Origin of the sequence: Marinobacter sp. (genome assembly GCF_033722735.1) — a bacterium.
GTDB lineage: Bacteria > Pseudomonadota > Gammaproteobacteria > Pseudomonadales > Oleiphilaceae > Marinobacter.
This window is the reverse complement of sequence record NZ_JAWVYN010000001.1, coordinates 230,686-288,356: the sequence shown is the minus strand read 5'-3', so window position 1 is coordinate 288,356 and position 57,671 is coordinate 230,686. Positions and strand designations below refer to the sequence as shown.

General features: G+C 60.3%; 45 protein-coding genes and 2 tRNA genes (1 of these 47 running past the window's edge). 18 read left to right on the top strand and 29 right to left on the bottom strand.

Going from position 1 to position 57,671, the window contains the following annotated elements:
* Window positions 1-195 precede the first annotated feature (195 nt).
* Genes R3175_RS01265 through R3175_RS01255 form a run of 3 tightly spaced genes read left to right on the top strand, consistent with a single transcriptional unit; the run spans window position 196 to window position 3,328 of the window.
* Window positions 196-876 (top strand): ATP-dependent zinc protease, encoded by a 681-nt coding sequence (locus tag R3175_RS01265; RefSeq protein WP_318941752.1) that lies wholly within the window; start codon window positions 196-198, stop codon window positions 874-876.
* Window positions 873-2,387: an inactive transglutaminase family protein gene (locus tag R3175_RS01260; RefSeq protein WP_318941750.1), complete on the top strand. Its 1,515-nt coding sequence runs from the start codon at window positions 873-875 to the stop codon at window positions 2,385-2,387. The genes R3175_RS01265 and R3175_RS01260 overlap by 4 nt, the downstream gene beginning before the upstream one ends.
* Window positions 2,384-3,328: an alpha-L-glutamate ligase-like protein gene (locus R3175_RS01255; protein WP_318941749.1), complete on the top strand. Its 945-nt coding sequence runs from the start codon at window positions 2,384-2,386 to the stop codon at window positions 3,326-3,328. Before R3175_RS01260 ends, R3175_RS01255 begins: the two co-directional genes overlap by 4 nt.
* 79 nt (window positions 3,329-3,407) lie before the next feature.
* On the opposite strand, the gene R3175_RS01250 is transcribed toward R3175_RS01255, so the two are convergent.
* On the bottom strand, window positions 3,408-4,997 hold the full coding sequence (locus tag R3175_RS01250) for a BCCT family transporter (RefSeq protein WP_318941747.1): 1,590 nt from the start codon (window positions 4,995-4,997) through the stop codon (window positions 3,408-3,410).
* A gap of 479 nt (window positions 4,998-5,476) precedes the next feature.
* Between R3175_RS01250 and R3175_RS01245 the strand changes: the two genes are divergently transcribed.
* A tRNA-Pro gene (locus tag R3175_RS01245) sits at window positions 5,477-5,553 on the top strand.
* A gap of 162 nt (window positions 5,554-5,715) precedes the next feature.
* On the opposite strand, the gene nhaD is transcribed toward R3175_RS01245, so the two are convergent.
* The 9 genes from nhaD to thrS form a co-directional block, all read right to left on the bottom strand.
* On the bottom strand, window positions 5,716-7,137 hold the full coding sequence (nhaD, locus tag R3175_RS01240) for a sodium:proton antiporter NhaD (protein WP_318941746.1): 1,422 nt from the start codon (window positions 7,135-7,137) through the stop codon (window positions 5,716-5,718).
* A gap of 295 nt (window positions 7,138-7,432) precedes the next feature.
* The gene (locus R3175_RS01235; protein ID WP_318941745.1) at window positions 7,433-7,798 is read right to left on the bottom strand and encodes a MerR family transcriptional regulator; all 366 of its coding nucleotides are present in this window, start codon (window positions 7,796-7,798) and stop codon (window positions 7,433-7,435) included.
* Complete coding sequence (gene ihfA / locus R3175_RS01230) at window positions 7,779-8,081, bottom strand: integration host factor subunit alpha (RefSeq protein WP_071264800.1); 303 nt, start codon at window positions 8,079-8,081, stop codon at window positions 7,779-7,781. The genes R3175_RS01235 and ihfA overlap by 20 nt, the downstream gene beginning before the upstream one ends.
* Window positions 8,082-8,084: 3 nt before the next feature.
* Window positions 8,085-10,457, bottom strand: a complete 2,373-nt coding sequence (gene pheT / locus R3175_RS01225; protein ID WP_318941738.1) for a phenylalanine--tRNA ligase subunit beta — start codon at window positions 10,455-10,457, stop codon at window positions 8,085-8,087.
* A gap of 57 nt (window positions 10,458-10,514) precedes the next feature.
* On the bottom strand, window positions 10,515-11,513 hold the full coding sequence (pheS, locus tag R3175_RS01220; protein WP_318941736.1) for a phenylalanine--tRNA ligase subunit alpha: 999 nt from the start codon (window positions 11,511-11,513) through the stop codon (window positions 10,515-10,517).
* A gap of 182 nt (window positions 11,514-11,695) precedes the next feature.
* Window positions 11,696-12,049: a 50S ribosomal protein L20 gene (gene rplT, locus R3175_RS01215; protein ID WP_318941734.1), complete on the bottom strand. Its 354-nt coding sequence runs from the start codon at window positions 12,047-12,049 to the stop codon at window positions 11,696-11,698.
* 31 nt (window positions 12,050-12,080) lie between these two features.
* Window positions 12,081-12,272: a 50S ribosomal protein L35 gene (rpmI, locus tag R3175_RS01210; RefSeq protein WP_318941732.1), complete on the bottom strand. Its 192-nt coding sequence runs from the start codon at window positions 12,270-12,272 to the stop codon at window positions 12,081-12,083.
* A 93-nt stretch (window positions 12,273-12,365) separates the two neighbouring features.
* A complete protein-coding gene (gene infC / locus R3175_RS01205; protein ID WP_318941926.1) occupies window positions 12,366-12,911 on the bottom strand; it encodes a translation initiation factor IF-3 in 546 nt (181 codons plus the stop codon).
* An 8-nt stretch (window positions 12,912-12,919) separates the two neighbouring features.
* On the bottom strand, window positions 12,920-14,833 hold the full coding sequence (gene thrS / locus R3175_RS01200) for a threonine--tRNA ligase (protein WP_318941730.1): 1,914 nt from the start codon (window positions 14,831-14,833) through the stop codon (window positions 12,920-12,922).
* 210 nt (window positions 14,834-15,043) lie between these two features.
* Here thrS and R3175_RS01195 point away from each other — a divergent pair, with 210 nt between their 5' ends.
* Window positions 15,044-15,790, top strand: coding sequence for a ParA family protein (locus R3175_RS01195; RefSeq protein WP_318941728.1), 747 nt, complete (start codon window positions 15,044-15,046; stop codon window positions 15,788-15,790).
* Window positions 15,791-15,852: 62 nt separating this feature from the next.
* Here R3175_RS01195 and R3175_RS01190 read toward each other — a convergent pair whose 3' ends face one another.
* The 11 genes from R3175_RS01190 to R3175_RS01140 form a co-directional block, all read right to left on the bottom strand.
* Complete coding sequence (locus R3175_RS01190; protein WP_318941726.1) at window positions 15,853-18,453, bottom strand: TRAP transporter permease; 2,601 nt, start codon at window positions 18,451-18,453, stop codon at window positions 15,853-15,855.
* Between the two features lie 81 nt (window positions 18,454-18,534).
* On the bottom strand, window positions 18,535-19,518 hold the full coding sequence (locus R3175_RS01185; RefSeq protein ID WP_413231698.1) for a TAXI family TRAP transporter solute-binding subunit: 984 nt from the start codon (window positions 19,516-19,518) through the stop codon (window positions 18,535-18,537).
* A gap of 184 nt (window positions 19,519-19,702) precedes the next feature.
* Window positions 19,703-22,087, bottom strand: a complete 2,385-nt coding sequence (locus R3175_RS01180) for an efflux RND transporter permease subunit (protein ID WP_318941722.1) — start codon at window positions 22,085-22,087, stop codon at window positions 19,703-19,705.
* A 49-nt stretch (window positions 22,088-22,136) separates the two neighbouring features.
* On the bottom strand, window positions 22,137-23,282 hold the full coding sequence (locus R3175_RS01175; protein ID WP_318941720.1) for a WD40/YVTN/BNR-like repeat-containing protein: 1,146 nt from the start codon (window positions 23,280-23,282) through the stop codon (window positions 22,137-22,139).
* 138 nt (window positions 23,283-23,420) lie between these two features.
* Entirely contained in the window at window positions 23,421-24,809 is a 1,389-nt protein-coding gene (locus R3175_RS01170; RefSeq protein ID WP_318941719.1) for a DUF1329 domain-containing protein, read from the bottom strand.
* Between the two features lie 128 nt (window positions 24,810-24,937).
* On the bottom strand, window positions 24,938-27,580 hold the full coding sequence (pepN, locus tag R3175_RS01165) for an aminopeptidase N (RefSeq protein WP_318941718.1): 2,643 nt from the start codon (window positions 27,578-27,580) through the stop codon (window positions 24,938-24,940).
* 74 nt (window positions 27,581-27,654) lie between these two features.
* Window positions 27,655-28,452, bottom strand: a complete 798-nt coding sequence (locus R3175_RS01160) for a DUF2797 domain-containing protein (RefSeq protein ID WP_413231706.1) — start codon at window positions 28,450-28,452, stop codon at window positions 27,655-27,657.
* 47 nt (window positions 28,453-28,499) lie between these two features.
* On the bottom strand, window positions 28,500-28,760 hold the full coding sequence (locus R3175_RS01155) for a YeaC family protein (RefSeq protein ID WP_318941716.1): 261 nt from the start codon (window positions 28,758-28,760) through the stop codon (window positions 28,500-28,502).
* Window positions 28,761-28,958: 198 nt separating this feature from the next.
* Window positions 28,959-29,822, bottom strand: a complete 864-nt coding sequence (locus tag R3175_RS01150; RefSeq protein WP_318941714.1) for a rhomboid family intramembrane serine protease — start codon at window positions 29,820-29,822, stop codon at window positions 28,959-28,961.
* A 2-nt stretch (window positions 29,823-29,824) separates the two neighbouring features.
* Entirely contained in the window at window positions 29,825-30,838 is a 1,014-nt protein-coding gene (locus tag R3175_RS01145) for a metallophosphoesterase (protein WP_318941712.1), read from the bottom strand.
* 2 nt (window positions 30,839-30,840) lie between these two features.
* The gene (locus R3175_RS01140; RefSeq protein ID WP_318941710.1) at window positions 30,841-31,725 is read right to left on the bottom strand and encodes an NAD(+) kinase; all 885 of its coding nucleotides are present in this window, start codon (window positions 31,723-31,725) and stop codon (window positions 30,841-30,843) included.
* Window positions 31,726-31,859: 134 nt separating this feature from the next.
* Between R3175_RS01140 and R3175_RS01135 the strand changes: the two genes are divergently transcribed.
* Entirely contained in the window at window positions 31,860-32,756 is an 897-nt protein-coding gene (locus R3175_RS01135) for a DUF1853 family protein (RefSeq protein WP_318941708.1), read from the top strand.
* Window positions 32,757-32,772: 16 nt separating this feature from the next.
* Here the strand turns inward: R3175_RS01135 and R3175_RS01130 are convergent, their stop codons facing one another.
* Both R3175_RS01130 and R3175_RS01125 read right to left on the bottom strand, forming a co-directional pair.
* Window positions 32,773-33,957 carry a DNA repair protein gene (locus tag R3175_RS01130; protein WP_318941706.1) on the bottom strand — a complete coding sequence of 395 codons (1,185 nt, stop codon included), beginning with the start codon at window positions 33,955-33,957 and terminating at the stop codon, window positions 32,773-32,775.
* Between the two features lie 407 nt (window positions 33,958-34,364).
* On the bottom strand, window positions 34,365-36,437 hold the full coding sequence (locus tag R3175_RS01125) for an NADPH-dependent 2,4-dienoyl-CoA reductase (protein WP_318941704.1): 2,073 nt from the start codon (window positions 36,435-36,437) through the stop codon (window positions 34,365-34,367).
* A 138-nt stretch (window positions 36,438-36,575) separates the two neighbouring features.
* On the opposite strand from R3175_RS01125, the gene R3175_RS01120 reads away from it, so the two are divergent.
* Entirely contained in the window at window positions 36,576-37,625 is a 1,050-nt protein-coding gene (locus R3175_RS01120) for an AraC family transcriptional regulator (RefSeq protein WP_318941703.1), read from the top strand.
* A gap of 272 nt (window positions 37,626-37,897) precedes the next feature.
* On the opposite strand, the gene R3175_RS01115 is transcribed toward R3175_RS01120, so the two are convergent.
* Window positions 37,898-37,974 (bottom strand) — tRNA-Asp (locus tag R3175_RS01115).
* A gap of 209 nt (window positions 37,975-38,183) precedes the next feature.
* Window positions 38,184-39,215 (bottom strand): AraC family transcriptional regulator, encoded by a 1,032-nt coding sequence (locus R3175_RS01110; protein WP_318941701.1) that lies wholly within the window; start codon window positions 39,213-39,215, stop codon window positions 38,184-38,186.
* 226 nt (window positions 39,216-39,441) lie between these two features.
* On the opposite strand from R3175_RS01110, the gene R3175_RS01105 reads away from it, so the two are divergent.
* On the top strand, window positions 39,442-40,323 hold the full coding sequence (locus R3175_RS01105; RefSeq protein WP_318941700.1) for a MaoC/PaaZ C-terminal domain-containing protein: 882 nt from the start codon (window positions 39,442-39,444) through the stop codon (window positions 40,321-40,323).
* A gap of 84 nt (window positions 40,324-40,407) precedes the next feature.
* Here the strand turns inward: R3175_RS01105 and R3175_RS01100 are convergent, their stop codons facing one another.
* From R3175_RS01100 to R3175_RS01090, 3 genes are read right to left on the bottom strand one after another with little or no spacing between them, the layout of a single operon-like run.
* Window positions 40,408-41,991 carry a response regulator gene (locus tag R3175_RS01100; protein ID WP_318941698.1) on the bottom strand — a complete coding sequence of 528 codons (1,584 nt, stop codon included), beginning with the start codon at window positions 41,989-41,991 and terminating at the stop codon, window positions 40,408-40,410.
* Window positions 41,992-42,036: 45 nt separating this feature from the next.
* Window positions 42,037-42,663 carry a response regulator FixJ gene (fixJ, locus tag R3175_RS01095; RefSeq protein WP_318941696.1) on the bottom strand — a complete coding sequence of 209 codons (627 nt, stop codon included), beginning with the start codon at window positions 42,661-42,663 and terminating at the stop codon, window positions 42,037-42,039.
* 18 nt (window positions 42,664-42,681) lie between these two features.
* Window positions 42,682-45,090 carry an ATP-binding protein gene (locus R3175_RS01090; protein ID WP_318941695.1) on the bottom strand — a complete coding sequence of 803 codons (2,409 nt, stop codon included), beginning with the start codon at window positions 45,088-45,090 and terminating at the stop codon, window positions 42,682-42,684.
* A gap of 261 nt (window positions 45,091-45,351) precedes the next feature.
* Between R3175_RS01090 and R3175_RS01085 the strand changes: the two genes are divergently transcribed.
* Window positions 45,352-45,636, top strand: a complete 285-nt coding sequence (locus R3175_RS01085; RefSeq protein WP_318941694.1) for a hypothetical protein — start codon at window positions 45,352-45,354, stop codon at window positions 45,634-45,636.
* A gap of 159 nt (window positions 45,637-45,795) precedes the next feature.
* A complete protein-coding gene (locus R3175_RS01080; RefSeq protein ID WP_318941693.1) occupies window positions 45,796-46,173 on the top strand; it encodes a PilZ domain-containing protein in 378 nt (125 codons plus the stop codon).
* On the opposite strand, the gene R3175_RS01075 is transcribed toward R3175_RS01080, so the two are convergent.
* Window positions 46,170-46,877 carry a DUF6901 family protein gene (locus tag R3175_RS01075; RefSeq protein ID WP_318941691.1) on the bottom strand — a complete coding sequence of 236 codons (708 nt, stop codon included), beginning with the start codon at window positions 46,875-46,877 and terminating at the stop codon, window positions 46,170-46,172. The genes R3175_RS01080 and R3175_RS01075 overlap by 4 nt on opposite strands.
* A 116-nt stretch (window positions 46,878-46,993) precedes the next feature.
* On the opposite strand from R3175_RS01075, the gene R3175_RS01070 reads away from it, so the two are divergent.
* The 8 genes from R3175_RS01070 to R3175_RS01035 form a co-directional block, all read left to right on the top strand.
* Window positions 46,994-47,833 carry a sensor histidine kinase gene (locus R3175_RS01070; RefSeq protein WP_318941689.1) on the top strand — a complete coding sequence of 280 codons (840 nt, stop codon included), beginning with the start codon at window positions 46,994-46,996 and terminating at the stop codon, window positions 47,831-47,833.
* A gap of 68 nt (window positions 47,834-47,901) precedes the next feature.
* Entirely contained in the window at window positions 47,902-48,579 is a 678-nt protein-coding gene (locus R3175_RS01065; RefSeq protein ID WP_318941687.1) for a GTPase domain-containing protein, read from the top strand.
* A complete protein-coding gene (locus tag R3175_RS01060; protein WP_318941685.1) occupies window positions 48,566-49,708 on the top strand; it encodes a sensor histidine kinase in 1,143 nt (380 codons plus the stop codon). The genes R3175_RS01065 and R3175_RS01060 overlap by 14 nt, the downstream gene beginning before the upstream one ends.
* A gap of 3 nt (window positions 49,709-49,711) precedes the next feature.
* A complete protein-coding gene (locus R3175_RS01055) occupies window positions 49,712-51,967 on the top strand; it encodes an ATPase, T2SS/T4P/T4SS family (RefSeq protein ID WP_318941684.1) in 2,256 nt (751 codons plus the stop codon).
* 288 nt (window positions 51,968-52,255) lie between these two features.
* Window positions 52,256-55,468 carry an EAL domain-containing protein gene (locus tag R3175_RS01050; protein WP_318941682.1) on the top strand — a complete coding sequence of 1,071 codons (3,213 nt, stop codon included), beginning with the start codon at window positions 52,256-52,258 and terminating at the stop codon, window positions 55,466-55,468.
* 39 nt (window positions 55,469-55,507) lie between these two features.
* Window positions 55,508-56,851: an HD domain-containing phosphohydrolase gene (locus tag R3175_RS01045; protein WP_318941681.1), complete on the top strand. Its 1,344-nt coding sequence runs from the start codon at window positions 55,508-55,510 to the stop codon at window positions 56,849-56,851.
* Between the two features lie 5 nt (window positions 56,852-56,856).
* Window positions 56,857-57,399 (top strand): response regulator, encoded by a 543-nt coding sequence (locus R3175_RS01040; protein WP_318941679.1) that lies wholly within the window; start codon window positions 56,857-56,859, stop codon window positions 57,397-57,399.
* Window positions 57,400-57,451: 52 nt separating this feature from the next.
* On the top strand, window positions 57,452-57,671 hold the 5' portion of the coding sequence (locus R3175_RS01035; RefSeq protein WP_318941677.1) for an ATP-binding protein. 1,625 nt of this gene lie beyond the right edge of the window; the window shows 220 of its 1,845 coding nt (coding positions 1-220); it begins with the start codon at window positions 57,452-57,454; its stop codon lies off the right edge, out of view.

Below are 57,671 nucleotides of genomic sequence, written 5' to 3'. Positions count from 1 at the left end.
TGTTCTTCGCAGTTTGGAAAAAGACCCGAAGAAGTCTTCCCGCTGCAGATTCAGAGGTTATGAATGGTTTTTCGATGTTTCCAATTGGGGTACTCACTTGCTACGGCACTCGTCGCCGCCATGGTCCTGACAGGCTGCACCACCGATCGCTACTTTCTGGTTCCCAAAGACGACATTCGGCATCTGGACTCTGCCGTGTCCGAACAACGCCAGGGACTGAACTCCCTGCTGGCCACCACGGTGGAACGCCACGACACCCTGCTGCGCCAGAGCCGTTCGATGACCGACGAGATTCTCACCGCCATCGATGAAAAGGTGGAAAAACCAACCTGCCCCGAATTGCCGGAGCCGGTGGTCTGTGAAGCCGCCCCCCGTTCCCCGCAGACGGAGGACCGGGAGGGCTACGCCAACCGCCTGGCCGGCAAGCTGGTGGTGGGCGAACGAGAGCGCTTTTATCTGGATGGCCCCGGCTTTGTCTACGTTGCCCGTATCGACAGCGGCGCCGAGACCTCGTCGCTGGATGCCCGCAACATCCGCCGGTTCGAACGGGACGGGCAGAACTGGGTCCGCTTTGATATCCCGGTGCCCAACTCCAATGGCCAGTACCGGACGCTTGAGCGGGAGATTGTCCGGAACGTTCGCATCATCCAGGCCAATGTGGATGAGTATGAGCGCCGCGCGGTTGTGGAACTGCAGTTTGCCATCGGCAACCATCGCCAGAAAGCCGAGTTCACCCTGACGGACCGTGAACACCTGTCCAACAATGTCCTGATCGGCCGCAACATTCTGCGGGATGTCATGCTGATCGATGTCGGCAAGGAATTCGCCACCGAACTCCCAGCCTCGATGCTGGCGGATAAGGAACCGGATCAGTGACCTCCCGTTCACCGTTTTTCTTCGCGATTTTCCTGCTGATTACCGCTGGGCTGAGCCTGGCGGTTTTGCGTCATGTGGAGTTGGGCATCCCCTGGCTAAAGGGTGAACAACGCCCGGTCTGGCTGGTCGAGGCACGGGTGGATTTCCAGGCCACCAACGGCCCCGTGCTCGCCAGCCTGAACATTCCGGACCAACCGCCGGGTTTCCAGCTGCTCACCGAGCAGGCTGCCTCGCCCGGCTACGGCTTCTCCATTGTCGAAGACGGCGGCAACCGCCGGGCCGAGTGGTCCAAGCGCTTCGCCTCCGGGCCACAGACCCTCTACTTCAAGGCCCAGCTGGTGCCGGATCCCTCAGCCGGAGCCCCGAAACCCAAGCGCCCGCCCCAGGCGGAACGGATGTTCTGGGAGGAACCCCAGGCCACCGCCGTGCGCGAGGTCTTGCAACAGGCCCGGGAGCGCTCCAGCAGTCCCGAAAGTATGACCCGGGAGCTGATCAAGCTGATGCAGCCGGAAAATCCGGAGCAGAACACCACCTTGCTGGTGTCGGGCACCAACTACGTCGACCTGCTCGCCCGGATGCTCAACCACGCCGGCATTCCCGCCCGTATCGCCGACGGTCTGCAACTGGAAGACGCTCGCCGACGCCAGCTTCTCAAACCTTACCTGCAGATCTACGATGGCGAACAGTGGCTCACCTTCAACCCCCACACCGGCACCCAGGGCTTGCCCGAGAACGTGGTGCTCTGGCGTCAGGCCGCGAACTCCCTGCTGGACGTGGTGGGCGGCAGCGAGTCCCAGGTGACTTTCTCCATGCTGCGACAGACGGTGCCCGCCCTGCAGCTGGCCCGTGCGGAAGCCAGCGACAATGGCCTGGGCTTTATCAGCCTCTACCAACTGCCCATCGAGGAGCAAAGCATGTTCCGCATGCTCCTGCTGCTGCCGCTGGGCGCGCTGATCGTTGCCTTCATGCGCATCGTGATCGGGATTCGCACCTCCGGCACCTTCATGCCCGTGCTGATCGCTGTGGCCTTTGTCCAGACCTCGCTGGTACCGGGCCTGGTGGCCTTTATTTCGGTGGTTTCCCTGGGCCTGCTGATGCGCGGCTACCTATCCGCCCTGAACCTGTTACTGGTCTCCCGGATCTCCGCCCTGATCATCCTGGTGATCTTCATCACCACCGGCATCAGCATTGTCGGTTATCAGATGGGCTTCAACACCGGCATGACGGTCACCTTCTTCCCGATGATCATCCTGGCCTGGACCATCGAGCGGATGTCCATCCTGTGGGAGGAAGAAGGCCCCCGGGAGGTCGTGATCCAGGGATTTGGCAGTCTGTTTGTGGCGGTGTGCGCCTACCTGGCCATGAGCACGCCGCTGGCCGGTCACCTGACCTTCAATTTCCCCGAGCTGCACCTGGTGATCCTCGGGCTGATCCTGCTGATGGGTCAGTACACCGGCTACAAGCTGAGCGAGCTGCGCCGGTTCCACCCGATGAAGGCCTATGATCAATGAGCTGGATTTCGCCGCTGCGCCTGCGCCGGGCGGGCATTCTGAGCATGAACCGCCGCAATGTGGACTACATCGGCCGTTATAACGACCGGGCCTCCTATCCGATGGTGGACAACAAGCTGAAGACCAAGCTGCTGGCGGCGGAGTATGAAGTGCCCACGCCCAAGCTACGGCAGGTGGTTCGCCAGCAGCACGAGATCAGCCATTTTCGTGAACTGGTGGAAGAGCTCGGCGGCTTTGCCATCAAGCCCGCCAAGGGCTCCGGCGGCAAGGGCATCACCGTGATCACCCGACGGGACAGGGAGCGCTATGTGAAGGCCTCCGGGGCGGACGTCAGCCTGAGCTTCCTGGAACGGCACCTGTCCAACATTCTTGCCGGACTGTATTCCCTGGGGGGCACCCCGGATGTGGCCATCGTGGAAGACCTGGTCCAACCCTCCGCCGGCCTGGCCAAGTTCTCCTTCCAGGGGGTTCCCGATATCCGCATCGTGGTATTCCAAGGCTATCCGGTGATGGCGATGCTGCGACTGGCCACCACCGATTCCGATGGCAAGGCGAACCTCCACCAGGGCGCCGTCGGGGTCGGACTGGACATTGGCACCGGGCGCAGCCTGAATGCCGTGCAGTTCAACCGGACCATCACCCTGCACCCGGACACCGGGCTGCCGCTGAGCGACCTCAAGATTGATGACTGGAACGATATGCTGGTGATGGCCTCGCGCTGCTATGAGGCCACCGGGCTGGGCTACATGGGCGTGGACCTGGTGGTTGACGCTGCCCAGGGGCCACTGCTGTTGGAGTTGAACGCCCGCCCCGGCCTGGCCATCCAGATGGCCAATGGCCGGGGATTGCTGGGCCGGCTGCGCACCATTGAAAGGCTCAAGCGCCCCCACTTCACCCCCGAGGGGCGGGTGGCCTACGCCATGGAAATGTTCGGGCAATAGCACTCGCCGGCAAGACCGGATGATGACCACAAAAAAACCGGAGGCGAACCCCCGGTTTTTTTTATATGGCCTGAGCGGCTTACAGCTTGCCTTGGGCCAACAGCAGCTTACGCTCGTGGGTCAGCCCCTTGAGCAGCCCCCAGGTCATCGCCAGCAGGATGGCGGTGAACGGCAGGCCGGCCGTGATGGCGGTCGCCTGAATTGCCCCCAGGGCGTCATCGCCGCCACCGAAGATCAACGCCGCCGCAATGGCACCTTCCATGATGACCCAGAACACCCGCTGGGCGGTCGGCGCATCGGTCTTGCCGCCCGCCGTGATGCTATCAATCACCAGGGAACCGGAATCCGACGACGTCACGAAGAACACCAGTACCAGCACAATGCCGATGAAAGAGGTGATCGTGACCAGCGGCAGGTTTTCCAGCATCTGGAACATCGCCAGGGGGACGTCGGTCAGGCCGTTGGCCGCCAGCGCTCCAATTCCCGCCTGAATCTGTTCCAGCGCCGATCCACCGAAGGCGCTCATCCACACCACGGTAATCACGGTGGGGACAATCAGCACCGCAGTGATGAACTCGCGCACCGTGCGACCCTTGGACACCCGGGCGATGAACATGCCCACGAACGGTGACCAGGAGATCCACCAGGCCCAATAGAACACGGTCCAGCCATGGAACCAGGTTTCGTCCTCACGCCCGAACGGGTTACTCAGGGGCAGGATGTTGGCCACGTAAGTGGACGAGGTCACCCACAGGGTATCCAGCACCGTCATGGTGGGACCGGCAAAGATGATGAAAAGCAGCAGCAGTGCGGCCAGGGACATGTTGATGTTACTCAACACCTTCACCCCACCGTCCAAGCCGCGAAGCACGGACACCAATGCCACCAGGGTCACACCGGTGATGATGGTCATCTGGGTGGTAATGCCACTGGAGGTCCCGAACAGGTAGTCGATCCCGGATGCGGCCTGCTGGGCACCGAAGCCCAGGGAGGTGGCGAGCCCGAAGATGGTCGCCAGTACCGCCAGAATATCGATGATGTGTCCCGGCCAGCCCCAGACACGGTCTCTGAGCAGCGGAAAGAACGCGGAGCGAATGGTCAGGGGCATCCCCTTGTTGTAGGCGAAGAACGCCAGGGATAGCGCGACAACCGCGTAAATGGCCCAGGGATGCAGGCCCCAGTGGTACATGGTCGCCCCCATCGCCATGCGGGCGCCCTCTTCCGAGTTGGGCTCCGCACCCAGCGGGGTGCCGTACCAATCGGTGTAGTAGGCCACCGGCTCTGCCACGGCCCAGAACATCAGGCCAATCCCCATACCCGCCGCAAACAGCATGGCGAACCAGGAGATGGTGGAAAATTCCGGACTGGCATCCTGTCCGCCAATTCGGATGCGCCCGACAGGCATGAAGATCAGCGCCAGGCACACCACCACAAAGATGTTGGCACTGATCAGGAAGAACCAGTCGAAGGTGTTGATTGCCCCCCACTTGGCGCCATCCAGCAGCTCCTTGGATGCCGCCGGGAAGATCATGGTCCCGACCACAAACAGCACTACCAGCACTGCAGCAATCGGAAAGACCGGTGCGTGAAGATCCAGGCCGAATGGATTGATATTATCCTGGCCGACCACGTAATCGGTTTGATATTCGTCTTTGACAACCTCTCCCACGAGCGGAGCCTCCTGTTCCAGAGTCGACTTCAATTCAAAATCGTTGGCTTGTGTATTTGATTTGTCGTGACCGAGTCTATTGCTTCGATACTAAAAGATCAAAACACTCAGACATTTGCGCGACCCAGGTTACAGCTTAGTTCAAAAACCGGGACTTGACCTGCCCCCGCCCATGGCTGGCGTTAGCCAGGTCTGTTCAAGCACTGCAGCCTCACCGGGAAAGCTCACTCCGATTCAGTGGCGCCCCTATCACTGGCCCGATCAGCCCAGTTTTTTCACTGGCCGGCGATTCGTCGGCCCCGGCCTTCTCCATTCACAGCCGCACCGGACATTAACCCGGAATGGGCTTATGTCAAAAAGCGGTTTATTTTTACGAAAGGCTAGTGTAGACTTCGCTCCCGCTAAGTTGCTGAAGGCACTCGCCTCAGCAGCACGGAGTCCCAAAGGCCCAGCCTTGTAGATGGACTTCGCCAGCGTCTCGGGGCGTAGCGCAGCCTGGTAGCGCACCTGTATGGGGTGCAGGTGGTCGCAGGTTCAAATCCTGCCGTCCCGACCAATTCCCAAAGCAAAGCCCGGTACCGCAAGGTACCGGGCTTTGTTGTTTTTCGGCTGAGGAAATTCTACCGCAGCGGCCCTTCCACCCTCGGGTCAGGGCCTTGCCGAGCCGCCATCGGGCGAGGCCGGCAAGGCCTGATGGCACAGAATCAGTACGCCGGCATCAGAACAGCTCCGCGTTCAGCCAGAGGTGGACAAGGATCGAAGCGGCGTAGCCGAGCACGATCACCGGTGTCCAGCGCAAATGGGTGGCCATGGTGTAATAACCCCGGGCCTGCCCCATCAGCGCAACGCCGGCGGCGGAGCCGATGGAAAGCATGGAACCGCCCACGCCCGCGGTGAGGGTGACCAGCAGCCACTGGCCGTGGGACATGTCCGGCTCCATCGCCAAAACGGCGAACATCACCGGAATGTTGTCCACGATGGCCGACAGTACACCCACCGCCACGTTGGCCGCAGTCTGGTTCCACTCGGTGTACAGCAGGGTGGAAACTTCACTGAGATAGCCCAGATAGCCCAGCCCCCCCACACAAAGCACTACGCCGTAAAAGAACAGCAGAGTGTCCCACTCGGCGCGGGCGATGGGGTTGAACACGTCAAAGGGAATGGCGTTGTCGAGCCGAGCCAACAAGCGCTCGTTCTGCTGACGGATGGCCCAGGCCCGCTCCTTGGCCACACTGCGATTGAAGCTCAGGCGGAGGTAGTAGCCCAGTACCTGCAGGTAGCCCAGGCCCATCATCATGCCAACCACCGCCGGCAGGTGCAGGAAGTTGTGCCCCAGCACCGCAGTGGTGATGGTCAGTAGGAACAGCGCCACCGTCCGCCGTGCTCCCCGTTTCATGATGACCTTCTCGGTTGCCTGCTTGGGCGGTTCACTGGGGATGAAGAAGTGCATGATGGCCGCAGGCACCAGGAAGTTGACCAGCGAAGGCACGAACAGCGCGAAGAACTCCGTGAAATCCACCACGCCTTTCTGCCAGACCATTAGGGTGGTGATATCACCGAAGGGCGAGAAAGCGCCCCCGGCATTGGCCGCCACCACGATGTTGATACACCCCAGACCGATGAAACGGGGGCTGCTCTCCCCCACTTTCATCACCACCGCACACATCAGCAGCGCCGTGGTCAGGTTATCGGCCACTGGCGAAATGAAGAACGCGAGGATACCGGTGATCCAGAACAGTCCCGCATAACTGAAGCCCTTATTGACCAGCCAGGCCCTTAACGCATCGAACAGCTGCCGCTCTTCCATGGCGTTGATGTAGGTCATGGCGACTAGCAGGAACAACAGCAACTCAGAGTATTCCAGCAGGTTGTGGCCCAGGGCCTCGTTTGCACTTTCGCTCTCGCCGTGGGCGGCGGCCAGCCCTGCCACCAGAAACCATATGATGCCCGCCGCCAGCAGCACCGGCTTGGACTTGCGCATGTGCAACTTCTCTTCCAGCATCACGAAGGTGTAGGCCAGCACAAAGATCGCAAGGGCGAGGTAGGCAATGGGATGGCGAGTCATCCCCAGCCCGCCCGATTCGGAGGCATGGGCAATGGCGGCGCCGCCAAGCAGCAACAAGCTCAACAGAGCCAGCATTACAGTAAGCGTCCTGCGCCCGGCAGACGGCAGGCCTCGCATCACTCGATGATTTCCGGTAGGCATGAATGGAACCCCGTAGGCAGTTGAAAAAAGAGGAACCAGATTGTCCGAGAAAATGGGCCGCAATACCACAGCACCTTAGTACCCGAATCAATAGCGAAAGTACCCGAGTTAAACACGAACTCAGGCAATTGACATTGACGGATCTCGGGTAGAGGGGAACCAAACTAAAAAACCGAAGGGCAGACCTTCGGTTTCTTAGTGGGAACGGAGCTTTTTTGGGGAGCGGCGCTTACTTGATCGGCGCTGTCAGCACTTCCAGCACGTCTTCCAGCTCAGTGATCATCTGCCGGATCAGCTGCTTGTACTGGGACGTGTCGTCCTTGATCTCATGGCTGCTGAGCTTCTGCTTGGCGCCACCGATGGTGTAGCCCTGATCGTACAGCAGACTGCGGATCTGGCGAATGGTGATCACGTCGGAACGCTGGTAATACCGGCGGTTGCCACGACGTTTTACCGGGGAGAGCTGGGGAAATTCCTGCTCCCAATAGCGCAGCACGTGCGCCTTCACCGCACACAGGTCCGCCACTTCCCCAATGGTGAAGTAACGCTTGCCCGGGATCGCCGGTAATTCGTTGTTATGACTGGGTTCCAACATAGGCTTCTACTTTCTGCTTCAGTTTCTGGCCAGGTCGGAACGTCACCACGCGCCGCGCACTGATCGGAATTTCTTCGCCGGTCTTTGGGTTACGTCCCGGCCGCTGCTTCTTGTCGCGCAGGTCGAAGTTGCCAAAACCGGACAACTTCACCTGCTCATTGTGACTGAGAGCGCCTCTGATTTCATCGAAAAAAGCTTCCACCATTTCCTTGGCTTCGCGTTTGTTAAGCCCCAGCTCTTCATACAATCGCTCGGCCATTTCCGCTTTCGTCAAAGCCGCCATGCATTAACTCCTCAGTGTTGCCCCCAGCTCTTCCTTCAATGCCGCAATCACACCGTCGAAGAGCGCGTGCACTTCTTCTTCGTTGAGTGTTCGCTCCGGATGCTGCCAGAACAGGCTCAGCGCCAGACTGCGGTTACCCGCCCCCAGGCTCTCGCCCTCATAGACATCGAACGCCCGCAGCGAGGTCAGGTGCTCGCCTGCGGTTTGTTTGACCACACGTTCCACATCCGCAAACGCCGTGTCGTTGCCGATAATAATAGCCAAATCCCGCCGAACTTCAGGGAATTTTGAAATTTCTTTGAAATTAGGCACATAACCGGTGACGATTGAGTTCAAGAATAGCTCAAACATCAGGATCGTGCCATTAAGTTCAAGTTTTTTCTGAACTTGCGGGTGCAGGGCCCCCAACCAGCCTACTGACCGGCCGGCCATCTTGAGCTCGGCAGTCTGCCCCGGATGCAGGGCCGGGTGCCCGCCACGGACGAACTCCACGGTGATGCCCAGCAGCTGGAACAGCCCTTCCAACTCGCCCTTCACATCGAAGAAATCTGCGTTGCGGCGCCCATTGGCCCAGTTTTCCGGCACCTGGGGGCCGGCAGCGACCCCCGCCAGCATCGGCTGCTGATCAATAAGATCGCCGTTCTGGACAAACCGCAGACCGGTCTCGAACAGGCGAACACGCGGCTGCTGACGGTTCTGGTTATAGGCCACGGTCTTGAGCAGGCCGCTCCACAGTGTGGTCCGCATCACCGACAGGTCGGCCGAAATCGGGTTGGCCAGCGGAATCCCCTCACGCTCGGGATCCAGCAGCGCCTGCACCTTGGGGTCAACGAAACTGTAGGTCACCGCCTCCTGGTATCCCTGGGCGACAAAGTAATTCTGTATGGCAGACAACGGCCGGGTGGCTTCCGACTGCGGACGCAGGCCCAGGGAACCCTCCGGCTCTGTGACCGGCAGGTTGTTGTAACCGTAGATGCGACCGATCTCCTCAATCAGGTCGACCTCGATGGTCAGGTCTGGCCGGAAGCTGGGGACGTGCACCCGCCAGCCATCCTTGAGCAGCTTGTCGATATGCAACCCCAGGCGGGTGAGGATTTCCTCGACGGTGGTGCGCTCAATCGCCAGCCCCAACACGTCGGCCACTTTCTGCTCGCGCAGGTCAATGGTGCGGTCCAGCGGCAGATCCGGCTCGCTGGAGACTTCGATAATCTCACCGGGCTCGCCGCCGACAATGGCCATCAGCAACTCGGTGGCCCGCTCCATGGCATCCCTCGGCAGCTGGCAGTCCACGCCCCGCTCGAAGCGGTGGGAGGCGTCCGTATGCAGGCCATAGTGGCGCGCCTTGCCGGCCAGGGCAATCGGCTCGAAATAGGCGGATTCCAGCACCAGGTCCCGGGTTTTCTCGCTGACGCCGGAATGCTCGCCCCCCATGACACCGGCGATGGCCACCGGTTTCTCCCGGTCGGCAATCACCAGGGTATCGGGAGTCAACGCCACTTCCTGACCGTCCAGCAGCACCAGCTTTTCACCCTCTTCCGCCATGCGCACCACAATACCGCCGATCAACTCTTCGCGATCGAAGGCGTGCATGGGCTGCCCCTGTTCCAGCATGACGTAATTGGTGACATCCACCGCCGGATCGATCGACCGGATACCGGAGCGACGCAGCTTTTCCTTCATCCACAGCGGCGTGCTCACACCCAGGTTGACGTTACGCAGCACTCGGGCCAAGTAGCGCGGGCAGCCCTCCGGGGCCTTCACCGCCACGTCCACTACCTCGGAGTGAACCGACGCAATCGGCTTGATCTCCGGCCCTTCCACCGGCTGACTGTTGAGCACGCCCACCTCACGGGCAATACCACGGATCGACAGACAGTCACTGCGATTGGGGGTCAGGTCCACGTCGATGGTGACATCCTCGAGCCCGAGGAAATCACGCAGGTCCTGACCGGTTGGTGCGTCTTCGGGCAGTTCCATCAGGCCCTCATGGCTGTCCGACAGGCCCAATTCGGATTCGGAACACAGCATGCCGTGGGACGCCTGACCCCGCAGCTTGGCCTTCTTGATCCTGAAATCCCCCGGCAGCACCGCACCAACCACGGCAAAGGGGACCTTCAGGCCTTCCCGCACATTCGGTGCACCACAGACCACCTGGACCACTTCTTCACCGCCCGCCACCTGGCAGACCCGCAGCTTGTCGGCATCCGGATGGGGCACCACATTGGTCACCTCACCCACGATAACGCCGGAAAAACGCCCGGCCACCGGTTCAAAGCCGTCCACCTCAAGCCCCGCCATGGTGATCTGGTCCACCAGAGCCTGGGTATCGATGCCGGGGTTAACCCATTCGCGTAGCCACTGTTCACTAAATTTCATGGTGTATGCCTTGTTCTGATACCGTTTTGCGGAAGTGTCTCAATGCCTGGCGCTCCGTTAACGGAACTGGCGCAGAAAACGCAGATCGTTCTCGAAGAACATGCGCAGGTCGTTCACGCCATAGCGCAGCATGGCCAAACGCTCTACGCCGAGGCCGAACGCAAAACCACGGTATTCTTCAGGGGCGATTCCGCAATACTCGAAGACCTTGGGGTGCACCATGCCGCAGCCCATCACTTCCAGCCACTTGATGCTGCCGTCCTCTTCACGGCCCCACTCGATGTCCACTTCCGCCGAAGGCTCGGTAAACGGGAAATAGGAAGGCCGGAAACGGACCGCCAGGTCCTTCTCGAAGAACACCCGCAGGAACTCCTCCACGGTACTCTTGAGGTCGGCAAAGCTCACATTCTTCTCCACCAGCAGGCCTTCCACCTGGTGGAACATGGGGGTGTGGGTCATATCGGAATCACAACGATAGACCCGGCCCGGGCAGATCATCCGGAACGGCGGCTTGCCATCCTCCATGGTGCGGATCTGGACCGGTGAGGTATGGGTGCGGAGCAAGGTGCCCGGGTTGAAATAGAAGGTATCGTGCATGGCGCGCGCGGGATGGTGTCCCGGAATGTTCAACGCCTCGAAGTTGTGGTAATCATCTTCGATTTCCGGGCCCTGCTCGACGGTGTAGCCGGCCTTGGCAAAGAACTGCTCGATCCGCTGCAGGGTGCGGGTTACCGGGTGCAGTCCCCCGAGATCCTGGCCACGGCCCGGCAGGGTGACATCGATGGACTCACTGGCCAGCTTGGCATCCAGGGCCGCCTGTTCCAGCTCTGCCCGCCGCGCGTTGATGGCCTGCTGGACCTGAGCCTTGGCATCGTTGATTTTCTGGCCCGCGGCAGGACGCTCTTCCGGGGACAGTTTGCCCAGCGACTTCAACTGTTGCGTAAGAACGCCTTTCTTGCCGAGGTAATCGACGCGGACCTGATCCAGTGCCTGCAGGCCGCCGGCCTGCTCCACCGCAGCCAGCCCGTCCTGAACAAGTTGCTCCAGGTTTTCCATTGACCCTGCTCCAAAACCATAAATGGAATGACTGAAGGAGCCTGTGAATACGCCCGCATGGTTTGTGACGTATTCAAAGGCCCCCTAAACAAAAAATAGGGGAAGAGCATGCCCTTCCCCTATCATCGGGCACCCATAATGGACGCCCCATTCGATCGGTCATCGATGAAAGAGCTAAGCGATCACAGGGCCGCTTTTGCCTTCTCAACCACAGCGGCAAACGCCTGCTGCTCGTTCATGGCCAGGTCGGCCAGAACCTTACGATCGATTTCTACGTTTGCCTTCTTCAGACCAGCGATCAGACGGCTGTAGGACAGGCCATTGGCACGGGCGCCGGCGTTGATACGGGCGATCCACAGTGCGCGGAACTGACGCTTGCGATTGCGACGGTCACGGTAAGCGTACTGACCCGCCTTGATAACCGCCTGCTTGGCAACCCGGAATACACGGCTACGAGCACCGTAGTAACCCTTGGCCTGATCCATGATTTTCTTATGACGACGGCGTGCAACCACGCCACGTTTTACGCGAGGCATACTTTAATCCTTCTGTTATCCAGTTAAACGCTTACTGACCGAGCATACGGTTGATGGACGCCACATCAGACTTGGCGATCAGCTTGGTACCACGGAGCTGACGCTTACGCTTGGGGCTCTTCTTGGTCAGAATGTGACTGGTGAAGGATTGCTTATGCTTGAAGCCGCTGGCGGTCTTCTTGAACCGCTTGGCGGCCCCGCTCTTGGTTTTCATCTTAGGCATTTCTAAAACTCCGCATTCTATTTTTAAAAAACGCATGTGTTTCTGAACGACAAATCCCCCGCATAAGCAGGGGATAGTTGCCACGGTCCAGAATCACTTCTTCTTGCGGGGCGCCACGACCATGGTCATCTGGCGGCCTTCCATCTTCGGCCGCTGTTCGACCTGGCCCAGCTCTTCCACATCCGCCTCAATGCGGTTCATGAGTTTCATACCAATCTCTTGGTGTGCCATCTCACGGCCACGGAAGCGGATAGTGATTTTGCCGCGGTCCCCATTTTCAAGGAAACGTACCAGGTTGCGTAGTTTGACCTGATAATCCCCTTCTTCGGTTCCTGGACGGAACTTCAGCTCTTTGACCTGCGTCTGCTTCTGCTTCTTCTTGGCAGCCGCCTTGGCCTTCTTCTCTTCGAAGATCTTCTTGCCGTAGTCCATTATCTTACAGACGATCGGATCGGAATCCGTAACCTGAACCAGATCAAGAGACGCTTCTTCGGCCCGCTTGAGTGCATCTTCAAGCGGTACAATTCCCACCTGTTCGCCTTCGGCGTCGATTAGCCGGACTTCGGTAGCCTGAATGTTCTCGTTGATAGGTGCGCGTGGAGCACGTCCACCCCGATTCGCTCGCTGTTTAATAATCAGATCTCCGTTTAAATTTTGCCTTTACGTTCAACGGCTTCGGCCAGCAAAGCCTCGAACGCTTCCAGCGTCATGGTTCCCAGATCCTCGCCTTTGCGGGTTCTCACCGCAACGGCCCCGGCCTCGACTTCTTTATCGCCGACCACCACCAGATAGGGTACCTTGTTAAGAGTATGCTCGCGGATTTTAAAGCCGATCTTCTCGTTTCTCAAGTCAGCATTAACCCTATAGCCCATGGATTGCCATTTTTCCGCAAGATTCTGGCAATACTCACCCTGGTTATCGGTGATATTCAGCACCGCCACCTGGGTTGGGGCCAGCCAGGTTGGGAACGCGCCCTCGTATTCCTCGATCAGGATACCGATAAAGCGCTCAAAGGAACCGAGTACCGCCCGGTGCAGCATCACCGGGGTACGGCGTTCGGAGTTGTCCGCCACATACTGGGCGCCCAACCGGCCCGGCATGGAGAAGTCCACCTGGATGGTGCCACACTGCCAGACCCGGCCAATGCAGTCCTGCAGCGAGAATTCGATCTTGGGCCCGTAGAAGGCCCCTTCCCCGGGCAGCAGTTCCCAGTCCACCCCCTCACGGTTCAAGGCTTCTTCCAATGCGGCCTCGGCCTTGTCCCAGACTTCGTCGGAGCCGACCCGTTTCTCCGGCCGGGTGGACAGCTTGTAAAGAATCTGGTCGAAGCCGAAGTCCTTGTAGACCTCGTGCAGCAGGTCGATGAAGTGGGACACTTCCTGCTGGATGGCGTCCTCTTCACAGAAGATGTGCGCATCATCCTGGGTAAAGCCACGCACCCGCATCAGCCCGTGGAGCGCGCCGGAGGCCTCGTTCCGGTGGCAGGAGCCGAATTCCGCCAGCCGCAGGGGCAGATCCTTGTAACTCTTCAGGCCCTGGTTGAACACCTGGATGTGACAGGGACAGTTCATCGGCTTGATGGCGTAGTCGTGTTTTTCCGACTCGGTGGTGAACATGTCGTCGTGGAACTTGTCCCAGTGCCCGGATTTCTCCCACAGCGCCCGGGAGACCACCTGTGGCGTCTTGATCTCCTGATAGCCGTGACGCTGCAAAACATCCCGCATGTACTGTTCGATCTGTTGATACACGGACCAGCCGTCCGGGTGCCAGAACACCATGCCGGGCGCCTCTTCCTGCATGTGGAACAGGTTGAGCTTCTTGCCGATCTTGCGGTGATCCCGCTTTTCGGCCTCCTCCAGACGATGCAGGTAGGCCTTGAGGTCTTTCTTGTTGCCCCAGGCGGTGCCGTACACCCGCTGCAACTGCTCGTTGTTGGTGTCGCCACGCCAGTAGGCGCCGGCCACCTTGGTCAGCTTGAACGCCTTGAGCTTGCCGGTACTGGGCACATGGGGGCCACGACACAGGTCGATGAACTCGCCCTGACGGTAGAAGGACAGGTCTTCTTCCCCGGGAATGTCTTCAATAATGCGGACCTTGTACTCCTCGCCCATCTCGTCGAAGAGTTTGATGGCCTCGTCACGGGACAGCACCGAACGGGTTACCGGAATATCCTGCTTGGCCAGTTCGGCCATGCGCTTTTCAATCCGCGCCAGGTCTTCATTGGTGAACGGACGCTCAAACTTGAAGTCGTAGTAGAACCCGTTGTCGACCACCGGGCCGATGGTCACCTGCGCCGAGGGAAACAGCTCCTTGACCGCCATCGCCAGCAGGTGGGCGGTGGAATGGCGAATGATATCGACGCCGTCTTCATCCCGGTCGGTGATGATGGCCAGTTCCGAATCGTCCTCGATCCGGTAGCTGGTATCGACCAGCTTGCCATTGACGCGACCAGCCAGGGCCGCCTTCGCGAGGCCAGCGCCGATATCGGCGGCCACATCGTGAACAGAAACAGGTTCCGCAAAACTGCGGTGACTGCCATCAGGCAGGGTAACTACAGGCATGTTTGACTCCAGTCAGCGGTGATCCGTACGAAAGACCACTTGTGTTCGGTACGCCGCGATACAAGTCGCGGTCCGTTTCGGCTGGGGATTTTAACAGGGCCAAAACGATGGTGTCATGCAATTAACCGGAACTGCGTGCACAATAGTCACAATTCTCTATCCTTCGATATCGCCGGGTTGAAAGCCCATCAGCAGCCAAGGACGTAGCAGGTGCGAATTGTAGCCTTTCACAACATCAAGGGCGGCGTCGGCAAGACCGCCGCAGCGGTCAACATTGCCTACCTGGCCAGCGAAAGTGGCATCCCCACCCTGCTCTGGGATCTCGACCCCCAGGGAGCAGCAAGCTGGTACCTGGGGGAGACACCGGACGTCAGCGGTGAGAAAGCCTCCCGTCTGCTCAAGGGTAAAACGCCCATCGGCAAGCTCATCCACGCCACTGCCTATCCCAAACTGGACCTGATCCCCGCCCACAGCAGCTTTCGCAACCTGGATGTCAAACTGGCCGAAAGCGACTCCGGCAAGGCCCTCAAATCCTGGCTGTCCCCGTTGTCGGAAGACTACGGCCTGGTGATACTGGACTGCCCGCCCTCTCTGTCCCACCTGGCGGAGCAGATTCTGGATGCGGCCGACAAGGTGTTTGTCCCTACCATTCCTACCTGGCTCTCGATCAACAGCTGGCAGCAACTGCACGACTTTGTCAAAGAGAAGAAGCTCAAGCCCGGAAAACTCCATCCCTTCCTGTCCATGGTGGACCGACGCAAGAACCTGCACCGAACCATGCTTGAAAACGGCGGCGAGGGGCTGAAAAACCGGCTTCGGGGCTACATCCCCTACGCCAGCGACATTGAACGCATGGGCGAAACCCGCCAGCCGGTCAGCGTGGTGTCACCGCGTTCCGCAGCGGCCCACGCCTACCGACTCCTGTGGAAGGAGGTGAAGCTGGCTTCACGGCTCTGAAGTGAAACGGCCTCCACCGGGAGGCCATATAGCAGGAGATGCCATGCTTGTGTTTAGGGACGCTAGGTCGCGGCGGCCCGCCCCTCCTCTCGCTGTCTTCGACGCAACTGGCCAAAGGCCACCGCCGCCAACAGCAACAAGGCGGGTATGATCATCAGCTCCTTGGGCGGTCGCTCCTTCTCGATCTGCACCGAGTCGATGGTCCAGTCAAAATAGATGCCGGCGTCTTCCGCAGCGGATCCAAAGCCGACAAACTCCACCACCATGCGGTCTCCATCCTGGCGCAGCTCCAGGCCCGCCGCCATGAGACGCTGCGCCGGGGTATCCGCCGCCGGCAACGGTAATTTCACGAACGTCGAGACCTCCTCGCCGTCAATGGACATGCCCGAAGCCTGAACCAGGATGCTCTCATCCGCCGGTACCTTCTCCACATACTGCATGATTTCCGTGCCCGGCCGGTTTTCGGTGGGCGGATAGATCATGTCCCACCAGAAACCCGGCCGGAACAGCGTGAAGGTGATCAACAGCAACAGCGCCGACTCCCATTTGCGGCTGTGGGTAAACCAGTAGCCCTGGGTCGCGGCCGAGAACACCAGCATGGCCGTCACCGCGCTGAAGATGGTCACCAGGAGATCGAACCAGCCGGACAGCCCAATCAGCAACAACTGATTGTTGAAAATGAACATGAACGGCAGAATTGCGGTACGAATATCGTAGGTGAAGCCCTGCACACCGGTACGTATCGGGTCGGCGCCGGAGATCGCCGCTGCCGCATAGGCCGCCAGCCCCACCGGTGGCGTGTCGTCCGCCAGAATGCCGAAATAGAACACAAACAGGTGCACGGCAATCAACGGCACGATCAAACCGTTCTGCGCCCCCAAGGTGACGATGACCGGCGCCATCAGGGTGGATACGACGATGTAGTTGGCCGTCGTTGGCAGGCCCATGCCCAGAATCAGACTGATGATGGCGATGAAGATCAGCATCAGCAGCAGGTTACCGCCGGAGATGAACTCCACGAATTGGGTCATGACCAGGCCAATGCCGGTCAGAGTCACCGTCCCCACCACGATGCCCGCGGTGGCCGTGGCCACACCGATGCCAACCATGTTGCGGGCGCCAGCCACCAGGGAATGGACCAGGTCGTCAAACCCCTGAATGGATGCTTGCAGCAACGGCACGTTCTTGTGGAAGAAGGCTTTCAGGGGCCGCTGGGTAATCACAATGAAGATCATGAACACCGTCGCCCAGAACGCCGATAGCTGGGGCGAGAAGCGCTCAACCGTGAGACACCACACCAGCACCACCACCGGGAGAAGGTAGTAAAGACCGGTCTTAACCGTGGGGCCTACCGGCGGCAGTTCATCCATTGCCTTCTCGGGGTTGTCCTCTGCCAGCTCGGGGAAACGGGTGGCGTAGGCCACCAGCCCGATATACACCGCCAGGACGATGGGCGCCAGCACCCAGGCGGCAGCCCCGCCCAGCAGGTCCTTGAGCCAGCCAATACCGTAGTACACTGCCAGCGTCAGTATGCACAGGCCCAGCAAGAGCACGACCCAGTTGAGCATACGCTGGGCCAGGGTGGGCCGGTCCAACCGCTCAATGCCATGCATTTTCAACTTACAGGCTTCCAGGTGCACGATGTAGATCAGTGCCACGTAGGAGATCAGCGCCGGCAGGATGGCGTGCTTGATCACTTCCAGATAAGAAATGCCGACGTACTCGACCATGAGGAAGGCCGCAGCGCCCATGATCGGGGGAGTCAGCTGGCCGTTGGTGGACGCCGCCACCTCCACGGCACCGGCTTTGGTAGCCGGGAACCCAACCCGCTTCATCAGCGGAATGGTAAAAGTGCCCGTGGTGACCACGTTGGCAATGGACGACCCGGAAATCACTCCACTGAGACCACTGGAGACAACCGCCGCCTTGGCGGGACCGCCTTTCATGTGCCCCAGCAACGCATAGGCCACCATGATGAAATAGTTACCGGCCCCGGCCCGCTCCAGCAGGGCGCCGAACAGCACGAAGAGAAACACGAAACTGGTGGAGACGCCCAGGGCCACACCGAAGACCCCTTCGGTCCCCAGCCATTGATGCGCCGCCAGCTTCTCCAGACTTGCCCCCTTGTGGGAAATCACCTCCGGCATGTAGGGGCCAGCCAGCGAATAGACAATGAACACCGTGGCCACGATGGTCAGCGGTAACCCCAACGCCCTCCGCGTGGCTTCGAGCAACAGCACCAGACCGCCCAGAGCAACAATCATGTCCTGGAGGATCGGCGCTCCCGGACGAGTGGACAGCTGGTCATAGAACGCGAAGAGGTAGGAAGCGGCGAACGAAGCCGCCAGTGCCAGTATCCAGTCGTACACAGGCACGTGATCAACATGCTTCCCCCGGATCATCGGGAACGCTGTAAATGCCAGGAAAGTGGCGAACGCCAGGTGAATCGACCGGGACTCGGTGGAGTTGAATATGCCGAACTCGACGATGTACGGAAGCGGAGAGGCGATCCAGAGTTGAAATAGCGACCAGCACAGGGGAACGACAAAGAGAATCACCGCGGCGGGGCCGGTCGCCGCCCTACCCCCGGACTCAGTCTGCAAGAACTCGTCGACGCCGGCCTTGTCCTTGCCGTCGCTGGCTTTGGGCTCACCATTGGCCATAGTTACATCCTGTTAAAGCAAATAGAGAGACTAGGAACTGGCAGCGGACACCCCCGTGCCCGCTGCCCCAGCGGGAACTGATCAGTCGATCAGCCCCACTTCCTTGTAGTACTTCAGGGCCCCCGGGTGCAGCGGAGCACTCAGGGCGTCACTGACCATCTCTTCTTTCTGCAGGTTCGCAAAGGCAGGATGCAGACGCTTGAAGCTGTCAAAGTTCTCGAAGACCGCCTTCACCACTTCATAGACCACGTCATCCGGCACATCCGTGGAGGTCACGAAGGTCGCAGCCACACCAAAGGTGGTGACATCTTCGTCATTGCCGCGGTACATGCCGCCGGGAATGGTGGCTACCCGATAGTACGGGTTATCGTCCACCAGCTCCTGGGTGGCCTCGTTATCCACGTTGACCAGGACGCTGTCACAGGATGTGGTGGCTTCCTTGATCGCCCCGGAAGGGTGGCCAACGGTGTAGAAGAACGCGTCAATGTTGCCATCACACAGCGCCTGGGACTGTTCGGCAGCCTTCAGCTCGGCGGCCAGGGAGAATTTGTCCAACCCCCACCCCATGGCTTCCATCAGGACTTCGGCGGTGGCACGCTGACCGGACCCGGGGTTGCCAACGGACACCCGCTTGCCCGCCAGGTCTTCAAAGCTGCCGATGTTGGAGCCCTTGCTGGCCACCACGGTGAACGGCTCCGGGTGCAGTGAAAAGACGGCCCGCAGATCCTTGTTGGCACCGTCTTCCTCGAAGGTGCTGGACCCGTTGTAAGCGTGATACTGCCAGTCAGACTGGGCCACCGCCAGGTCCAGCTCCCCCTGACGGATGGCGTTGAGGTTGTAGACGGAGCCACCGGTGCTTTCAACGGAACAACGGATGCCGTGCTCTTTACGATCCATGTTCACCAAACGGCAGATAGCGCCACCCGCGGGGTAGTACACGCCGGTTACCCCACCGGTACCAATGGTCACGAACCGCTGTTCCGCAGCACTGGCCGTCATCGAAGCCGCACTGATCCCAACAGCAGCTGCCATTGCGATTGCTGAGAAATTCTTTCGAAGTGCCATGAGCTCATCCTTTTTCTTCATCATTATCAACAACTACCTACAATGCGCTGCAGGCAGAATTCCTGCTACGTCTTAGAACATAGCCCAGTTTTTTCAGTAAATAAAGGAACAATTCCACAGCTAACCGGTTGAGCAGACAACAAAAAAGCCCGTCGAGACGGGCTTTTTTGTTGTCGGTTAGGGGCTACGACTTCGCCCGGGCTTTCTCCAACATGCGCTGGGGACGCAGGAGGAAACGAGCCAATGCCGGCAACAGCCAGATGGCCCCCACCATGTTCCACAGGAACATGAAGAACAGCAGGAAGCCCATATCCGCCTGGAACTTGATGGGCGAGAAAATCCAGGTGACCACCCCGATGCCCAGCGTGATACCGGTGAAGATAACCGCCTTACCGGTGGAACGCAGCGTTTCGTAGTAGGCCTCTTGCAGCGGCTTGCCTTCCAGCAGGAACTTCTCCAGCTTGGTGTAGATGTAGATGCCGTAGTCGACACCGATACCCACACCCAAGGCAATCACCGGCAGAGTCGCCACTTTGATGCCGATTCCGGACACCGCCATGATGGCCTCACACAGGATAGAGGTCAGCCCCAGTGGTACCACGATGCACAGCACCGCGCGAATGGAACGGAACGTCAGGAAGCACAGCAAACTGACCACACCGTACACAAACGCCAGCATCATGTTCTTGGCTTTGGAGATCACCTCATTGGTGGCCGCCTCGACACCGGCGTTACCGGCTGCCAGCAGGAAGTTGTGCTCGTCGTTACTGTTCTCGGCAGCGAACGCCTCAACCGCAGCCACCACCGTCTTCAGGGTTTCGGCCTTGTGATCTTCCAGGAAGACCAGCACCGGCGTCAGGCTGCAATCGGTGTTGATCAGGCCGGACGGGGCGTCGCGAATGGAGGCGTTGATGATGGTCTGGTTGCGGGAGATCTCGTACCACTTCCAGTTCCCCTCGTTCAGGGCCTTGGTCACGATCTTGGAAACGTCCGCCAGGGAAACGGAGGACTGCACACCCGGCGTATTCTCCAACTCCCACTGCAGGGCATCCATCGCCCGCAGCACGTTGTACTGGGTACACTGCTCGGCCGGCGTCTTGACCATCACCACCAACACATCGGCACTGGTGGAGTAGTTGTTGATGATGTAGGCGTTGTCCTGGTTGTAGACCGAGTCCTTACGCAGCTCCGGCGCACCCTGGTCCAGGTCCCCAACTTTCAGTCCCTGCTTGTAGTAGACCCCGATACCCAGACCCAGGACAGCGATCAGCAGCGAGACCGGCGCCACGCTCGGGTGGGCAAAGTAGGACATGACCCGCCACTTGCGATCCTGCTTCGGACCATGGTTCTGGACATGACGGATGCCGCCCTTGGTGATGCCGATGTAAGACATGATCAACGGGTGAAGCACCAGGTTGGTGATAATGACGATGGCCACACCCAGGCCGGCGGCCACGGCCAGGTCCTTGATCACATCCACTTCAATGAACAACAGTGTGAGGAAGCCGAAGGCGTCGGAAATCAACGCCAGCATGCCGGGGATATACAGGGCCCGGAAGGCCAGGCGGGCTGCGGTGATCGGGTCAAAGCCCTTGGCGGCTTCGAGCGCCATGGCGTTGACCACCTGCACCCCGTGACTGATCCCGATGGCGAACACCAGGAAGGGCACCAAAACAGAGTATGGGTCCAGCCCGTAGCCCAGCAGGCGCAGGGCCCCCAGCTGCCAGAACACCGCCACGATGGAGGCAAACACGGGTACCAGGGTGCCAGAGACACAGCGGGAGTAGCCAAACAGCAGCAGGGTTGTCAGCACAATGGTAATGCCGGCAAACCAGGCGATGGAACCGATGCCTTCAATCAGGTCCCCCACCTTCTTTGCGAAACCGACAATGTGAATCTCGATGTTCGGATTCTGTTGCTCGTACTTGTCGCGAATCTTCTCCTCTAGCTCCCGGGAGAAAGTCGCGTAGTTCAGGGGTTCCCCGGTGTCCGGGTTCTTCTCGTACAACGGTGCATAGACGATGGTGGAGCGGAAGTTATCCGACACCAGCCGGCCGACTTCGTTGGAGCGCAGCACATTCTGACGCAGCTCCTCGAGACTCTCGGGCGAGCCGTCATAGCCGTCAGGGATGACCTTGCCGCCCTGGAAGCCCTGCTCGGTGACCTCCACCCAGCGGACATTGGGCGTCCACAGCGACTTGAGGCCGGAGCGGTCGACCCCATTGAGGTAGAACACCTCGTCGGTGATCTGCTTCAGGGTCTCCATGTACTCTTTGTCGAAAATATCCCCTTCCTTGGCCTCCACCGCGATGCGAACGAAGTTGCCCAGGTTTTCCAGGTCGTCTCGATGATCGAGCATGTTGACAATGTAGGGATGTTCCAACGGAATCATCCGCTCGAAACTGGCATCCGGTTGGATCTTGATGGCGTTGTAGCCAAGAAAAAGCGTCAGGATCAGAAAGCCAAACAGGATAACGGCACGGTTGTTAAAAATCAGCCGCTCCAGGAATGGCTCCGCTTTTGGCGTCGTCAGGTAATGCTCGCCCTTGTCATGCTTCGGGTTCGCCATTAAATAAGCCCCTCTTCAATTCGTTCTGTTATGCCACACCAGGGCGTGGTTATAGATTCTTGCCGTTCGCATCGGCGCGCTCGACGCCGCCCTCCCCCATCAGCAGGAGGCGGGTATCGGAGACCGGGACAACGCTCATGACGCCTTCACGGTCTCTCCGGAAATACTCGCGGAAGCTCTCGGCGCGATTGGTGCTGACCAGCACTGCGCCACCATTACCCACCAGGGTGATTCGGCCATCCTCGGCGACAGCGCCATCATTCAGCGTGGCCGTGGCATCGCTGGGGACCATCTTCCAGCTTTTGCCCAGATCTGTTGAGAGGAACACATTGCCCCGCAGTCCGAAGACCAGGATCTCATTGACATGACCGGTCCCGATCACGCCAAACAGGGAACCGTCATAGGGGCTGTCACGCAGCTCCCAGGTTTCGCCGTTATCGACGGAGACGTGGATCTGGCCGGCTTCGCCAACGATCGCCAGGGCGCCACCGGTTACGCTGGTAATGGCGTTGAGGTGGTAGCCCGTGGGGTTGTTCAGACGACCGGACCAGTCCTGCCAGGTGTCACCGCCATCCTGGGTGCGCAGGATCATGCCGTAGGCTCCCACCACGAAACCGTGCTGCGGATTTTCAAACCACACGTCCAGGAGCGGGTTGACCGGACCCACTTCCAGATCAGAGCGCATGTTTTCCAGGGAGAAAAACAGGTCATCCAGCGCCCATTCGAGATCAGCCTTCTGTTCCTCGGGCGCCTGCTCGATCCGTTCTTCCAGTTCGGCTACCCGCTCTTCCTTGCCGGCAATGGCCAACTTTGCAGCCTGAATTCCGTCCAACTGCAGGGACCAGGACTCAGCGCCATCTTCCGTGTGCAGCACCACGCCGCTGTGACCGACTGCCCAGCCCTCGTTGTCGGTGGGAAAGTGGACACCGGTCAGTGTGACCGATACCGGGACCTGGCCCTGAGTCCAGCTCTCCCCTTCGTTGTCGGAGAAGATGATATGGCCGCGTTCGCCCACCGCCACGATACGGTCGCCTGCACGGGCTGCATCCGTCAGCAATTGAGAGGGAGCCAGCCTGGTTTCCCGGGCCGGCGTTTCAATAATGTCCGCAAGGGCAAAAGCCGCAGGGGGCGCGAAGGCCATGGCCATGCCAAGGCAAGCGGACCCCAGGGTCTTGCACGTCAACCGTGTAGCCATTCAGTGTGCCTATTGAGTTGAAAAGTGTCTCATTTATTGGCTCAACGCTGAGCCGCTTATCACAAAAGTAGACCGGCAGTCTTGCAGCTGCCGGTTTTTTATCTACGCCCACAGGCCAGTTGGCTGTTGGCGCCCTCCCTATCGCACGCTACGACGACGCAAGGAGGCGGGAGAGAAGTAACGACGGTTAGGTACGTCGTTGGTGAATTCACGGGTACCGGGCTCCTCGGTGTCCAGCCCCAGAACGTGGTAACGACGGGCCTGCAGATCATGGTAGACATCCAGCGCTGTCCAGACACCCGGAAGCTCGTAGTAGTTCTTGGCCATGCCCATGGTGACCCGCCACAGCTCGCCACGACCGTCGTACTGGTCCACCAGCAGGGTGTTCCAGCTGTCGGCCTCGACATAGAAACGGCGCTTGGCGTAAATATGCCGCGCTCCGTCCTTCAGGGTGGCCTCCACCACATGCACCCGGTGCAGTTCCCAGCGGGTCAGGTCCGGATTGAGGTGGGACACGCCCAGAATCTCCGAGTACTTGGTACCTTCCTCGCTCAGGAGATAGTTGTTGTACGGCACGTAGATTTCCCGCATGCCCTCGTAGCGCCAGTTGTAACGGTCCAGGGCGCCGTTGAAGATGTCGGTGTCATCGGCGGTGCGCAGATTGTCCGCCGCGGCAATCGGCGAGTCGTAGCCCAGGTTCGGCGCCCGACGCACCCGTCGCTGCCCGGCGTTATAACCCCAGCCATTGCGCGGATTGATGATCTGGTTCAGGGTCTCGTGTATCAGGATGGCGCCACCCGCCAGCCGGGGCGGCGACTGGGTGAAGGACAGGTAGTAGAAGATGACGTTGTCCAGATCCTCTTCCCCACCTTCAGGGTTGTAAAAGTTGAAGAATGCCTCCTGTTGCGAGGTCACCAGGGAGTAATCCCCATTGGACTGCACGGCCACCTCACTGGCCCGTCGGGTAACGGAGACGCCACGCCAGCGGGTGAGGTGATTCCAGATCACCTGCCAGGCCTTCTGCTCGCTGTCGCCACTGAGGATCGGGAAAGGATAACCGCCAAAGGCGCCATCCAGGCCTTCCCCCTCGCCCACAATGCGGGCATTGACGGCGTTCTTCCGGATGTTCTCCGCCACCCAATCCGGCACGGCGTGGGTTCGGCGGGTGACGTAAACCGGCAGCCGGAAGGTGGTGGGGTAGGTGTCCAGCATGGCCTTGACGCCATCGGTCAGGTGATCGGCGTACAGGTCGGCATTGCTGGCACTGATGGTAAACAGGGGCTCATCGTCGGGAAACGGGTTGATATGGTGCTGCCCGGATCCTTCGTAGCCGGCCGGCGGCGTGGTCAGTCCGCCGGTCCACTCGGGGATGGTGCCAGCGGCGTTGCCGGCTTTCTCAGAACCAAAAGGAGTCAGATCTCTGCCAAGACGGGCGGCTTCGCTCGAGGAAACCGCCCCAAAGGCGGGCGCAGCCGCCATGGACAGCGCAAACAGGCCGCCCAGAAGCACATTCTTGTTATATCTCATTGTTATGAACCTTAGCTGTGTCCGAAAGCCATGCTGGCAACGTCTTATAGGTTTTATTAGAAGCTAACAGGGTAACCCATTGCCCTCATGAGTCCATCGACCGAAAGTGCGATTTTATGCCCCAATTGTCACTCCCCCGCCAAACTCTTGTGGACCACCTCGTAGACATCCCTGGACAGGCCAACCTTGTCCCTCACCGTCCCCAGAGCCTGCTTCATGGCATCCGCATAGCCAGGAGCAAACTTGCGCCAACGGGTCAGCGGCGTGACCAGACGGGCGGCGATCTGGGGGTTCAGGTCGTCCAATTGGCAAACCTGTTCCGCCAGGAACCGATACCCCTCACCATCCGGTCGGTGAAACTCGGACAAATTTTGGCCGGCATACACGCCAATAACGCTGCGAACCTTGTTTGGGTTCCGTAAATCGAAGGCCGGATGTGCCATCAGAGCCCGAATCTGGTCCAGGGAACCTGCCTGGGGGCTGGCCGCCTGTACCGAGAACCACTGCTCCACAACCTGGGGATCCTGTTGCCAACGCTGGTAAAAATCCGCCAGCACCTGGGTCCGCGCCTCGGCAAAATCCGAGTTCACCAACGCCCGCAATGCTCCCAGGCAGTCGGTCATGTTGCCGGCATCCCGGAACTGGCTCAGGGCTAGCTGACAGCCCTCCTGGTCGTTGATCTGCAGCAGCCAGGCCAATGCGGTATTGCGCAGACTGCGGCGGGCTATGGCTGTGGAATTCAACTGGTAAGGGCCGCTGTCACTGTTGCGCTGGTAACAGGCCAGCAGCTCATCGCGCAGTGCATCAGCCAGGTGTTCCAGCACTCGCTTGCGGGCTCCGTGAATGGCCTGGACATCCGGCTGTGCCGACAACTCAATCAGGTAGGCTTCGGAGGGCAGCTGCAGCATTTTTGCGACCAGGGCCTGATCCAACCCGGTGTCCGCCAGCAGGTTGCGATAGGCCGTCAGCAACCGCTGATCGATCTCCGCCTCCGGGTTATCGACCAACTCCTGAATGATGTCCACCGCCAGCCGCTGGCCCGCATCCCAACGATTGAATCCGTCACTGTCCCCGGAAATCAGGAACATCAGTTGATCGCGGGTCCAGGGATAGTCCACCAATACGGGGGCCGAGAGTCCGCGGAGCAGAGACGGGGTTGGTTGTTCAGCGATGCCATGAAACTCGAACTGATGCTCAGCTTCGGTCAGCTCCAGTACCCGCTCTGTTGGCGCATTGGCTTCCTCAGCGGACAACCGCAGTGGCAGTGGCACTCCCTGGCCATCCAGCAGGCCCAGGGTAAAGGGGATGTGCTGGGGCTGCTTGCCACTCTGCCCCGGAGTATCGGGAATCGTCTGGGTAATGGTCAGGCGGCACACCTGACTGCTGGCATCGTAGTCGTCGCGTACGGAGACCACCGGCGTACCGGCCTGCTCATACCACAACCGGAACTGACTGAGATCGCGCCCGCTGGCATCCTCCATTGCCTTCACGAAGTCGTCCGTCGTCACCGCCTGACCGTCATGGCGCTCGAAGTACAGATCGCTGCCCTTGCGGAACAGCTCCGGCCCCAGCAGGGTGTGGATCATCCGCACCACTTCCGCGCCCTTCTCGTAGATGGTCAGGGTGTAGAAATTGGAGATCTCCATATAGGACGCCGGGCGTACCGGGTGAGCCATGGGCCCCGCATCCTCGGCAAACTGGGAAGTGCGCAGCAGGGTCGCGTCCTCAATCCGTTTCACCGTCGGCGAGCCCATATCCGCCGTGAACTCGGCGTCGCGGAACACCGTGAAGCCCTCCTTGAGACTGAGCTGGAACCAGTCCCGACAAGTGACCCGGTTACCGGACCAGTTGTGGAAGTATTCGTGGGCCACGATCGCCTCGATACGCTGGAAGGCCGTGTCCGTGGCCGTGTCCGGGCTGGCCAGCACACAGGACGAGTTGAAGATGTTCAGGCCCTTGTTCTCCATGGCCCCCATGTTGAAGTCGTCCACCGCCACGATCATGAAAATGTCCAGGTCATACTCACGGCCATAGACCTCTTCGTCCCACCGCATCGCCCGCTTCAGCGACTCCATGGCGTGGTCGCATTTGGCGGCGTTGCGCGGCTCCACATAGATGCGCAGGTCGATGTCACGGCCGGAACAGGTGGTGAAGCGGTCATTCTTCTGCACCAGGTCACCGGCCACCAGGGCGAACAGGTAACTGGGTTTGGGAAACGGATCTTCCCAGGTCACGAAATGCCGGCCGTCAGCCAAATCTCCGCGCTCAACGTCGTTGCCGTTGGACAACAGGATCGGATAACGGCTCTTGTCGGCCTCAATCCGGGTGCGGTACCGGGCCATCACGTCCGGCCGGTCCGGGAAGAAGGTGATACAGCGGAAGCCTTCGGCTTCACACTGGGTGCAGAACATGCCGGAGGATTTGTACAGACCTTCCAGACGTGTGTTGTTCTGGGGTTCGATCCAGGTCACCACAGCCAGCTTGAAGCGGTCCGGCACGCCGGGCACCACCAGCCGGTCCCCAAGGTCCTCATAGGCATCGTCGGCCAACGGCTGGCCGTCGAGCCGGACACCCTCCAGACGCAGGCTGTCGCCATCCAACTCCAGGGCATCAACGTGCTCGGGGTAGTCCGGGTTGCGCCGCACCGACAGGGTACTGTGGACACGGGCGCCCTCCTCGAACAGCTCAAACCGCAGATCGACGTGATCCACCAGAAAAGCCGGTACCCGATACTCGCTCAGGTAAATGGTCCGTGGCTGATTTGTGCGCATGACAGTCTCCAGAAGACAGGTGCGGCAGCTGACCCACCGCACGGATAACAGGGGGACACCACCGGCTCAGTCGATCAGGAGAGCACCTGGAACCGAACTTCGTAGGCGGTGAACTTACGAATATTGATCACGCCGGTGTCCAACATCAGGTACTGGCCCTTGATGCCTTGCAGCACACCGCTGACCGTGGGCGTTTTGTCAAGGTTATGGCTTTTTACCTTGTCCGGCCAGACTTCCACTGGATAACTGAGACTCAGGCCGGATTCATCCACTTCACGGATGGCCGATTCACCATGGGCCTTGCGCAACTCGTCCAGCTCCCGGCGAATGGCATCGAGCAACCGGTCCCGCTCGGCAACCAGATCGACGTCTGGGACGTCACCCTTGAGCATCGCCCGCCAGTTGGTGCGATCGGCCACGTGCTGCTTGCAGATCACTTCGACAAACCCGGCCAGTTGCCGGGTCGCCACCCGCACCATCGGCACCGCCTCCACCGCTCCCTGATCGATCCAGCGGGTGGGGATTTGCGAGGCCCGGGTGATGCCCACCTTGAGGCCGGAAGAGTTGGCCAGGTAGACCACATGCTCGATCATGCAATGGGTCTCGCCCCACTCCGGCTCCCGGCAGGTGCCCTCATGGTAGTGGCATTTTTCCGGGCTGACGATGCAACTGTCACAGGCCGCCAGCTTGCGGAAACAGGGATAACAGTAGCCCTGCCCGAAACTCTTTTTGGTCTTGCGATCGCAGTGGATGCAACGGATCACGCCCTCGAAATCAATCCGTATCGGGTGGCCAATCAGATCGTTCAGCGGCAATCGGGTGTCGCCCACTTTCAGGGTGTAGTCAATCGGCTGGCCCGGTTCGGCGGGCATCTTGCGCAGCCGGCCGGTCACATCAACGACAGCAGTCACGCCACACCTCAGTTCAAAATGCGAATCGGGGATTCATCGCTGTCCGGGCCGCAGCTGCTGCCGTCGCTCCTGGTGCGGTCGATATAACCCACCCGGTCGGTTTCCGGCACGTCGTGGGTATTCTCGTAGTAGATGACCGCCTCCATGCAGGTGGCCCGCTGCTCCTTTGTCAACACCCGGCCGTCCGGCCACTTCCCCAGTTCCACGGCCTGGCGCAGGCTGCGGTACATCGCTGGGTCCATTCGTGCAATCAAGTCTTCGTAAGTCATCTCATTTTCCTGCTCGATCTCGATTTCTTTCACAAAAACCGAAATAGGGGTTGACCAACCTAAATGATAACAATTATCATTATCTCACCAAATGACAACGGTCGTTAGCATTTGGTCTCTCTCATCAGGAGCTAATACAGCTCATTTATGCCCCACCCCTTGGTGGGGCTTTTTTTTGCACCCATCTCCGGCATAACCTCAAACCCGGCGCTGTCGCCTCGGCGGCCAAAGTCCGGCCATCGCCAGCCCCGCGACAAACCCGCCAAGGTGCGCCTCGTTCGCCATACGTCCGAGCCCCACCCACTCGGTAAACGGGGTAAAGCCAATCAGCATCCAGACCACCGCCACCACAATCAGCGCCGGCGGAAACTGGAACCGGGGCAACCGCTGCTGACTGAGCCAGCAATAGCCCAACACGCCATAGACCACGCCAGAGAGCCCGCCAAACAACGGGCCGGTACTGAAATACTGCAGTGTATTGGAGATCAGGCTGGTAAACACGAAGAGCGCAACGATCCGCGCCCGGCCATCGAACCACTCCACCTGGCTGCCCAGGAACCAGAGCATCACCGAGTTAAAGATGATGTGAGGCCAGCTGAAATGCAGGAAATCCGGCGTGAAAAGACGCCAGACCTGGCCCGCCATCAGCGTATCCGACAGGGCGGCAATGCGTTCCGCCAGGGTGCTCCAGTCATACAACCGGGGATCGACAATCATCAGCGACGCGGACAGCAGGCTGGAACCCAGCCCGGTTGCCCAGGCCAGCAGCACCGCAATCACGATGATCGACAGCACCACCGGCGCGTGCCTTGGCGACGGCTGCCAGCGCCCTTCCCGGAACACCGGCGCACTGCCCTGCTGGTTGATACGGTCACGCATATGGGGCTCGCTCAGGAACTGGTTGAGGGCTTCCAGCACCGGCTCGGTGTAATCCGGATTTTCCAGCCAGAGCACCTGGAAGTTCCCCTCCGCGGTGATGCGGTGATTGACCCCCTGTTGCCGTAACCACTGACTGAAACCGGCCAGATTGACATCGCTTTCAAGCTGTTTGATCCGGTACAAAATTACCTCGCGACACTGTCTTCGGTGTGGGGATCGTCGGTCTGCTCCGGCTTTTCCACTTCCACGTAGACAAACTTGTCCTTCGACAGTTCGCGTTCGTCGTCCATCCGGTACGCCACCAGCTTGCCGTATTTAACCGCACTGTAATCCAGGCAGGCCACATTGGGGGTAATGGGGGCAGGCTCGCCCTCCATCCAGTAATGGCCAACAAATACCGGCGGCTCGCTGTTCGGGTACTGGATCAGTTGCTTCAGCTCCCCCGGGGTCAGCTCTCGGGCAGCCACTTCCGGCGGCAACGGGTCGGGCTGAAACACCACATCCTGGTAGGTGCGTGGGTTATTCGCCCAGAACTTGGTACGGAAGAACTCCCGCACGTATCCGTCCTTGCCGGTGATCGATACGCCTTCCGGCAGGCGCAGGTCCGTGCCCCGCAGCAAGGTATCCATCACCTGGCCGGCGAATGACTCGATGGCGGACGAGGCGTGCAGGAAATCATCGTCGATGCAGGCGCCGCCCTGGCTTTCCTTGAACTGACGAATCAGCCGGTCGTCCCAGCAGGCGTGCACCACCCGGAAGTGCTCTTCTTCGATAAACAGCGGCAGGGTATAGAACCACTCCAGGAACTCGTTCCACTCCTGGGGATAATGCTCGAACTGGTCCAGGGTCTCGCGAATCAGCCGGTCATGGCGGGGGTTGTGCTCCCGCAGCCATTTCCTGCCGCTTCCCGGACGGGCGCGGGTGCAGTAGCCCAGGGCGTTGTATTCATGATTGCCCATGACAATGCGCGCCGACCCATGCTCCACCATGTCCCGAACCAGATGCAGAGCCTCCCGGATGCGCGGACCCCGGTCCACGATGTCGCCGAGGAAGATGGCCTGACGCCGGGGGTGCTCGTACACCCCGTTGACTTTCCGGTAGCCCATCTGTTCAAGCAACCGGATCAGGGTATGGGCGCATCCATGCACATCACCGATGATGTCGTATCCCCGACTTGCGGGGGTGTGTCGTGCAACCATGGTTAACTCGCAGCTATCTCGCTTGCCCAGCCCAGTTTGTCTCGGCATGTGGCGTAGAAGTTATGGTCCGTCGGATGAATCAGGCGGATCTTGAAGGGTTTCTTGGTAATCCGGATGATGTCCCCCGGTGCACACGCAATGTTGGTCTGGCCGTCAAAGCTGACCTGGGGATAGGCCTCGTTGGTTTCCCCGATGACCAGCTTGATCTCGCTCTTGCCGTCGACCACGATGGGCCGGCTACTGAGGGTATGGGGGAACATCGGCACCAGCACAATGGCATCCAGCTTCGGGTGCATGATGGGACCGCCCGCGGAGAGGGAATACGCCGTCGAGCCGGTGGGGGTCGCGACAATCAGACCATCGGACCGCTGACTGTAGACAAAGTGGCCATCGATGAACAGATCGAACCCAATCATCCGGGTCGATTTGCCCGGGTGCAGCACCACATCGTTCAACGCGGCGCCGAAGCCGAGGGACTGCCCTTTGCGTTCCACGCTGGCATCCAGCAGGAAGCGTTTTTCCTCAATATATTCGCCAGCCAGCACCTGGCTCAGGCGCTCCTCCAGGTCAGACGGCGAAATGTCGGTAAGAAAGCCCAGCCGCCCCCGGTTAACGCCCAGTAACGGAATATTGGATTTTGCCAGCTCACGGGCCGCGCCTAACAGGCTGCCATCGCCACCCACGACAATTACCAGGTCACAGATCTCACCAATCAGCTTCTTGCTGGCTACCTGAAGCCCATGCCCCGGCAGCATGCTGGCGGTGTCCTCCTCAATGATGACGTGATAGTTCTCTCTGATCAGATATTGCTTGAGCTGGCGCAGGGATTCGACAACCTTCACACTGCCCATCCGTCCGATCACGCCGATGTTTCTGAATTGGTCCATGTAACGTCCTGTGGGTGACATCGATTCCAGCCTCGGCGTCGAACGGAGGCTGCTGTTATCATCATCTTAACGAATATGCGGAGAATTCTGAAAACCGTCGCCTCCATCAACAGCGAGAGAGCCCGTTCAGCACCATGCCCCCCAGTAACGATCATTTCTGGCAAACCCCAGCCGTCCGCCATCTGGCCTGGTTGTGCGAGGCGCCGTCGCTGATTCGCCGCGGCCCGGTTTTCCATATCGGGGACTGGCTTCCTGACGATACGCCTGACCGGCTCAGGCAGCTGGATACCGAGCCAGAACCGCTGTTGCGCAAACTGGATAGCCAGCGCAGCCATCGCCTGGGCCACTACTTCGAGGAACTCTACCACTTCCTGTTGAGCGAGCTCCTGGGCTGGCCGGTTCTGCTGCGTAACCTGGCCATCCGCACCGGCCAGCGAAGGACGCTGGGAGAGTTGGATTTCCTTGTGCGCAACCCCCACACCGGCGCCCTCGAGCACCATGAAGTGGCCGTCAAATTCTACCTGGCCCACGGCCCTGGCAACAGCCTGCGCTGGTACGGTCCCAATGCCCGAGACCGGCTGGACCTCAAGGCCGAGCGAATGGTGCATCACCAGTGCACCATGACCGGACGCCCGGAAACCTTGGCCCAGCTGGGGGAACTCGGTTTCCGGGAACCGGTGACCCCCGCCCTGGTCATGCCGGGCACCCTGTTCTCACACCCCTCAGCGCCAGCGCCGCCCCTGCCCACCTGGGTGAACCCCGACCACGAACGCGGCTGCTGGCTGCATCACCATCAACTGGCCAATCTGGACACTTCCCTCTGGATGCCGTTGCACAAGCCCCACTGGCTGGGACGTTACCAGTCCCGGTCTGTGCCTGCCCCGGGCACGACGGAAGCCTCTCTGGCCGCCGTGGCCGAGACGGACCGGCCCACCCTGTTCGCACAGATGCAGGCGCGGCCAGACGGGATTGGATACACAGAAATCAACCGATGGTTTGTGGTGCCGGATTCCTGGCCGCAGGTACCCTGACGGCCTTGGGCACCGATTAACCCGCCGGCTGGTGGGATTCGCAGCGGTCATCGCGGCCGGGCTGGAACTCTGATGGCTGGCTGACCCTCATCACTGGCTGACCACAGAGTTCGCCGTTGCCATCCTGATGGCGGCAGACCGGGTTCTCATAGTGCGCCAGCCACTCCAGATAGGCGGGCTCGTTCATGCCGCACTTCTCTGCGGCATAGGCAGTGGGATTCTGGAAGTAGGTTTCAATGTCTTCAAACGGTAGCGTCATGTGCCCCATGCCGGCGTGATAGGCTACCAGGAACACCGACTGCTCCTGCAGATGCCGCATCACGGTATTCTCCGTCGGCTCGCGGTTGCGGAGCTCATGCAGCTCCTGCTCCAGCGCGACGATCTTCTCGTCCCGCATTTCCAGTTCTCGTTGCTTGCGCTCCAGCTGTTCGCTCAGCAACACGGCCTCGGCGCTCCGGGTCTGGGTGTCTTGCTCGGCCTCCTCACTGCTCTGGGTTACCTGCTCCTGGAGAATCAGGTACTGCTCATTCCGTTCCGCCAAACGCTTCTTGAGCTGCTCATTACTCAACCGAACCCGCTCGTGTTTCTGTTCCAGCTCCGCCAGCTCGTTGCGGACAGCCTGAAGCTCCAGCCGGTGTTCGCGGCGCATGTCCGACAAGGCATCCCGGTGAACGCTTTGCAGGGTCTTGATTCGCAGCCGGTGCTCCCGAATCAGCTGCGCCAGACGGGTCCGCTCGGCGCTCTTGTCCGCGGCGGCATGGGCTGGCGCCGGAGTCGCTGTCTCGGCCTGCAGGACCGGAATGGCCGCTTCCGCAACTTCCGGGGCCTGCTTCCGGAACTTCAAGGCATTCGCTTCAACCGCCTTGCGGATGGCATGGAAGTGATTCTGACCGGGTGACATGTCCGGGTCCCACAAGTCGTCCGCCACCCCCTCGACGGGACACTGGCTGCGACAGACCAAGCGAATGGGGCCACCGCCCAGATCCGGCCCCTTGGCTCCTTTTCTGGCCATATCTTCGATGGGGAGGTTCCAGTGGCTATCCGCCCGCCCCTCCTCGTCGAAATAAATGCGGAAAAACACCACGGCCTGAATCAGCAGATCAGGACTCAGCGTCAGGTAGACCGCTTTGACGTCGGTGTCGGCCAGGTCCGATAGCCCCACGTAGCCATCCAGAAAGGCACCAAACTCCGAATCCCGCATTTGCCGGGATACCTGAGTCCCATTCATAAAAAAGACAGCGGCATAGCCTTCACTTGCCTGGTCCGCAGACCCCATTGCTTACTCCCAAACGAATAGTCAACGCCGGTGCTCCACCGGTCCTCCATCATTGAACGCACAATTGCTAGGCACAGGACACGGGGCATGTCGAATTTTAACGGGCCGGTACCGCCTGGATTCGCCACCCCAGGGATGAAGGGCCATGCCAGGGCGGCACGCGGTTGGCACTTCGGATGCTCCTGTTGCGCTGCCCCCTATTCTGGCAGACAATCGGGAAGATGTTGCATCGGGAAAGTATTTTTTGGTAACCGAACCTGACAAAAAAACCCGGAAGGCACTGATGCAGCTTCCGGGCTTTCCAAGGGTAACGCCAATCGCCGGCGAGGATGTCAGATCGTCGCAGCCAGACGACTTCCCTGGTCAATTGCCCGCTTCGCGTCCAACTCCGCCGCCACATCGGCACCGCCAATCAGGTGAACCGGCACCCCGGCGTCCTGCAAGCCCTGCTGCAACTCCCGCAACGGCTCCTGGCCGGCGCAGATAACAATGGAGTCCACTTCAAGAACCCGATCTTCCCCCTGTTCGGCGCCCTTGGGTGTGACGGTGATATGCAATCCCTGGTCATCAATTTTGCGGTAGCTGACGCCGGGAATCATCTGCACATGGCGATGCTTGAGCGATGTCCGGTGAATCCAGCCGGTGGTCTTGCCCAACCCCTTGCCAACCTTGGAGGTTTTGCGCTGAAGTAGATAGATTTCCCGGGCGGGCTCCGGTAACTCCGGACTGACGCCCTTGATACCGCCCCGGGCCGACACGCTCAGATCCACGCCCCATTCCTTCATGAAATGGTCTGCATCCAGAGAGGCGGACGGCCCCTGATGCGCCAGAAACTCCGACACATCGAAACCGATGCCTCCGGCGCCAATCACCGCCACCTTATCGCCAACCGGTTTCCGCTCCAGCAGGACGTCCAGGTACCCTACGACCTTCGCATGGTCGATCCCCTCAATCTCCGGGGTTCTCGGAGATACGCCCGTCGCCAGTACCACCTCGTCGAAATCCCCGGCGACCAGGTCACTCACCCCAACCCGGGTATTTAGGCGAACATCGACGCCATGCTTGTCCAGCATGACCCGGAAATACCGCAGGGTTTCATGGAACTCTTCCTTGCCCGGGATCCGCTTGGCCACGTTGAACTGGCCACCAATCTCGGAACCGGCATCGAACAGCGTCACCCGGTGGCCTCGCTCCGCCGCCACCGTGGCAAACGCCAACCCCGCCGGGCCGGCTCCAACAACCGCCAATGACTTCGGCCGGGCTGTCTTGAGATAGACCAGCTCGGTCTCGTGGCAGGCCCGAGGGTTGACCAGACACGAGGTAAGCTTGCCCATGAAGGTGTGATCCAGACACGCCTGGTTACAGCCGATACAGGTATTGATCTCCCCTGCTCGATCTTCAGCTGCCTTGTTGACCAGCTCGGCATCCGCGAGGAAGGGGCGCGCCATGGACACCATATCAGCGTGCCCATCGGCCAGGATCTGCTCCGCGACGTCCGGCATGTTGATACGGTTGGTGGTTATCAGCGGTACGCTGACTTCCCCCCGAAGGCGTGCAGTTACTTCGCTGAAGGCACCACGGGGCACCGAGGTGGCAATCGTCGGGACTCGGGCCTCGTGCCAGCCGATCCCTGTGTTGATGATGGTCGCGCCAGCCTGCTCAATGGCCTTGGCCAGGTACACCACCTCATCCCACGTGCTGCCCTCTTCGATCAGATCCAACATGGACAGGCGGTAGATGATGATAAAGTTCTCACCCACCCGCTCCCGTACCCGGCGGACGATCTCCAGGGGCAGACGAATCCGGTTCTCATAGCTGCCACCCCAGCGGTCGGTTCGGTGGTTGGTGTGGGACACAATGAACTGGTTGATGAAGTACCCTTCCGAGCCCATGATCTCGACGCCGTCATAGCCGGCGCGTTGGGCGAGCTCGGCGCAGTTGACGTAGTCGGCAATCTGCTTCTCGATACCGGCCTCATCCAGCTCCTTGGGCGTAAGGGGATTGATGGGCGCCCGAATAGCCGATGGCGCCACCAGTGTCGGCGCGTAAGCGTAACGCCCGGCATGGAGGATCTGCATGCAAATCTTGCCCCCCGCCTGGTGGACGGCCTCGGTGATCATCCGGTGCTGATCGGACTCCTCCGGCGCCTCCATCTTGGCGGCGTGCTGGAACACCGCCCCCTCCTCATTGGGCGAGATGCCGCCCGTCACAATAAGGCCGACACCGCCTCGGGCACGCTCGCCGTAGAAGGCCGCCAATCGCTCGAAGCCGTTATCAGCCTCCTCAAGATTGGTGTGCATGGACCCCATCAGTACCCGGTTGCGCAGCTTGGTAAACCCCAAGTCCAAAGGCTCCAGCAGGTTGGGGTATCGGGTCAGTCCGGGTGTTGGCTTGGTCTCGCTCATCATTTCGTCTCCGAATCGGCAGCAAAGGCGTCAGTCGATTATCGTTGGTGATTAACGTGCCTAAACTATCCCCCGACCTTGCCACGCTCAATATCCCCAAATAACATTTTATTATCTTGAGCCAACTTGTCGGACAACATGCCCCCCACTCAACCCGATGCCAGACGCCGCAACACCCTGGGCGATATCAGCAGCCTTTACGTCACGGTACTGCTGCGAGCCGTGGAAGCGGAGGGGGCATCCACGGAGGGATTGCGGGAACGCTTCGGGCTGGGGGACACCCTGCTGTCCTCTCCGGACGCCCGCATCAGCATCCCACGGTACATGCGCCTCGGGCATGCCGCCATCGAACAGACGGACAATCCTGCACTGGGCCTGACAATAGGGGCAATGACCCGGGCCGTTGATGCTGGCAAAGCCGGCCTGGCCGCCGTCACAGCTGCCACCGCGAGCCAGGCCCTGGCAACGCTGATCCGCTTTTCCCTTCTCACCAGCCGCAACAGTCGTGGGCACCCCGCAATGGATGCTGCAACCGGGCGGGCCCGGTTCTACTCCATCCGTCCTTACAACACATTCAACTACTTTGTCGTGGATTCCATATTGGCCAGTTGGACTCAGCTGCTGCGGGAGTTAACAGGGGATAACCGGGTCTTGCAGCGGGTCACCATTGAATATCCGGCCCGCGGCCTGGAAGGGCACTTCGAGGACTGGTTCGACTGCCCGGTTCAATTTGGCGCCGAGGAGAATACACTGCAGCTGGCCCCGGGAATCGCCGACAAGGCACCCCAGCAGGCTCAACCCGCCGTCCACCGACAGCTGGTAACGGAGTGCTCGCAGATGCTCAAGCGCATCCGCGCAGGCTGGTCGATCAGGGAGCGGGTCAAGGAAAAGCTAGCGCCGATGCTGGAACGGGATCCGCCCAGACTGGAGACCATTGCGGCCGAGCTGGGCCTGGCGCCATGGACGCTGCAGAGGCAACTGGCGGAGGAAGGTTGCGGTTACCGACAACTGCTCGATGAAACCCGACGGGACCTGGCCTGGGACTACATTCGTGAAACCCATCTCTCGTTGGCCGAGATCGCCTGGCTGCTCGGGTTTTCGGGACCGGCGGCTTTTCATCGTGCCTATCGGCGCTGGTTTGGCATCAGCCCGGGTGAACACCGGCGCTCGGTGCGCCGACGACGCTAACCTCCAAACGGAGCAGATGACACTCCAGCCACCTACATTTCGGTCGCGTCGTCCGGCAGGTCGTCATCGTCGTACTCTTCGGAGCAAAGCGCTATCAGCTCTTCTTCGTAATCCAGCATTTCAGCAATCCTCGCCGTGTTGTCGCGAAGCCTTGAGTGGCTATACGGAATCGATGGCCATAAAGACTATGAAATCCGCATGACAATACGATGACAGACAAGGATGTATTGATCTGATGAAGTGGACTACAGGAATAAGCGGGAGAAAGGAAATGGCGGAGCGGACGGGACTCGAACCCGCGACCCCCGGCGTGACAGGCCGGTATTCTAACCAGCTGAACTACCGCTCCGCGCTGTGCGCCACCCTAATAAGCCGCTTGTTCAAGGCCGCTTATACCTGCTGGGTTCGCCGTTTGGCGTTCCTCGCCCAGCCATCTGGCGATGACTGTTTGGTGACAACGAGGGCGCATTATAAGGCCGGTTTCCGAAGTGTCAACGTTTTTTCGCAACTTTCTTCACAATCGTCCTGCGCCCACGCATCCCGTCCGGGTAATTCGCCTCACATGGCGTCAATCATCGCATCCTTGCCTTGGGCGGTCTTGCGGTACTCGATGGGGGTCATTCCGGACCATCGCTTGAACGCCCGATAGAACGTGCTGGGTTCCGAGAAGCCGGTCAGGTAAACAATTTCATCAATGGATTCGTCTGTGGTAGCCAACAGCTGACGCGCCAGTCGATAACGAAAATCCGCCAGCACCTGGTTGAAACTCGTCTCGGCTTCGGTCAACCGGGTACGCAGGGTCCGTGGTTTGATCTCCAACCGGTCCGCCACGGCATCCAGGGTCACCTCGCCACTGTCCAGTAGCTCGGCCACAATGCGCTCCACCTGGCCGACAATGTCTTTCTTCTCCAGTCGGGCCACCTGCTCACTGGCAAAGCGGTCATGCAGGTCAAGCAATTCCGGCTCTGCATGGGGTGAAGCCAGGGACAACAACTCAACCGGAAAATACAGGCGGTTCTCTTCGGTCCCGAACACCACATCACAGCCCAGTGTTTCGCGCACCTTCTCCTGCCCACTCTCCCGCTCGTGTTCGAACTCGATACGGGACGGGTAAAACCGGCCTTCGGTCATGGACTTGAAGGAAGTCACCATGCCCTGCACGAAGCACTCGTTGAAGTGCCGTAACCGCCGGACCTCCTCAGAGGCGGTATCCAACACCAGGCAGGCTTCATCCCCTTCAATCAGGAAGGCGGTATTGGCCGCATCACTCAACAGCCGCTGGTAATTGAGGGCCCGCCGCAATCCCTCGCCAAAGGTGGGGCTACTGAGAAACAAATACTCCAGCACCTGGCCCTTATAGGGCGGCAATAAAGCCCCAAGAGTCAAACCAACGTCCGGATCGCCGGACACGTCTTCAACAACCTGCCAAAAATACAGCTGCGCGTTGTGCGGTGTTCGAAGCTGCTCTGTGTATACGTATTCCTCATCCACACCCAGTCGGGTGAATATTGCATCCGTATCGATTCCCTGCTTCTTCATCGCCTCATAAATCAGGCGCAACATCACACCCGCATCGCGAAGTTCCTGCATATCGTCCCGCTTGTAGTTGTCAGGGAGCCTCAGCCATATTTGCGGTGGGCTCCTCAGTATTATCGTTTGGCATTTCCGACTCGGGTGCCGGTATGCCAAGTCATTGTCCTACCTGAATGAGTTTGCCAGACTCAATCGCTTTCTCAAGTATCTTAGCGCAAATCAGGCCACGTGCGCACAGTTGTACCAGATTTATAACGCTTCTCAACCCAGGAGACGGGACCGTATGACGAACACTTATACTTTCAAGAATCAGCCACCGGGACTCTGGCCTATGTACAGCCGGGCCGTGATGCCCAAACCCGGCCCGGCCGGGGCCGGCAAGACCGTGCCTCCGCTGACGGCCGAGCTGATCGGGGTCGCGACCAACGACACCAACCTGGCACGGTATACTGCCGTCTGTGGCTTTGCGCCCCACACCTCGGTTCCCATCACCTGGCCCCATATCCTCGCGTTCCCCCTGCACCTGAAGCTGCTGACCGACCAACAGTTTCCCCTGCCACTGCTGGGCCTGGTGCATCTGCGTAACCAGATTACCCAGCACCGCCCCATTGGTGTAGGAGAACGGCTGGATATTCAGGTACGCCTGGATGGTGAAAACCAGACCGATCGCGGGCTGGAGTTCGACCTGGTCACGGAGGCCCGGTCCGGCGGCAAGCTGGTCTGGGAAGAAGTCAGTACCAACCTGTTCCGCCAGGCCTCCGGTGGCTCCGGCCAGAAACCGGCTGGTAGCAAGCCAGCGCTGGAAACCTATGCCAACACCCTGAACGTGAAGGCACCAGAGAATCTGGGACGTCGCTACGGCAAGGTCTCCGGGGACCTGAACCTCATCCATATCCATGCGCTGACTGCCAAGGCATTCGGTTTCCCGCGGGCCATTGCCCACGGCATGTGGAGCAAGGCCCACGCGTTGGCCCTGCTGGAGCAACAGCCGGGGTGGCGAAAGGGACCGGTCACCGTGACCTGCAACTTCAAGAAACCGCTATTCCTGCCTGGAACCGCCCAGCTCAACTGGCGTCAGGGGGAAGATCGGTGGGATTACCAGCTGCTGAACAAGCAGGGAGATGCGCCGCATCTGACCGGCCAGGTGATCTGGCACAAGGACTGAGCGTCGCCTTGGTTCAAAGGACAGTACCGGAGTCCGGATTAGGACAGTACCGGAGTCCAGATTAGGAAAGTACCGGAGCCCCGATCAGGAGGCTCCGGACGCCACCGTGGTGGCCTCGGCGGCCACCGGCAGCGTGAAGTAGAAACGCGCCCCACCCTGGGCGGGCCGTTCAAAGCCGATGTCGCCTCCCTGAGCCTGAATCAGCGAACGGCACATGGGAAGCCCGATGCCCATACCTTCCGGCTTGGTGGTGAAGAACGGCAGGAACAGCTTGTCTTCGGCACCTGCCGGCAGTCCGATACCGTGATCGGTCACCTCCACCCTGACACAGCCCTGGGCAGTCGACCGGGCCGTGACCGAGACCGGTTCCGAGACACCGGCCGCATGGGTTGCCTCCAAAGCATTGCGAATCAGGTTGAGGGCAACCTGCTGGACCTGGACCGGATCAGCCAGTACAGCCGGTGCAGGCTCCTCCACCTGAATCTCCACCCCGCCCTCGTTGTTGCGCATGTCCACTTCGGCAAACTGACGGGTGTCCTCCAGCAGGGTGGCAATGGACACCACCTCTTTGCCGGTGACAGGCTTTTTCACAAACTGGCGAATGCGTCGTATGACCTCGCTGGCCCGGTGCGATTGCGCCTCAATCTTGGCCAGCGTATCCCTCAGCAGGGTCTCATCAATGTCCTCACCGGACAGGATACGATTGGCCACCCGGGCATAGTTGGTAATGGCGGTCAGCGGTTGATTGACCTCATGGGCAAAGCCGGCGGCCATTTCCCCCACCATGGTCAGGCGGGAAGCATGGGCCAGCTGCTCCCGTTGCTGGGCCACCATTTCACGGGCGGCATCCAGCTCGCGCTCCTGTTCAAGCTCGGCGGTGATATCGCGGAATACCACCACCGCCCCCAGCAACACTTCCCCCTCCAGCTTGGGCGAAGACCGGTATTCGGCGCAGAACCGGGTGCCATCGGCCCGTTGCATTTCGATACCACGACGGTGTTCCGGCATTCCCAGGTCACAGGTGGCCTTGACCGGTATGTCCCCATTCTGGCTAAGGCCGGTGCATTCACAGTCGAGACCGAAGTGCAGTTTGAAGAAGTTGCGACCCACCAGGTCTTCGGTGCTGCTGCCGGCAATCTGTTCCGCGGCGGGGTTGGCAAAGATGATATCGCCCGCCGCGTCCAGACCATAAATACCTTCACTGATAGCGTTGAGAATCCGGCTCTGATCGCTCTCCAGTTGTCGGTTCCGTTGCTGAAGCTGGCGCTCCAGCCGGATCATCCGGGCGTGTGTCCCCACCCGGGCAATCACTTCCTGGGCCTGGAAAGGCTTGGAAATGTAGTCGGCGCCGCCCAGGCCGAAGCCCTTGACCTTGGCTTCCACATCGTCCAGGGCGGACAGGAACACCACCGCGCTGTCTGCAGTGACCGGGTCGGCTTTCAGTCGCTGGCACACCTGATAGCCGTCCAGCTCCGGCATCATGATATCCAGCAGGATAACTTCCGGTTGGTCGCGCCGGGCCAGGGTTAATGCCTTGGCGCCGTCATTGGCGATCAGTAGTCGATACCCCTTGTCCTTCAGCGTCTCGTAAAGGACCTTCAGGTTCTGGGGATTATCATCGACCAACAGCACGGTCGCACCTGTGCTGGCACTCACCTGTTCACTCATAAAACCACAACCAGTCGAGAAGATGACCGCATCATGACGGCGAATTCAGCTTGCGTCGATACGGTCCTTTACGGACAGCACCATGCGCACGAGATGCGCCAGGGAATGGGTGCCCATCTTGTGCATGACCCGGGAACGGTGGATTTCCACGGTACGCTGGCTGATCTCCAGCTCGATGGCGATCACCTTGTTGGCCTGGCCGGCAATCATCCGCTCCATGATTTCCGACTCACGGGGCGTCAGGGTTTTGATCCGGCGCAGGATTTCCTGCTGTTCACCGAGGCTCTTGCGCTGCTCCCGGTCCTGCTCCAGGGCCGCTTCGATTTTCTCCAGCAAGGCCTCCTCGCGGTAAGGCTTCTGAATGAAGTCCACAGCGCCTTCCTTCATCGCGTCCACCGCCATGGGCACATCGCCGTGACCGGTCACAAAGATGATCGGCAGGATGGCATGCCGCTCGTTCAGTTTCTTCTGAAGCTCCATGCCGTCCATACCCGGCATGCGGATGTCCAATACGATGCAGCCAGCCATCTCTTCCGAGTAGTCCGCCAGGAAGGCAGAGGCACTCTCATAAGTGGCCACCGCCTTGCCATCGGATTTGAGCAGCAGTGCCAGCGAGTCCCGGACTGCCTCGTCATCTTCGACCACATACACCGTTTGCTGGATATCGCTCATGGTCCTGTCTCCCATTTTCTAGTGAACCGAGGGTTCTTTGTTATCGTGGGCGGCAGCCTGCTCCTGCTTTTCATGCTCCCGCAATTTGTCCAGGCGCTGCTGGATGGCGCCGTAAACGGTATGCTTCGGATACTTGCCCTTTTTGTCCGGCTCCCCCGCCTGCTTGCCCATCAGCAGCGCCACCGCTTCCTCCACGGTGGAGACCGCGTAAATCGCGAACTTACGCTCGCGTACGGCCTGCAGCACCTCCCGGTCGAGCATCAGGTTCTGCACGTTGGCGCTGGGCAGGATCACTCCCTGACTGGGTGCCGGCTCGATGATCTGGCAGGTGCTGTAAAAGCCTTCCACCTTCTCGTTGGCACCCCCAATGGGTTGTACCTGACCAAACTGGTTCACCGAGCCGGTGATGGCCAGATCCTGACGGATGGGCACGCCGGAGATGGCCGAGATCAAGGCGCACAGCTCTGCCAGGGAGGCACTGTCACCATCCACCTCGCCATAATTCTGCTCGAAGGTGAGACTGGCCGACAGATGCATGGGGTCGGTTATTGCAAACCGTGAAGCGAGCCAGGCACTGAGGATCATCACCCCCTTGGAGTGGATGTTGCCGCCGAGCTTGACGTCCCGCTCGATGTCGATCACATCGCCACCGCCGTAATAGGTGGTGGCGGTAATCCGGTTGGGCAGGCCGAACTCGAAGCCACCGGTGGAGACCACCGACAGGGCATTGACCTGCCCCACCTGCTTGCCGGTGGTGGCGATCAGGGTGCTGCCGTCCCGCAACGATTCGTACAGCTGGTCCCGAATCCGGCTGCTGCGGTAGCGGGCACTGGCCAGGGCCTGCTCCACGTGATCGGCGCCGATCAGCCGGGCCCCCGCCTGGCGGGCCCAATAGTCCGACTCACGAAGCAGGTTGGCGATGTCCGCGGCGTGCAGGGACAACCGGTCCTGGTGCTCGGCCATGCGCGAACTGTGTTCAATAATGCGCCCAACCGCCCGTCGGTCGCAGTGCAGCAGTTTTTTCTCGATGGACAGGCTGGCGATGAATTTGGCATAGAGCAACTGGCTGTCCGGATTGCGGTCCATCTCATTCTCGAAATCCGCGGTGACCCGGAACAGCTCCGAAAACTCGGGATCATACTCCTGCAGCAACATCCAGGTTTCCCGGTCACCAAACAGCACGATCTTGACGTCCAGCGGGATCGGTTCCGGTTCCAGCGAGATGGTCCCGGACAGGGTCATCTCGCGCTCCAGGGAGTTGATCTGCATAGACCGGGAACGCAGCGACCGTTTCAGACCATCCCAGACGAACGGCTGCTCCAGCACCTTGATTGCATCCATTAACAGGTAGCCGCCATTCGCCCGGTGCAGGCTGCCCGCGCGCACCAGCGAGAAGTCCGTAAAGACGGTGCCCTTGAAGGTGACGTTCTCCACATAGCCGAACAGGTTGTGGTAGGTGGGGTTGTCCTCCACCACCACCGGCACCTCGTTGGTTTTCTGGTGCACCAGCACGTTCACCAGATAACGGCGAGGCAACTTTTTGTCCAGTGACGCGTAGGCGATGGCCGCCTGTTCGTCGTTCTCCTCAAGGAAGATGTCCAGGTTGTCGGACAGGTCCTCCCGCACCGACTCCAGGTAGCGGACCACATCTTCCAGATCCTGATACTTGCGGATCAACTCCTCGAGCTGGTGTCCGGAGATGCTGTCCAGGGTCTCCTGGTTCAGCGCATGCTGACGCTCGGCGTATTCCTGCTCCCAGTCAGCCACCTTGCGCAACACCTGGCGCAGCTTCTTCTCCAGCTTGCCAATATCCTCTTCGAACCGGTCACGCTGCTCCTGGGGCAGCGCCTCGAAGGTTTCCGCGGTGTGCGGCTCCTCGCCGTTCATCGCCACCAGCCGGTAACCGCCCGGGGTGGTGACGGAAAGGCTGATGTTGCGGCGTTTCGCCTGGCTGGCCACCCGCTCCAGCGCGTCTTCCTGCTTCTTGCCGTACTCGTTCTTCAGCTGCTCGGCCCGTTCCAGGAAAGCATCGCTGTCGAACGTCTGGGGCACCAGCTTCATCAACCGCCCCATCAGCCGTTCCATGTCCTGCCGCAATTGGTTGCCCCGTCCCGGCGGCAGTTTCAGTACCCGCGGCACCCGAGGCTCTTCGAAGTTGGCCACATAGCACCAGTCATGACTCTGCTGATTGGTGTCCACATGGTGTTCGAGATAACGCAGCATCATGGTGCGTTTGCCGAGCCCGTTCCGGCCCACGGCATAGACATTGTAACCGCCATGGGGCATCGCCAGGGCAAAGCGGACCGCCTCCTGGGCCCGGTTCTGGCCGACGATCTCGGCCAGTGGCTCAAGCTGGCGGGTGGATTTGAACGGAAAGTCTTTGAGTACGCAGGCTTTGTAAAGCTGGTGCAGGGACAATGCCTTCAAGGTGCGGTCCTGTTTGGGGCGATGGTTGGTTTATTGAGACTCAGAACAACGTTCTTGAGTCAGAACAACTTTCATTAGAATAGCGTTTTGATCAAAGGCTTACCTCGATGGCGCGCCATCCTGGCCCGTCATTGTAGAAGTTGCCCGCTTCGCTGTCTCGCCCACGCTAAAGTTTTGCCACCAGATGCCGATAAAATAACCAGTACGAACGTACCAGTATTTAGCGGCTTGCCGTGATTGGCAGTACGGAGGACGAGGTTAGTGGATATCTATCGCAACACCTACCACCCCACCAACAATGTTGACCGCCCCCGAGTTAACACCGGCAAACGCCCAGCGCCCGCGGACGCTGCCAGTGCCCCGCCGACCGAGGGCGTAACAGACCGGCGTGTGCGGCCGGACCGCCGCCGGCGCCAGGAACCGTTTGAGGGGCCCGACCGGCGCAAGCGCAAGTGCCGCCGCAGACCGTTACTGCTCGACCCGAAGACCAAAGAATCGACGCAGCTGGAAGACCGGCGCGGGCGGATGGTGGATGCCAGCGCCTGAGCCGCGAGCCCGGTCGCACTGAGACCGTGATCACACCCTGCCCAACCTGACTTTCAAGGGGATTCACCAGGCTCTAGACTGGTCGATTCCGGCTCACCCGCGTCACGAGCCGGCCATACGAATACAGCCATCACAACAATCATAAGCATGGATTCGCCTATGGTGTCCAACGCCGCCGAACGCCGAATCAAACCCCGCTATTCGGCCCGTTGTCTCAATGTAAGTGTCCGGGAACGAGGTTTCTTTGGCCGGCAACGGAAGCCCACTGCCGTCAACTGCCTGGACCTGAATCGCTACGGCATGGCGCTCATTTCCCCCAAGCCAATCGCCCCGGGCTCCCGCCTGTTGCTGGACATGGACGGCCGCTACATCTCCGAATCCGGGGTGGATGCCCGGGTTGTGGACTGCCGCCCCTTTCAGGCGGGTTATCGACTGGGTTTGCGTTTCAACTACTGCTGCGATCAACAGGCCTATTCCCGAGCCATGGACAATGCCCTCTCCCGTATCGAGGGGTTCTACAATCGCTCCACCGGTTAGTTATCGCCGGCCTCAACCAGGAATTCCCGGAACAACGGGTCCAGTTCGCCCTCATACGCGTCCAGCACATACGCCACATCGGCGGCCAGCACATCGAGCAGCACCATGCTGTTTGGGGCGGCGTCCTGATTAGCCACGCCTTTGAGCCGGGAGCTGATGCCCCGGTTGACCTTGCGCAGGTTCTGGTAGAGTTCGCGCAAGCCATTCAGCGACCAGTCCGCCGGCAGTTGGTGGCGGGAGCGAACAAACTGACCGGCCAGGTAGAACCCCAGCACCCGCGCTGTGGTTTCTTCGGAGGTGCTGAGTGGCAGGTGAAAGCGGGCCTGCGGACGCAGCAACCGGGTATGGGGGCAGCCGGAAAACGCACTGACAACCCCGAACAACGAACCGACCGCCCTTTGCATGGTGCACTCAACGGACATCTCGCGATGATCGGTACAGACCCTGACCTGGACCAGGTCGTGGGAAACCGCCGCTCCCATCTTGGTCAGCACCGGTTTCAGGGCCAATGCCAGGGGGCAGTCCCGATACTGGTCCGTGCTCAAGGGGCAGTGCTCGCATTGGTGATAAGCCAACCGCGTCCACTCTGCACCGTGATCTTCTTCGGTTATCAGCGAATCTGCCGACCGCTCCGCCAGCGAGACAGAATGATCCCATACGGTACCGTCGTGTTGCTCAAACTGATAGCTGATTTGGTTTGCCATATCTCTCCCACCCAGGCCTCAGTAAAAGCCCTGTATCCAGATGCGGAACCAAAGGCGATCCACAGGTGATGGTCTACACTGGTTTCTATAGCCACTTTAGGATGAAGGTCGCCGCTATGCTAACCCGGGATGATCACACGGCCGAGCTTGAGGAACAGCTGAGCCAGGCGAACAAACAATTGCTCCAGTCGGAGAAACTGGCCGCCATTGGCCAACTCGCAGCGGGGGTTGCCCATGAGATTAACAACCCTGTCGGATATATCCATTCCAACCTGAAAACCCTCGGCAACTATCTGGTGGACCTGTTTGGCGTGCTGGATACGATCGATCAGGCCGACTCCCTGGCAGTCCTGAAAGCCCGCCGGGAGGAGGTGGAGTACGACTTTCTGAAACCCGATATCCAGGACCTGCTTACGGAGTGCCTGGAGGGCATCGCGCGGATTGAAAAGATCATCGCCGCCCTCAAGGATTTCTCCCGCCAGGAGGACGATGAATTCAAGCCCGATGACCTGCACCGGGGGATCGAATCCACGCTGAACGTGGTCAGCAATGAATTGAAATACCAGGCCCAGGTGAACCTGGATCTGGGCGAGGTGCCACTGGTTGAATGCAACCTGTCCCAGATCAATCAGGTCATCATGAACCTGCTGGTCAATGCCGCCCACGCCATGGAGCGCTTCGGTCGCATCGACATCCGCACCGGCACCACCGATAACCAGGTCTGGTTTGAAGTGGAGGACAACGGCTCGGGTATTGACCCGGACCACCGGGACCAGCTGTTCGATCCGTTCTTTACGACCAAACCCGCGGGCAAAGGGACCGGCTTGGGGCTGGCGCTTTCCAAGAGCATCATCGACAAGCACAACGGGTCCATCGAAGTCCGCTCCCAGCCGGGTCAGGGCACCTGCTTCAGGGTCTGCCTGCCCATCCGCCAGCCCGCCTCGGATGAGAGCTAGGGGCCAGGCCCCGGCTGGTCAGACAACAGAAGAATGCCCACTTATCAGCATGGATTGCAGGCAACACCATGGCCGAGTTCGACGAACAGCAGCAGAAGCTGGTACTGAAGATCGTTTTCTACGGTCCGGCCCTAAGCGGCAAGACCACCAACCTGATGCAGTTGCACACCCTACTGGCGCCGGAACGGATGGGGGAACTGATGGTGCTGGAGACCCGGGATGACCGAACCCTGTTCTTCGACATGCTGCCGATTGGGTTCCGCAGCCGTTCGGGACTGGACCTGCGGTTGAAGCTCTATACGGTGCCTGGCCAGGTCCAGCACGACAGTACCCGCAAGGCGGTGCTATCCCGGGCCGATGGCGTGGTGTTCGTGGCAGATTCCCAACAAAGCCAGCAGCACAACAACGCCTCCACGTTTGAGAACCTTGACCAGAACCTCCAGAAGGTGGGGATCGACATCGAGCAGGTGCCGCTGGCCATCCAGTTCAACAAACGGGATCTGGACAACATTATTGGCGAAGCCACCCTGCAAGAGCGCTGGCAGGCCACCCCCTGGCCTCCGGTCATCATGGCCAGCGCCATCCGGGGTGAGGGCGTCCTGGAAACCTTCCAGCTGCTGCTGGAGCGGCTTTACAGCCAGATCGCTCCCCAGTACCGACTCGCCGAGCGATTCCTCATCGACAAGGCGACCTTTGTGGCCCTGCTCAGTCGCGCCGATATGGAGGTAGGCCATGCTGGACTTTGACCAGGACGTTACGCTCACCGAACTGCTGACGCCCGCCCAGCTTGAGCAACTCGGTCACCTGTTGTCCAACCTGGCAGGCTGTGAGCTGTCGGTGGTCCGGACGCCCACTCTGGAGAGCGCCGCCGCCCCGGTGGAGTTTAACCTCGACACCGTGGGCTGGATCCAGGGGCCGGGACCGGCAGCCGCCAAGTCAGCAGCCGCTGACCTTACGGCGTTCCTGGCCTACTTCATCACCAAGTACCGTTGGGCGGCCAACCTGCACCGCAACACCACCGAAGCGGACTACGAAGAACTTCAGCGACAGAACACCCTGCTCCGGCATTCCGAGGAGCGGCTCCAGGCGCTGACCGACTCCCTGCAAGCGCAGGTGGCGCAACAGGTGGACGTGATTCGGGCCACCCAACAGGAGCTGTACGAGAGCGCCCGGTTACGCGCCGTCGGTCAGCTCGCAGCCGGCGTGGCCCACGAGATCAACAACCCCATCGGTTTCATCAAGAGCAACCTCAGCGTGGCCCGGGATTACCTGGCCGAGCTGGCCGAGGTCCTGCCCCCGGATCCTCAACTGGATACCACAATGGTGGATTTCCGGGCCCTGCTGGACGAATCCCAAAGCGGTGCCCAGCGTATTGCGGCCATCGTGGCCGACCTCAAGACATTCGCCAGCATCGACCAGGCCGACTACTCGGAGTGCTCGGTCAACGGGCTGATCGAGGCCGCCATCCACCTGGTGCAGGCCAACCAGCAAACTCCGCTGCCCATTGAAACCCGGCTCGAGCCGCTGCCCCCGCTGCACGGCCACGCCGCACGACTGTCCCAGGCCATCTACAACGTGCTCGACAATGCCGCCCGGGCCATTGAAGCGGGCGGCCAGATCCGAATCGAAAGCGGGCTGGACAAGAACGCCCAAATCTTCGTCCGGGTGGAGGATAGCGGTTGCGGTGCCCCCGATGAGATCCAGGACCAGGTGTTTGACCCGTTCTTCACCACCCGTCCGGTGGGGTCCGGAACCGGCCTGGGCCTGTCGGTTACCCGGGACACGATTCAGGCTCACCATGGCCAGATCAGCTTTTCGAGTATCTCCGGAAAAGGCACCCGGGTTGCCATCACCCTGCCCAGGGAGCGGAGCTAGCCGATGAGCAGAAGATACGGCGCGCTGTTTCTCGACCAGAGCGACCCGGCAAACGAACAGCCTCAGGCGGAGCCAACCTCGGCGAAGGCCCCCTATCGACTGCTGTTCGTGGACGACGAACCCAATATCCTGGCCGCCCTCAAGCGGGTGTTTGCCCGTGAGAACTACGAGCTGTACTTCGCCTCCTCCGGTCAGGAAGCCCTGGAAGTGCTGGAGAAGCAGCCGGTGGAGCTAATCATGACCGATTTCATGATGCCGGGTATAAACGGCTCCGAATTGCTGCGACAGGTTCGCGAACGCTGGCCACAGACCATCCGCTTGATGCTCACCGGACACGCCAATACCGATGCGGTGATGGGGTCCATCAAGGACGGCGCCGTATACCGGTTCCTGCTGAAACCCTGGAACGAGGATGACCTGAGGCTGACCATCGCCCTGGCCCTGGAGCAGTACGAGCTGATCCAGAAGAACCGCGCGTTGAAAGCCCAGAACCAGCGACAGAACAAGGACCTGGAGACCATCGCCAAGCTGGGCGTCACCAACCGCAGCCAGCTGGCCATCATGCTGCACAAGAAAGGCTGGCTGAACAGCCGCCAGATCCAGCAACTGCACCGTGAGATGCAGTCCCGCAAGACCCCGGTGATCAAGCTGTTGATGGAACACGAATGGGTGAATCCGGACAAGATCTTCGAGCTGCTGAAAACCGAGATGATGTTTGACGACGTCGACATCCGCGACACCCAGATCGACTCCAGCCTTCTGTCCCTGATTCCCAGGAACATCTGCCGCCGTCACCTGCTGCTGCCCCTGAATGTGGTGGCCAAGCGACTGAACCTGGCCATGGTGGACCCGATGGAAATCTCGCTGATCGATGAGCTGGCGTTCATGTCCGGTTACACCATCCAGCCCCTGGTCTGCAGCCTTGACCAGATGGAGCGCAAGCTGGCGGAGGTGTTCGGGGAGACCAACGAGGACCTGGAGGACCTGACCACCCGGGTAGGCCTGGACGATCCCTACGAGGGCATCGAGATAATGCTGGACGAAGACCAGGATTCCGAAAGCCTGGAACAGCTTCTGGGCAGTTCGGAGGAGCCCCCGGCTATCCGCCTGGTGAACGGCATCATACTGGAAGCCCTGCGCCTGGGTGCCAGTGATATTCACATCCACCCCCGCACCAAGTCGGTGGTGGTGCGCTACCGCATCGACGGTGTGCTGCAGGACAAAATCCAGATTCCCGCCGACCTGCTGATGTCGGTGGTCTCCCGCATCAAGGTCATGGCGGAGTTGGACATCACCGAACGGCGGCGGCCGCAGGACGGCCGTATCACCGTCAAGACCCCGCTGCGGATTGTCGACCTACGCATCTCCACCCTGCCCACCATCAATGGCGAGAAGGTGGTGATGCGGGTGTTGGAACGCCAGTCCTCGGTCCAGTCCCTGGAAGACCTGGGGCTGTCAAAGAGCAACCTCAATAGCCTCAAGCGGGTGGTCTGCAGACCCCAGGGCATCATCCTGGCCACCGGCCCCACCGGCAGCGGAAAGACCACCACCCTGTATGCCCTGCTGCAGCACAATGCCAGTCCGGAACGCAACTACGTCACCATTGAGGACCCGGTGGAGTACCACGTCGACATGGCCGGTCAGGTGCCCATCCGGGAACGGATCGGACTGGATTTCGCCAGCGTGCTGCGGGCCATCCTGCGACAGGACCCGGATGTGATCCTGTTGGGGGAAATCCGCGACGAGGAAACCGCAGACGTCGCCTTCCACGCCGCCATGACCGGCCACCTGGTGTACTCCACCTTGCACACCAGTTCCGCCGCCGCCACCATCGCCCGGCTGCTGGACCTGGATCTCAAGCCCTACGTGCTGGCCTCCGCGCTGGCGGCCATCATCGCCCAGCGACTGGTCCGCCGGATTTGCCCCGCCTGCAAGGAGGAAGACACGCCATCGCCGGAATTGCTGCAGCAGCTGGGGCCAGCCTTCCAGGGCGGCCATCAGACCTATTACCAAGGCCGGGGGTGCGAGCAGTGTCACAACGGCTTCCGGGGTCGGATTGCCCTGCATGAGGTGCTGACGGTCAACGAGGACCTGCGCCAGGCCATTACCGACCGGGCCAGCGAACTGAGGCTGGAGGCCATTGCCCGCGAACATGGTATGCAATTGCTCATCGACGATGCCGTAGAAAAAGTACGCGCCGGGCTGACCACCCCGGGTGAGATCCTGCGAGTACTCGGGCCCCAGGATATGCCCAACTGAGCGAAGGAGCCTCTGATTCACTCCGACCGGCGAAAAGCCAATTATGGGCTATGCTGATAGAAACCGGACAGGGAACCCTGACCCGTCCGACGGCGCCCATCCCCCAAGGCCCACCGGCCTAACAGGGAAGGTGAGTACGCTGACGGCTCAGTCCAGACAGTTCCGGTCACCCAACTCCAACCACCGATCAGGCCACTTCCCGTCTCGCCGTAACGCGGGCCGAGTCCCGGTGTCATGGAGTTGATCAGTCCATGCCAGATACCACCAGCCAGGATGGAGGTAAAGGCCATGCAAGCCGATCCCGATCGCTCTCCCACGCAACTGCACCTGTTGCTGATCAGCGATAACCAACACACGATGCGCCAGATCAAGACCCGATTGGAAGGCGCATCCACCGAATCCTGGACGGTCTGCCACAGCCTCCAGGCCGGGTTACAGGCACTCAGCGTTTCGACCTTCGATGCCCTCATGGTGAGTCTGCAGGGTCCGGGATTGGCCCTGCAGTTGGTGCGGCAGGCCCGGGAGAGGGGAATCACCACCCCCGCCATCGTGCTGACCAACCAGCCCGGCGGCGAGCACCCCATGCCTCTGCCCAGCCTGGACAACCTGGCCCTGCTCCCCTTCAACGAACTGAACGAGCAGTCTTTGTCACGGTGCCTCAGTCGGCTCCTGGAGCATCACCGTCATGTCAACCAGTTGGTGCATAACGAGGCCTGCTTCCGGGTGCTGTTTGAGTCCAATCCCCAAGCCATGTGCCTGATGACCCCCGACAGCGAGCGGATTGTGGCACTGAACGGGGCGGCCAAGGCCATGTATTGGCTGCCCGCGCAACAGACCACGGACCTCACTCTGCAAAACCTGAGAGCAGCGGACGACGAGCAGACCTCGGTAGCCGGCGCGCTGCTCACCGGCTACCGGCCACCGGAAGACTGTGAACTGGAATTGCATCGGCGCCGGGATGGCGCCCAGCTGTACGTTGAGGTGTCCCGCCAGGACATCGCCCTGGCCGAGGGTACCATCGCCCTGCTGATACTGACCGATGTGTCAGACCGGATCATGGCCCTGAGCAAAGCCCGCAGCAGTGAACAGGCCTACCTCAACCTACTGGACGATATGCGTGATGGCGTGCTGGTGGTGGACGGCGACCAGCGGCTCTGCTACGCCAATTCCGCCTCGGAGACCCTGCTGGGCCCGGAAATGCAGGACTTCTACCGGCTGGCCAATCACTTGTCAGCAATCCAACCTGGCCGGACACTGGAGGTGGAACTGCCTCAGGACGACGGGGCGTCAAGATGGCTCGAAGTGCTGTCGACGCCCATTCACTGGCAGGGTTTAACAAGGACGCTGCTGGCCTTGCGGGATATCAGTCAGCGCAAACGGAGCGCCGAGCAACTGCAACTGCTGCAACGCAGCATCGACGTGTCTTCCAACGGCGTAGTGATCACCAGTGGTCAGGACCAGGACTGCGCCATCCTTTATTGCAACCCGGCCTTTGAACGCATCACCGGCTATTCGATGGACGAGGCCCGCGGTCACGACTGTCGCAAGCTGCTGGGTACCGATGCCCTGGAGCCTACCCGTAACCGGATTCAGGAAGCGCTGTCGAACAACACCGAGTTCAGGGCGGTCCTGCGAAATCATCGCCGGGATGGCACGCCTTTCTGGAACGACTTCTACTTCGCCCCGGTACCGGATGAACGTGGGGAGCCCAGCCATTTTGTCGGGATCCTCAACGACATTTCCGAGCACAAGCAGGCTCAGGCCGACATTGCCTTCAACGCCAGCCACGACGTACTCACCGGCCTGCCCAATCGATCCTTGCTGGTAGACCGTATCGAACAGGCCCTTAGCCTGATCGAGCGACACCAACTGGCGTTGGCGGTGCTGCTGCTGAACCTGGACAACTTCAAGCTGGTCAACGATTCGCTGGGACTGCGTCTGGGGGACCGCCTGCTGGAGGCGGTGGCGAAGCGTCTGGAATCGCGGGTTCGTCCGGGGGATACCGTCGCCCGACTGGGCGGCGATGAATTCGCCATCCTGTTGCCGGACCTCGCGGCTCCGGAGGACGCCGTCAGGATCGTGGACAAGCTGCTCGAGGCACTCGCCCAACCCTTCCACATCGACGAACACACGTTGCATATCACCGCCAGCATCGGCATCGCCGTCTCCAACAAGCAGATGCCCAATGCCATGGACCTGGTTCAGCAGGCGGACATGGCCATGCTGGAGGCAAAACAGTCCGGCAAAAACACGTTCCAGTGGTACAGCGCCCACCTGCGGCAGGAAGCCGACAAACGCGCGGAGCTGAGAAATCGTCTGGAGCAGGCAATCGAGCAGCACCACCTTCAGTTGCACTATCAGCCCCAGGTTAGCTGTGGTACCGGCAAATACGTGGGATCGGAAGCCCTGATACGCTGGCAGGACCCGGACCGGGGCCTGCTACTGCCGGGCGAATTCATTCCGGTGCTGGAGGAAACCGGCCAGATTGTCCGGCTTGGCCAGTGGATCCTGCAGCAGGCCTGCCGGGACAACCGGTCGCTAATCGACTCGGGCTTCCCGGAACACACGGTGTCGGTGAACGTGTCCCCCATTCAGCTTCAGCAAACCGGTTTTGCCAAGCTGGTCCACGACGCACTTAAGGCGGCAAACCTGCCCCCCGCCAACCTGATCCTGGAAGTGACGGAATCGGTGTTGCTGATGGACGCCTCGGGATCGGGCATCAAGAACCTGCTGGCCCTGCGGGATCTGGGCGTTGGCATTGTCATCGATGACTTCGGCAAGGGCTATTCCAGCCTGAATTACCTCAAGGAGCTGCCGGCCACCAAACTGAAAATCGACCGGCAATTTATCAAGGACATCATCAGCGACCGGAAAGACGCCTCCATCACCAAGGGTATCATTTCCCTGGCCCACCACCTCGGCCTGTCGGTGGTGGTGGTCGGCGTGGAATCCGAAGCCCAAGCCATCTTCCTCAAGCGCAATCAGTGCGATGTCCTTCAGGGCCGGCTCTTCAGCCACCCCCTGCCCCTGGCGGAACTGACCGACGTATTGCGTTCCGGGCCGGCCAGCCTGTCAAAGCCGGAGGATCCCCAGGCACGGCCAACGCTGCTCATCCTGGACGATGAGCCCAACATCCTTCGTGCCCTCAGCCGACTGCTGCGACGGGATGGCTACCGCATCCTGGCCACCACCGAAGCCCAGGAGGCCTTCCGGTTGCTCGCCGAGAACGACGTTCAGGTAATCCTCTCCGACCAGCGCATGCCGGAAATATCCGGCACCGAATTTCTCAGCCAGGTCAAGGACATCTACCCGGATACCATCCGCATCGTGTTGTCCGGCTTTACCGATCTCAAATCGGTCACCGACGCCATCAACGAGGGAGCGATCTACAAGTTCCTGACCAAACCCTGGGAAGACGACCAGCTCCGGCAGAACATCCGGGAGGCGTTCATGCACCAGGCCGCCGGTCAGGCCGAACCCCTGGAGGCCTCCCATGAATAATCGGACCAAAGCCCTATGAGTAGCTCCGAGGTCAGCACTATGACAAACGCCGCCGTCAAGTCGACCGCCACTGATGCACCGCCGCTGTTCCGCATTCTGTTCGTGGACGATGAAGCCTCGATATTGTCTGCCCTGCGCCGGCTGATGCGCAAACACCCCTATGAATGCCACTTCGCCGAGGGCGCCCGCCAGGGCCTGGAGGTGCTTGCCGAACGGCCCATCGACCTGATCGTTTCCGACATGCGCATGCCGGAAATGGACGGTGCCACCTTCCTCGCGGAGGTCAGAAAACGCTGGCCCTTCAGCGTCCGTTTCCTGATGACCGGTTACGCCGACATGAACGCCGCCATCAGCGCCCTCAACCAGGGCGGCATCAACCGCTACATCAGCAAACCCTGGGATGAGGACGCCCTGCTCGAGGCCATCGAGGAAGGCCTGCGTATTCGCCGGCTGGAGCGGGAGAAGAAACGCCTGATCGACAAGAGCCGGCGCCAGAACGAGGAGTTGCGGCGATTGAACGAGGAACTGGAAGCACGGGTCAACGAACGCACCCGTGAAATCCAGGAAAAATCCGATATGTTGAAGCAGGCGATTCGCCAGATCGAAAACAGTTACGACGCCTTTGTCCGGGTCTTTTCCACGGTGATCAGCAGCCGGCCTCAGCTGCAGAAGGGCCAGTCCCGCCAGGTTGCGGACCTGAGCAAGGCACTGGCCAAGCATTTGTCGCTGGACCGGGTCGAGACCGCCCACGTGTACTATGCCGCTCTGTTGCACGAGATCGGCAAGCTGAACCTGCCCGACGACGTCCTCACCCGGGCCGAAGCCCACCTCACCTACCGTGACCGGGACGTCTACCAGAAATACCCGGAAATGGGCGAAATGTTCCTGAGTTCCATACCGGCCCTGGCCCCCACTGCCAGGATCATCCGCCAGCACATGGAGCTGTACGATGGCAGTGGCTACCCTGACCACCTCAAGGGACACAGTATCGAGTTGGGCGCCCGCATACTGAGAGTGGCCCACGATTTCGTGGGACTGCAGAGCGGCCTCTTGACCACCACGCCCCATGATGCGGAACAGGCCTACCGCTACATTACGGAGTACGCCGGTCGACGCTACGACCCGGACATCGCAGCCCTGCTGCAACCGCTGATCCACGACTTTGCCATCGATCTCACCCAGGACCACGAAAAGATCTGTGCCCCATCGGAACTCGAGCCCGGCATGGTACTGACCCGAGACCTGGTCAACCGCAGCGGCATCCTGCTGATGGTCTCCGGGTCCAGCCTAAACGACCACATGATCAACAAGTTGCGGCAAATGGAGCAGCTCGACGGTCGCCGGGTCAACGTCTACGTTGCCAAACAGGAAAACGAGGAGTAGCCGCCATGTCCACCATTGCCCTGATCGATGACGAAGAACTGATCCTCAAGTCACTAAGCCGCCTATTGCGCAAGACCGACTGGGAAGTGCTCACCTTCAGCAATCCCGCCGATGCCCTGGGCGCCCTGGCGGATCGGGAAATCGACATTGTCGTGTCCGACTACCGCATGCCTCAAATGAGCGGCGTGGAGTTCCTCAACCGGTTCAAACAGGACCATCCGGACACCCTCAGGATCATCCTCAGTGGACAGGCGGACATGCAGGGGGTGCTCAACGCGGTCAACGAGTCCGAGGTCTACCGCTACATGCTCAAACCCTGGGAAGACGAGGAGTTCCTCCACACCCTGAAAACCGCCCTCAAATACAACGACCTGCTGCGAGAGAATGCCGAACTGGCGGAAATCGTACGGGTACAGCGCAGCCGACTGAAACGCCAGCAGGCGGAGCTGGAGCGGCTGGAACGGGAAATGCCCGGTATCACCCACCTCGAGCGGGATGCCGACGGCCTGATCGACCTCAGCGATGAAGCCAATGACATTCACTGGTAGAGTTAGATGCGCCAGAGATCCGTGACCGGGCAGTAATCTGGAGGGAGCCGCAATGTCCTTGCAAAGCATGTTCAGCTCACAGGGCTTCATGCCCCATGGCCATTGCTACCTGTGGACGCCGGAACTGCTGTTCCTGAATGTCATATCCGATTCCCTGATCACCCTCGCCTATTTCTCCATCCCCATCACCCTGACCTACTTCATTTACCGGCGGCGCGATATCCCCTTCGACTGGATGTTCAGCGCCTTCGGGGTGTTTATCCTGGCCTGTG

What these genes read in the sequence shown, in the direction of transcription:
- R3175_RS01080 (WP_318941693.1), top strand. Translation starts at nt 45,796, where the DNA reads ATGGTGTCCAACGCCGCCGAACGCCGAATCAAACCCCGCTATTCGGCC.
- rplT (WP_318941734.1), bottom strand. Translation starts at nt 12,049, where the DNA reads ATGCCTCGCGTAAAACGTGGCGTGGTTGCACGCCGTCGTCATAAGAAA.
- R3175_RS01055 (WP_318941684.1), top strand. Translation starts at nt 49,712, where the DNA reads ATGAGCAGAAGATACGGCGCGCTGTTTCTCGACCAGAGCGACCCGGCA.
- R3175_RS01160 (WP_413231706.1), bottom strand. Translation starts at nt 28,452, where the DNA reads ATGCCCGCCGAACCGGGCCAGCCGATTGACTACACCCTGAAAGTGGGC.
- R3175_RS01100 (WP_318941698.1), bottom strand. Translation starts at nt 41,991, where the DNA reads ATGAGTGAACAGGTGAGTGCCAGCACAGGTGCGACCGTGCTGTTGGTC.
- R3175_RS01255 (WP_318941749.1), top strand. Translation starts at nt 2,384, where the DNA reads ATGAGCTGGATTTCGCCGCTGCGCCTGCGCCGGGCGGGCATTCTGAGC.
- R3175_RS01050 (WP_318941682.1), top strand. Translation starts at nt 52,256, where the DNA reads ATGCAAGCCGATCCCGATCGCTCTCCCACGCAACTGCACCTGTTGCTG.
- R3175_RS01155 (WP_318941716.1), bottom strand. Translation starts at nt 28,760, where the DNA reads ATGACTTACGAAGACTTGATTGCACGAATGGACCCAGCGATGTACCGC.
- R3175_RS01125 (WP_318941704.1), bottom strand. Translation starts at nt 36,437, where the DNA reads ATGAGCGAGACCAAGCCAACACCCGGACTGACCCGATACCCCAACCTG.
- R3175_RS01140 (WP_318941710.1), bottom strand. Translation starts at nt 31,725, where the DNA reads ATGGACCAATTCAGAAACATCGGCGTGATCGGACGGATGGGCAGTGTG.
- R3175_RS01045 (WP_318941681.1), top strand. Translation starts at nt 55,508, where the DNA reads ATGACAAACGCCGCCGTCAAGTCGACCGCCACTGATGCACCGCCGCTG.
- R3175_RS01235 (WP_318941745.1), bottom strand. Translation starts at nt 7,798, where the DNA reads ATGTTGGAACCCAGTCATAACAACGAATTACCGGCGATCCCGGGCAAG.
- R3175_RS01130 (WP_318941706.1), bottom strand. Translation starts at nt 33,957, where the DNA reads ATGCGGGATTCGGAGTTTGGTGCCTTTCTGGATGGCTACGTGGGGCTA.
- pheS (WP_318941736.1), bottom strand. Translation starts at nt 11,513, where the DNA reads ATGGAAAACCTGGAGCAACTTGTTCAGGACGGGCTGGCTGCGGTGGAG.
- R3175_RS01175 (WP_318941720.1), bottom strand. Translation starts at nt 23,282, where the DNA reads ATGGCTACACGGTTGACGTGCAAGACCCTGGGGTCCGCTTGCCTTGGC.
- nhaD (WP_318941746.1), bottom strand. Translation starts at nt 7,137, where the DNA reads ATGCTGGCTCTGTTGAGCTTGTTGCTGCTTGGCGGCGCCGCCATTGCC.
- pheT (WP_318941738.1), bottom strand. Translation starts at nt 10,457, where the DNA reads ATGAAATTTAGTGAACAGTGGCTACGCGAATGGGTTAACCCCGGCATC.
- R3175_RS01120 (WP_318941703.1), top strand. Translation starts at nt 36,576, where the DNA reads ATGCCCCCCACTCAACCCGATGCCAGACGCCGCAACACCCTGGGCGAT.
- R3175_RS01190 (WP_318941726.1), bottom strand. Translation starts at nt 18,453, where the DNA reads ATGGCCAATGGTGAGCCCAAAGCCAGCGACGGCAAGGACAAGGCCGGC.
- R3175_RS01070 (WP_318941689.1), top strand. Translation starts at nt 46,994, where the DNA reads ATGCTAACCCGGGATGATCACACGGCCGAGCTTGAGGAACAGCTGAGC.
- ihfA (WP_071264800.1), bottom strand. Translation starts at nt 8,081, where the DNA reads ATGGCGGCTTTGACGAAAGCGGAAATGGCCGAGCGATTGTATGAAGAG.
- R3175_RS01145 (WP_318941712.1), bottom strand. Translation starts at nt 30,838, where the DNA reads ATGGTTGCACGACACACCCCCGCAAGTCGGGGATACGACATCATCGGT.
- thrS (WP_318941730.1), bottom strand. Translation starts at nt 14,833, where the DNA reads ATGCCTGTAGTTACCCTGCCTGATGGCAGTCACCGCAGTTTTGCGGAA.
- fixJ (WP_318941696.1), bottom strand. Translation starts at nt 42,663, where the DNA reads ATGAGCGATATCCAGCAAACGGTGTATGTGGTCGAAGATGACGAGGCA.
- R3175_RS01105 (WP_318941700.1), top strand. Translation starts at nt 39,442, where the DNA reads ATGACGAACACTTATACTTTCAAGAATCAGCCACCGGGACTCTGGCCT.
- R3175_RS01110 (WP_318941701.1), bottom strand. Translation starts at nt 39,215, where the DNA reads ATGCAGGAACTTCGCGATGCGGGTGTGATGTTGCGCCTGATTTATGAG.
- R3175_RS01135 (WP_318941708.1), top strand. Translation starts at nt 31,860, where the DNA reads ATGCCCCCCAGTAACGATCATTTCTGGCAAACCCCAGCCGTCCGCCAT.
- R3175_RS01060 (WP_318941685.1), top strand. Translation starts at nt 48,566, where the DNA reads ATGCTGGACTTTGACCAGGACGTTACGCTCACCGAACTGCTGACGCCC.
- R3175_RS01075 (WP_318941691.1), bottom strand. Translation starts at nt 46,877, where the DNA reads ATGGCAAACCAAATCAGCTATCAGTTTGAGCAACACGACGGTACCGTA.
- pepN (WP_318941718.1), bottom strand. Translation starts at nt 27,580, where the DNA reads ATGCGCACAAATCAGCCACGGACCATTTACCTGAGCGAGTATCGGGTA.
- R3175_RS01170 (WP_318941719.1), bottom strand. Translation starts at nt 24,809, where the DNA reads ATGAGATATAACAAGAATGTGCTTCTGGGCGGCCTGTTTGCGCTGTCC.
- rpmI (WP_318941732.1), bottom strand. Translation starts at nt 12,272, where the DNA reads ATGCCTAAGATGAAAACCAAGAGCGGGGCCGCCAAGCGGTTCAAGAAG.
- R3175_RS01040 (WP_318941679.1), top strand. Translation starts at nt 56,857, where the DNA reads ATGTCCACCATTGCCCTGATCGATGACGAAGAACTGATCCTCAAGTCA.
- R3175_RS01185 (WP_413231698.1), bottom strand. Translation starts at nt 19,518, where the DNA reads ATGGCACTTCGAAAGAATTTCTCAGCAATCGCAATGGCAGCTGCTGTT.
- R3175_RS01065 (WP_318941687.1), top strand. Translation starts at nt 47,902, where the DNA reads ATGGCCGAGTTCGACGAACAGCAGCAGAAGCTGGTACTGAAGATCGTT.
- R3175_RS01180 (WP_318941722.1), bottom strand. Translation starts at nt 22,087, where the DNA reads ATGGCGAACCCGAAGCATGACAAGGGCGAGCATTACCTGACGACGCCA.